At 63.1% G+C, this 57,671-nt stretch carries 48 protein-coding genes, 1 tRNA gene and 1 pseudogene (1 of these 50 running past the window's edge); 25 read left to right on the top strand and 25 right to left on the bottom strand.

What is annotated here, in order from left to right; all coding sequences use genetic code 11:
• The 3 genes and pseudogenes from E0702_RS19570 to E0702_RS13960 form a co-directional block, all read left to right on the top strand.
• Positions 1-197 (top strand): annotated as a pseudogene (locus E0702_RS19570) (hypothetical protein); the annotation flags it as partial.
• Positions 194-3,421, top strand: coding sequence for a type I restriction endonuclease subunit R (locus E0702_RS13955; RefSeq protein WP_132044875.1), 3,228 nt, complete (start codon positions 194-196; stop codon positions 3,419-3,421). The pseudogene E0702_RS19570 and the gene E0702_RS13955, both read left to right, overlap by 4 nt.
• Before the next feature lie 142 nt (positions 3,422-3,563).
• Positions 3,564-3,896 (top strand): hypothetical protein, encoded by a 333-nt coding sequence (locus tag E0702_RS13960; RefSeq protein WP_132044877.1) that lies wholly within the window; start codon positions 3,564-3,566, stop codon positions 3,894-3,896.
• Between the two features lie 51 nt (positions 3,897-3,947).
• On the opposite strand, the gene E0702_RS13965 is transcribed toward E0702_RS13960, so the two are convergent.
• The 6 genes from E0702_RS13965 to E0702_RS13990 form a co-directional block, all read right to left on the bottom strand.
• A complete protein-coding gene (locus E0702_RS13965; RefSeq protein ID WP_132044879.1) occupies positions 3,948-4,520 on the bottom strand; it encodes a recombinase family protein in 573 nt (190 codons plus the stop codon).
• Positions 4,521-4,630: 110 nt separating this feature from the next.
• Positions 4,631-5,074, bottom strand: coding sequence for a BRO-N domain-containing protein (locus tag E0702_RS13970; protein WP_132044881.1), 444 nt, complete (start codon positions 5,072-5,074; stop codon positions 4,631-4,633).
• 662 nt (positions 5,075-5,736) lie between these two features.
• Positions 5,737-6,150 (bottom strand): BRO-N domain-containing protein, encoded by a 414-nt coding sequence (locus E0702_RS13975; protein WP_132044883.1) that lies wholly within the window; start codon positions 6,148-6,150, stop codon positions 5,737-5,739.
• A complete protein-coding gene (gene rnhA, locus E0702_RS13980) occupies positions 6,147-6,677 on the bottom strand; it encodes a ribonuclease HI (protein WP_132044885.1) in 531 nt (176 codons plus the stop codon). The genes E0702_RS13975 and rnhA overlap by 4 nt, the downstream gene beginning before the upstream one ends.
• 1,092 nt (positions 6,678-7,769) lie before the next feature.
• Complete coding sequence (locus E0702_RS13985) at positions 7,770-9,101, bottom strand: site-specific integrase (protein WP_132044887.1); 1,332 nt, start codon at positions 9,099-9,101, stop codon at positions 7,770-7,772.
• A 205-nt stretch (positions 9,102-9,306) separates the two neighbouring features.
• Positions 9,307-9,380: transfer RNA gene (locus E0702_RS13990), tRNA-Gly, on the bottom strand.
• Positions 9,381-9,528: 148 nt separating this feature from the next.
• Between E0702_RS13990 and E0702_RS13995 the strand changes: the two genes are divergently transcribed.
• Positions 9,529-9,801, top strand: coding sequence for a hypothetical protein (locus E0702_RS13995; RefSeq protein ID WP_132044889.1), 273 nt, complete (start codon positions 9,529-9,531; stop codon positions 9,799-9,801).
• Positions 9,802-9,907: 106 nt separating this feature from the next.
• On the opposite strand, the gene E0702_RS14000 is transcribed toward E0702_RS13995, so the two are convergent.
• Positions 9,908-10,315, bottom strand: coding sequence for a CBS domain-containing protein (locus E0702_RS14000; RefSeq protein ID WP_132044891.1), 408 nt, complete (start codon positions 10,313-10,315; stop codon positions 9,908-9,910).
• A 158-nt stretch (positions 10,316-10,473) separates the two neighbouring features.
• Here E0702_RS14000 and E0702_RS14005 point away from each other — a divergent pair, with 158 nt between their 5' ends.
• The 8 genes from E0702_RS14005 to E0702_RS14040 all read left to right on the top strand — a co-directional run bounded on the left by E0702_RS14005 (position 10,474) and on the right by E0702_RS14040 (position 17,259).
• Positions 10,474-11,010, top strand: coding sequence for a YqaE/Pmp3 family membrane protein (locus E0702_RS14005; RefSeq protein ID WP_132044893.1), 537 nt, complete (start codon positions 10,474-10,476; stop codon positions 11,008-11,010).
• A gap of 81 nt (positions 11,011-11,091) precedes the next feature.
• Positions 11,092-11,961 (top strand): carboxylate/amino acid/amine transporter, encoded by an 870-nt coding sequence (locus E0702_RS14010; RefSeq protein ID WP_132044895.1) that lies wholly within the window; start codon positions 11,092-11,094, stop codon positions 11,959-11,961.
• Positions 11,962-12,026: 65 nt separating this feature from the next.
• Positions 12,027-12,944, top strand: coding sequence for an NAD(+) kinase (locus E0702_RS14015; RefSeq protein WP_237561906.1), 918 nt, complete (start codon positions 12,027-12,029; stop codon positions 12,942-12,944).
• A 1-nt stretch (position 12,945) separates the two neighbouring features.
• Entirely contained in the window at positions 12,946-13,950 is a 1,005-nt protein-coding gene (locus E0702_RS14020; protein WP_132044897.1) for a metallophosphoesterase, read from the top strand.
• 246 nt (positions 13,951-14,196) lie between these two features.
• On the top strand, positions 14,197-15,051 hold the full coding sequence (locus tag E0702_RS14025; protein ID WP_132044899.1) for a rhomboid family intramembrane serine protease: 855 nt from the start codon (positions 14,197-14,199) through the stop codon (positions 15,049-15,051).
• A 27-nt stretch (positions 15,052-15,078) separates the two neighbouring features.
• Entirely contained in the window at positions 15,079-15,363 is a 285-nt protein-coding gene (locus E0702_RS14030; RefSeq protein ID WP_132044901.1) for a YeaC family protein, read from the top strand.
• A gap of 43 nt (positions 15,364-15,406) precedes the next feature.
• The gene (locus E0702_RS14035) at positions 15,407-16,207 is read left to right on the top strand and encodes a DUF2797 domain-containing protein (RefSeq protein WP_132044959.1); all 801 of its coding nucleotides are present in this window, start codon (positions 15,407-15,409) and stop codon (positions 16,205-16,207) included.
• A 53-nt stretch (positions 16,208-16,260) separates the two neighbouring features.
• On the top strand, positions 16,261-17,259 hold the full coding sequence (locus E0702_RS14040; RefSeq protein WP_205741935.1) for a zinc-dependent alcohol dehydrogenase family protein: 999 nt from the start codon (positions 16,261-16,263) through the stop codon (positions 17,257-17,259).
• Between the two features lie 139 nt (positions 17,260-17,398).
• On the opposite strand, the gene E0702_RS14045 is transcribed toward E0702_RS14040, so the two are convergent.
• From E0702_RS14045 to E0702_RS14055, 3 genes are all read right to left on the bottom strand, one after another.
• Positions 17,399-17,995, bottom strand: a complete 597-nt coding sequence (locus E0702_RS14045) for a hypothetical protein (protein ID WP_132044903.1) — start codon at positions 17,993-17,995, stop codon at positions 17,399-17,401.
• 117 nt (positions 17,996-18,112) lie between these two features.
• Complete coding sequence (gene gabT, locus E0702_RS14050) at positions 18,113-19,399, bottom strand: 4-aminobutyrate--2-oxoglutarate transaminase (RefSeq protein ID WP_132044905.1); 1,287 nt, start codon at positions 19,397-19,399, stop codon at positions 18,113-18,115.
• Between the two features lie 31 nt (positions 19,400-19,430).
• Positions 19,431-20,876, bottom strand: a complete 1,446-nt coding sequence (locus E0702_RS14055; RefSeq protein ID WP_132044907.1) for an NAD-dependent succinate-semialdehyde dehydrogenase — start codon at positions 20,874-20,876, stop codon at positions 19,431-19,433.
• Positions 20,877-21,156: 280 nt separating this feature from the next.
• On the opposite strand from E0702_RS14055, the gene E0702_RS14060 reads away from it, so the two are divergent.
• From E0702_RS14060 to E0702_RS14070, 3 genes are all read left to right on the top strand, one after another.
• Positions 21,157-23,622 carry a DUF1266 domain-containing protein gene (locus E0702_RS14060; protein ID WP_132044909.1) on the top strand — a complete coding sequence of 822 codons (2,466 nt, stop codon included), beginning with the start codon at positions 21,157-21,159 and terminating at the stop codon, positions 23,620-23,622.
• A 223-nt stretch (positions 23,623-23,845) separates the two neighbouring features.
• Positions 23,846-24,475: a C40 family peptidase gene (locus E0702_RS14065; RefSeq protein ID WP_132044911.1), complete on the top strand. Its 630-nt coding sequence runs from the start codon at positions 23,846-23,848 to the stop codon at positions 24,473-24,475.
• A 30-nt stretch (positions 24,476-24,505) separates the two neighbouring features.
• The gene (locus E0702_RS14070; RefSeq protein ID WP_132044913.1) at positions 24,506-25,699 is read left to right on the top strand and encodes an MFS transporter; all 1,194 of its coding nucleotides are present in this window, start codon (positions 24,506-24,508) and stop codon (positions 25,697-25,699) included.
• A 105-nt stretch (positions 25,700-25,804) separates the two neighbouring features.
• Here E0702_RS14070 and E0702_RS14075 read toward each other — a convergent pair whose 3' ends face one another.
• Complete coding sequence (locus E0702_RS14075; protein WP_132044915.1) at positions 25,805-26,287, bottom strand: FKBP-type peptidyl-prolyl cis-trans isomerase; 483 nt, start codon at positions 26,285-26,287, stop codon at positions 25,805-25,807.
• A gap of 223 nt (positions 26,288-26,510) precedes the next feature.
• Between E0702_RS14075 and E0702_RS14080 the strand changes: the two genes are divergently transcribed.
• Entirely contained in the window at positions 26,511-26,792 is a 282-nt protein-coding gene (locus E0702_RS14080; RefSeq protein WP_132044917.1) for a hypothetical protein, read from the top strand.
• 152 nt (positions 26,793-26,944) lie between these two features.
• Here E0702_RS14080 and E0702_RS14085 read toward each other — a convergent pair whose 3' ends face one another.
• From E0702_RS14085 to E0702_RS14130, 10 genes are all read right to left on the bottom strand, one after another.
• Positions 26,945-27,412, bottom strand: a complete 468-nt coding sequence (locus E0702_RS14085; RefSeq protein WP_132044963.1) for a glycine zipper 2TM domain-containing protein — start codon at positions 27,410-27,412, stop codon at positions 26,945-26,947.
• 295 nt (positions 27,413-27,707) lie between these two features.
• Positions 27,708-29,300, bottom strand: a complete 1,593-nt coding sequence (locus E0702_RS14090) for an isocitrate lyase (RefSeq protein WP_132044919.1) — start codon at positions 29,298-29,300, stop codon at positions 27,708-27,710.
• A gap of 319 nt (positions 29,301-29,619) precedes the next feature.
• Positions 29,620-30,057 carry a GNAT family N-acetyltransferase gene (locus tag E0702_RS14095; protein ID WP_240721766.1) on the bottom strand — a complete coding sequence of 146 codons (438 nt, stop codon included), beginning with the start codon at positions 30,055-30,057 and terminating at the stop codon, positions 29,620-29,622.
• A 43-nt stretch (positions 30,058-30,100) separates the two neighbouring features.
• Entirely contained in the window at positions 30,101-31,291 is a 1,191-nt protein-coding gene (locus E0702_RS14100; RefSeq protein WP_132044923.1) for a cupin domain-containing protein, read from the bottom strand.
• Positions 31,288-32,652 (bottom strand): adenylosuccinate lyase, encoded by a 1,365-nt coding sequence (purB, locus tag E0702_RS14105; protein ID WP_132044965.1) that lies wholly within the window; start codon positions 32,650-32,652, stop codon positions 31,288-31,290. The genes E0702_RS14100 and purB overlap by 4 nt, the downstream gene beginning before the upstream one ends.
• A gap of 70 nt (positions 32,653-32,722) precedes the next feature.
• Positions 32,723-33,364, bottom strand: coding sequence for a high frequency lysogenization protein HflD (hflD, locus tag E0702_RS14110; protein ID WP_132044925.1), 642 nt, complete (start codon positions 33,362-33,364; stop codon positions 32,723-32,725).
• A complete protein-coding gene (mnmA, locus tag E0702_RS14115; protein WP_132044927.1) occupies positions 33,361-34,491 on the bottom strand; it encodes a tRNA 2-thiouridine(34) synthase MnmA in 1,131 nt (376 codons plus the stop codon). Before mnmA ends, hflD begins: the two co-directional genes overlap by 4 nt.
• A 94-nt stretch (positions 34,492-34,585) precedes the next feature.
• Entirely contained in the window at positions 34,586-35,035 is a 450-nt protein-coding gene (locus E0702_RS14120; protein WP_132044929.1) for an NUDIX domain-containing protein, read from the bottom strand.
• The gene (locus E0702_RS14125; RefSeq protein WP_132044931.1) at positions 35,032-35,688 is read right to left on the bottom strand and encodes a pseudouridine synthase; all 657 of its coding nucleotides are present in this window, start codon (positions 35,686-35,688) and stop codon (positions 35,032-35,034) included. The genes E0702_RS14120 and E0702_RS14125 overlap by 4 nt, the downstream gene beginning before the upstream one ends.
• Positions 35,689-35,869: 181 nt before the next feature.
• Positions 35,870-38,107 carry an NADP-dependent isocitrate dehydrogenase gene (locus E0702_RS14130; RefSeq protein ID WP_132044933.1) on the bottom strand — a complete coding sequence of 746 codons (2,238 nt, stop codon included), beginning with the start codon at positions 38,105-38,107 and terminating at the stop codon, positions 35,870-35,872.
• Between the two features lie 237 nt (positions 38,108-38,344).
• On the opposite strand from E0702_RS14130, the gene icd reads away from it, so the two are divergent.
• The 3 genes from icd (at position 38,345) to clpA (ending at position 42,543) form a co-directional block, all read left to right on the top strand.
• The gene (icd, locus tag E0702_RS14135) at positions 38,345-39,601 is read left to right on the top strand and encodes an NADP-dependent isocitrate dehydrogenase (RefSeq protein WP_132044935.1); all 1,257 of its coding nucleotides are present in this window, start codon (positions 38,345-38,347) and stop codon (positions 39,599-39,601) included.
• Between the two features lie 200 nt (positions 39,602-39,801).
• Positions 39,802-40,125, top strand: coding sequence for an ATP-dependent Clp protease adapter ClpS (gene clpS / locus E0702_RS14140; protein WP_132044937.1), 324 nt, complete (start codon positions 39,802-39,804; stop codon positions 40,123-40,125).
• A gap of 144 nt (positions 40,126-40,269) precedes the next feature.
• A complete protein-coding gene (clpA, locus tag E0702_RS14145) occupies positions 40,270-42,543 on the top strand; it encodes an ATP-dependent Clp protease ATP-binding subunit ClpA (RefSeq protein WP_132044939.1) in 2,274 nt (757 codons plus the stop codon).
• A gap of 115 nt (positions 42,544-42,658) precedes the next feature.
• Here the strand turns inward: clpA and infA are convergent, their stop codons facing one another.
• The 3 genes from infA to aat form a co-directional block, all read right to left on the bottom strand.
• On the bottom strand, positions 42,659-42,877 hold the full coding sequence (gene infA / locus E0702_RS14150; protein WP_027961652.1) for a translation initiation factor IF-1: 219 nt from the start codon (positions 42,875-42,877) through the stop codon (positions 42,659-42,661).
• Positions 42,878-42,997: 120 nt separating this feature from the next.
• On the bottom strand, positions 42,998-43,735 hold the full coding sequence (locus tag E0702_RS14155; RefSeq protein ID WP_132044941.1) for an arginyltransferase: 738 nt from the start codon (positions 43,733-43,735) through the stop codon (positions 42,998-43,000).
• A gap of 25 nt (positions 43,736-43,760) precedes the next feature.
• Positions 43,761-44,504, bottom strand: a complete 744-nt coding sequence (aat, locus tag E0702_RS14160) for a leucyl/phenylalanyl-tRNA--protein transferase (RefSeq protein ID WP_132044943.1) — start codon at positions 44,502-44,504, stop codon at positions 43,761-43,763.
• Between the two features lie 164 nt (positions 44,505-44,668).
• On the opposite strand from aat, the gene E0702_RS14165 reads away from it, so the two are divergent.
• Both E0702_RS14165 and lolA read left to right on the top strand, forming a co-directional pair.
• On the top strand, positions 44,669-48,082 hold the full coding sequence (locus E0702_RS14165) for a DNA translocase FtsK (RefSeq protein WP_132044945.1): 3,414 nt from the start codon (positions 44,669-44,671) through the stop codon (positions 48,080-48,082).
• 132 nt (positions 48,083-48,214) lie between these two features.
• Entirely contained in the window at positions 48,215-48,844 is a 630-nt protein-coding gene (gene lolA, locus E0702_RS14170; RefSeq protein WP_132044947.1) for an outer membrane lipoprotein chaperone LolA, read from the top strand.
• A gap of 116 nt (positions 48,845-48,960) precedes the next feature.
• On the opposite strand, the gene E0702_RS14175 is transcribed toward lolA, so the two are convergent.
• The gene (locus E0702_RS14175) at positions 48,961-50,301 is read right to left on the bottom strand and encodes a replication-associated recombination protein A (protein ID WP_132044949.1); all 1,341 of its coding nucleotides are present in this window, start codon (positions 50,299-50,301) and stop codon (positions 48,961-48,963) included.
• Between the two features lie 167 nt (positions 50,302-50,468).
• On the opposite strand from E0702_RS14175, the gene E0702_RS14180 reads away from it, so the two are divergent.
• The 4 genes from E0702_RS14180 to E0702_RS14195 form a co-directional block, all read left to right on the top strand.
• On the top strand, positions 50,469-51,014 hold the full coding sequence (locus tag E0702_RS14180; protein WP_132044967.1) for a hemerythrin domain-containing protein: 546 nt from the start codon (positions 50,469-50,471) through the stop codon (positions 51,012-51,014).
• 202 nt (positions 51,015-51,216) lie between these two features.
• The gene (murI, locus tag E0702_RS14185; RefSeq protein ID WP_132044951.1) at positions 51,217-51,993 is read left to right on the top strand and encodes a glutamate racemase; all 777 of its coding nucleotides are present in this window, start codon (positions 51,217-51,219) and stop codon (positions 51,991-51,993) included.
• A 63-nt stretch (positions 51,994-52,056) separates the two neighbouring features.
• On the top strand, positions 52,057-53,184 hold the full coding sequence (gene trmA, locus E0702_RS14190; protein WP_132044953.1) for a tRNA (uridine(54)-C5)-methyltransferase TrmA: 1,128 nt from the start codon (positions 52,057-52,059) through the stop codon (positions 53,182-53,184).
• Between the two features lie 168 nt (positions 53,185-53,352).
• Positions 53,353-57,671 carry the 5' portion of an NAD-glutamate dehydrogenase gene (locus E0702_RS14195; protein ID WP_132044955.1) on the top strand. Its footprint extends 520 nt past the window's final position, so the window shows 4,319 of its 4,839 coding nt (coding positions 1-4,319); it begins with the start codon at positions 53,353-53,355; the stop codon falls past the right edge of the window.

The following is a 57,671-nucleotide window of genomic DNA, read 5'->3' on the forward strand; positions in this document are numbered from 1 at the left end:
AATGTGGCAGAAAAGAACTACTGGAATGCTCAAAACTCAGTGGCCAAAAATACTTGACCACTACAATACGAGTGCTTTCAGACAAGAACATTAACCTCCGCGCTCAGCGCGACCTGCTGCTGCCAAAGCTAGTCTCCGGTGAGATCGACGTATCCAATATCCCCATGCCCAACGACAAGGAGGTCGAAGCCGCATGACTCCCCCGCCATCCCCCGCTTATGCCTACTCCGAGGATGCCCTGGTCGAGCAGCCCGCCATCGAGCTGTTCGCTGACCTGGGGTGGGACACCGCCAACCTCTACGGGGAATGGTCGGGAACGGTATCGAGCGAGGGACGGCAGACCCAGCAGGATGTGGTGCTGGTGCCTCGGCTGCGGGTAGCCTTGGAGAAACTCAACCCCGAGCTGCCCGCCGATGCCCTGGAGAAGGCCATCGAGGAGTTGACCCGAGACCGCTCCAAGCTGCTTCCGGTGAACGCCAACCTGGAGGTCTACCGGCTGCTCAAGGATGGTGTAAAGGTTGAAGTGTCCGAAGACGATGGTGGCACCGCTATCGAGACCGTGCAGGTGATCGACTGGAGCAAGCCCGAGGAGAACGACTTTCTGCTGACCTCGCAATTCTGGGTGCGGGGTGAGCTGCATACTCGGCGCACCGATCTGGTCGGCTTCGTGAACGGGCTGCCGCTGCTGTTCGTGGAACTGAAGGCCAGCCACAAGACCCTTAAGGCCGCTTATGACGGCAACCTGAGCGACTACCGCTCAGTGATCCCCCAGCTATTCACCTACAACGCCGTGGTGATGCTCTCCAACGGCTCAGAGACCCTGGTGGGCAGCACCTTTTCCCCTTGGGAGCATCTCTTCGAGTGGAAGCGAATCAACGATGAGGGTGAGAAAGGCGTGGTGTCCCTGGAGACCGCCATCCGAGGGATTGCCGAACGAACACGGCTGTTGGATATCGTGGAGAACTTCACGGTGTTCGAGGAGGTTCAGGGCGGCACGATCAAGAAGATCGCCAAGAACCACCAGTACCTCGGGGTGAACAAGGCCATCGCCGAGCTGCAGCGGATCAAGGATCGACCTACAGGTGAGGCGGGTCGGCTGGGGGTCTTCTGGCATACCCAGGGCTCAGGCAAGTCGCTCTCCATGGTGTTCTTCACCCAGAAGATTCACCGCACGATCCCCGGCAACTGGACCTTCGTGATCGTCACCGACCGCAACGAGCTGGACGAGCAGATCTACAAGACCTTCGCCGCCACGGGTGCAGTCAACGAGGTGGAGGCCCATGCCGAGAGCGGTGCCCACCTCAAGCAGCTCCTCAGCGAGGATCACCGTTACGTCTTCACCTTGATCCAGAAGTTCGGCACCAAGAAGGGAGAGACCTACCCCAAGCTCTCCGACCGCCAAGACATCATCGTTATCACCGACGAGGCCCACCGTTCCCAGTACGACACCCTGGCGATGAACATGCGAACGGCCCTGCCCCATGCTGCCTTCCTGGGCTTCACCGGTACGCCACTGATGGCCGGTGAGGAGAAGACCAAGGAGGTGTTCGGTGACTACATCTCGGTCTACGACTTCGGGCAGTCCATCGCCGATGGGGCCACGGTGCCGCTCTACTATGAGAACCGCATCCCTGAGCTGCAGCTGATCAACGAGAACCTCAACGAGGATCTCACTCGGCTGCTGGAAGATGCCGAACTGGATGCTGATCAGGAAAAGAAGGTCGAGCGGGTCTTCGCCCGTGAGTATCACCTGATCACACGTGATGACCGTCTGGAAGCCATTGCCGAGGATCTGGTACAGCACTTCGTCGGCAGAGGGCACCAGGGCAAGGCAATGATGGTCTGTATCGACAAGGCCACCGCCGTGAAGATGTACAACAAGGTACAGGCTCACTGGCAGGGCTACCTGGCACAACTACGGGCAGACCTGGCATCGGCTCCCAAGGACCAACAGGAGGCTCTCAAGCACAAGATCAAGGTGCTGGAGACAACCGATATGGCGGTGGTGGTCTCACAAGGCCAGAACGAGATAAAGGAGCTGGCGGACAAGGGGCTCGACATCCTGCCTCACCGTAAGCGCATGGTAGAGGAAGACCTCGACGAGCAGTTCAAAGATCCTGATGGACCGCTACGGTTGGTGTTCGTCTGTGCCATGTGGATCACTGGCTTCGATGTGCCGTCCTGCTCCACCATCTACCTCGACAAGCCGATGAAGAACCACACCCTGATGCAGACTATTGCCAGGGCCAACCGCAAGTATCCCGGCAAGGAAGCGGGCTTGATCGTGGACTATGCAGGGGTCTTCAGGAAGCTACAGGAAGCGCTGGCCATCTATGGTGGTGCAGCCCCTTCCAAGGTCGGTGAGTCCCCGGCTGGCTACGGTGATCAACCGCCGCAAGACGGCAGCAGCCCGATCCAGCAGAAGGCTGAGCTAGTGGAGTACCTCAAGCATCTGTTGGCCAAGGCTATCACCTTCTTGACCGAGAAGCAGATTGACCCTGAGGCGATCAAGGCAGCAGGAGGCTTCGATAAGGTTGCCCTGCTGGATGATGCCGTGGAGAAGCTACTTGAGAGTGAGGAGACCAAGAAGGCCTTCTCGAACCTCGCCAGGGCCACTTCCCGAGTCTATCGAGCCATCCTCCCTGATCCCTCAGCAAATGATCTGGCCCCTGATGCGGTGCTGCTGTCCGTGCTGGCCCAGAAGATCAAAGCCCTTGAGCCCGAGGTGGATATCTCTCAGGTAATGAAGGACGTGGACGACCTGCTGGATCAGTCGGTCGCTCCGGTTCCCTATGTTATCGAGGATACTGATGAGGAGAAGCTCTTCGATCTCAGTCAGATCGACTTTGAGAAGCTCAAGGAGCGATTCAACAGCGGTAAGAAGCGTACCGAGTCCGAGAAGCTCAGGGCACTGCTGAACCAGAAGCTGGAGAGTATGGTAGCCAAGAACCCCAGCCGCTCCGACTTCATGGAGAAACTGCAGAAGCTGATCGAGAAGTACAACTCCGGCAGCATGAACATTGAGGCGTTCTTCCAACAGCTGATGGAATTCACCGAGGAGCTTCAGGAGGAGGACCAGCGAGCGATCCGCGAGGGACTCACCGAGGAGGAACTGGCGTTGTTCGACATCATCACCAAGCCAGCACCGGAGATGACCGACAAGGAGGTGGCCCAGGTGAAGGCCATGTGTCGGGAACTGCTGGTGACCCTCAAGGAGGAGAAGCTAGTACTGGACTGGCGGAAGAAGTCCCAAGCCAAGGGTGATGTCCGCCGTACCCTGGAGATCGTCTTCGACCGTGGGCTGCCCGAGAGTTTCGATGAGACGGTCTACAACGAGAAGTGTGAGGAGGCATTCCACCACCTGATGACCAGCTACTACGGTGGTGGGCAGAGTGTGTACTCATCACATCATCATCATTGATTGAGCCACTTTTCTGGTGACTGGTATCATCACAGCGTGTGTTCATTGTGATGTTCGGTGTTAGGTAAGAATGCGCGTACTAATCGCTTCCACTACCCTGGCTATCTCGGGGTGTTCGACCACCTCAACCATGAATGGGATCATGCAGTCTTGGGAAGGGGCTCATCTGGATCAAGTGGTGACCCAATGGGGCTACCCTGATGCCGAGAGAGAGTTCAATGGCAACACGCTGTACCTCTGGAGGCACAACAAGTCTGCGTACATTCCATCGACCACCACGACAACGGGCAGCGTCTCATCGTTCGGCTCCTTTAGCTCTACCTCAACGACGACCGGTGGATACATGATGCAGGGATCATGTGATCGGATTCTTGAGGTCGATGATGAAACGAACCGTGTTGTCTCTTGGAACTGGCAAGGTAACAACTGCCCGTTCATGGAGGCCATGGAATATAGCGACTGGAGGAAAAAATAATCGCCTCATCAAAAGTCGACGCTTATTAAAAATGTCGACAATTTGGAAAATTTAAGAGGCCACCTTCAGGGTACGACAAGCCCTCTTCACCGACGCCGTTGAGATCCCAAAGTGCTCCGCTGTGGCTTTGATGCTGGCGCTGTTCTTCTGACGCCACTGGGCCACGGCGGCATCATCGATCACCTTCTCACGCCCCAGGCTCTTCCCCTCAGCCCTGGCCCGTTCGATCCCGGCCATCTGCCGCGCCTTGATGTTGGAACGCTCCAGCTCCGCCATGGCTGCCAGCATGGTCAACATGGCCTTGCCCATAGGAGTGGACAGGTCGAACCCCTCACGGATGGACACCACCGCGACCCCCTTGGCCTTCAGCTTCTCGACTGTCTCCAGAACGTCGATGGTATCCCGGCCCAGACGGTCGATGGCGTAGACCACCACGGTATCTCCCTCCCTGACGTAGCCCAGGAGCTGCCCGAAGCCCTTCCTGTCCTTGGCCTTGATGGCCCCCGAGGTCGCCTCGTCGCTGAACCACTTGTTCACCTTGTAGCGGTTCTCGATGGTGTGGCGCTGGGCGTTGATGGTCTGTTCGTCGGTGCTGACGCGGGTGTAGGCGATGATCGCGGACATGCTTGGATCTCCCCTTGGGTGGCTCATTTCCTATGGCTCAGAATATAGGTGGTGGCTCATAGCTTGTCAACGAAAATGATCCACCTTGCGGGGATGCTCTCCAGCATGGCTCACAGGGTGTACCTTTTGAGCCACCCAGTGGTCATATCCATGCGACGGCTCGCGTTGGCACCGATGAGATGGAGGATTAACTCCTCCTTGAACATCTCGCCAGTGACGACTTTCTCCTCGCCCATCACATAGCCACCGTCCTTTCGGATGGCCGGGAGGACAGTGCCAGTCACCCACTCCTTGAACTTGACGGCTTCAGGTTTGCGGGACTGGAGAACCAAGTCGTAGAGACCTGCCTCGCTGACAGCCAGAGGAGCGCGTCCGGGCAAACCTAGATTCAATCGAAGTTTACGGTCGTCTTTGATATTACGGGTGGCGTCAGTGACGTTACTGATGCCAAGGGCGTCACACACATCCCTCACCAAGAACCAAGGCTCACCCTCGCGTTCCACCACACGGACAGGCAGGGCGTTGAAGTCGAAGGTAGTCAGTTGGTTGCTCATTACTTGGTCTCCCCAGTCTCGTTCTCGATCAGCTTGGCGAGGTTCTTGGCGATGTTCTTGGCGGCCTGTGCCTCGGCGGTCAGTGAGAGGTTCTGCTGGTGGAGAACGGTGATGAGCTAGGGGTATACGGATGGGATGAGAGGAAAGAGGGCAGGGCTGAAACTTAGACGTTGCGGTGGGGGTAACGGGGGGAGTGAGAGTTGACGTACCAGCAACATACCACCTCAGATTTTTGTGGTGAAAAATTCTGGAGTTCGACTGTTCGACTCCCCCTTTGGGGGCACCAGTGGATTACCCCTCCAATGGCTTACCTCCTGCTGAACGAACCTTCAATGTACGCTTGGATTCGCTCATTGGCTGTGGCCCCTTGATGCTCGCCAGGCTTCATCGGCTGGCTAGGTTTTCGGACTTTTACTTCAGGTGTGATCTGCTTGCGGACATGGGGTAGGGCAGTGGCTTCTTGTCTGTACTCCCATAATTTTTCTTCCACTGAGGGCTCCTAATCAGTAGTAATCGCACTCATGCCATATCGTGTCAGTGCCTCAACAAGAGAGCGAGGCAAGTCAAAGTCGAGAGCTATCGAGTCCACAGCTAGCTGGTACCGTCGCTTATGTTCTTGAGGCTTTCTGAGAGCTAGCCAGTGAAGGTGCTCTGTTCTCCGGTCAGAACTCTCTGAGTGCCGGTAATGCTTTGTCGCGGATGTTCTCAGCTAGAGCATCTAATAGTTCAGCTCTGATCTTCTGCTGCCCTTCGAGGTACACCCCACGTTTGCGAATAGAAGGCAGCACCTCAGATACGACCCACTCTTCGAATCTCTCGGCAGCCGGGAGCTTGGAGCTGAAGATGAGTCGGTAAACATCCCTCTCAGCAATGAAGGCCATCTCTTGCACACCTCTCAATGTAAGGATACCCCGTTTCAGGGTACCCTTGCAGTGGCGTGAGATAGCATTCTCTGGCTTGGCGTATCCGAGAACTGTGGCCACATCACGGCCAACGAACCAGGGATCACCATCAATCAGAACGGAGCGGACAGGGTTACCCTCGAAGATAAATGACAGGGTTGGTGTATTGTTCATGCCTCTGCGTCCTTCTTCTTTTCTGTCAGCTCTTTCAGACTGAATTGGTAGTCTCCCTCCTTTCGGTACTGACTTATGGTCTGGCCACGGGAAGCGGCAACCGCGAGACGGTCAGCAAGCTCATTCTGTGGATGTCCGCTATGTCCTTTAACCCACCGAATCTCGACCTCGTGGCGGTCCAGCAAATGGTCGATTTCTCTCCATAGGTCCACGTTTTCCACGGGCTTGTTCTTGGCTCTCCGCCAGCCTCTGCGCTTCCAGTCGTGTCTCCAGGTCTTGCAGCCGTTTCGGGCGTAGGCGCTGTCGGTATAGAGCTTCACCTTGGCGCATTCAGCACTGATGGCTTTCAAGCCCTCAAGGATGGCGGTGAGTTCCATCCGGTTATTGGTGGAAGGGGTCTCGTGGCCGCTGATACGGAGCTGCTTACCTGATGCCTCAAGAACTGCAGCCCATCCACCAGAAGCAAACTCTGAGCCGTTGTTCGGACAGGCTCCATCGGTGTAGATGGTAATGGAAGGTATCGTCATGCATACGTCCTCATTCTCGAAAGCGACTGGCTCCCTCTCAGGCAGACGGACCAGTGAGCGGACGCATACCGCCTACCTGACCAGTCGCCTTCGAGGATGTCACTGGGTTTGATTGGAAGATTGACTTGAAGTCAGCCTGGGAGTGGCTGACAGAAGCTATGGGCTCTGACAGGGAATTACCGACAACGGGGATCATCACCGTCATCGTTATTCGTGTCAGAATCTGTGTAGTGAGTCATCAAGTGAACTTGTGGTAGTCACTGTAGGTTGATCCTATGGTGTATCCACAAGAGTTCTTGATGTAGGTCTTTAAGATAGAGATCTATATTATTGATTATCATAATAATAATTAGATATTAGTTATCTTATAGAAGAACTATAAGTTCTATAAGACCCACCTTTAGGTGGGGCTTCGCCCCCTCTATACCCACCACCCGACACCATGTCAGATGTAGCCGACCTCGACGTAGTGCCCCCTCAATTCATCTACGCCAGTCTTGTCCGGTTCACGTCTGCCTCAACTGCCACCGTGGTGGTCGTCATCATCACTTCGGTGTGGATGGCAACTAACACGATGCGTTCATACAGCTCATGCCGGAAACTCAAAGGATATAGGCCTCGAGGAGGCACCGCTGTGGATGCGTCCTCTGGTGAGGTCTTGCGGGAAAGTGACACGAATTGAACGTGCCTCTTCTTCTCTATAACTGTCACTTAATTGGAACGTCGTCGATCTTGCTGGGATCTTGCAGTAGTTCGTTTTGGTCGTAGAAGCGTATCCCGCCCTGAGCTGACCTCAGCATTATGGTCGAGTCCCAGAAGATCACTGGCCGCAGCCGGAAGTGTTCCATCAGACCAGCGGTATTAGTGAGCTTCACGCAGGAAGTGGCTCACGCTGGCATCTGGCCTTCTTCTCCTAAACTGTCACCTAATCTACTTCGCTCGGAGAGGCTCGTTGGGCGGCGATTCGACTATCAGGAAGGGTTGGATAGGGAGGGGCAGTATCTCGCCTCAGAGAGGCTCCTCTGGCGATTTCGCAAGATTGCACAGCATATGCTCGCCAGAGGTTGTGCTTGGCCTTCCGTGGCCGACATATCAGTGCAGCGCATCGACCCTGATCGTTTCGACCGCTTCCAGGCGTGTCTTGAAGGTCGGTCCCCGGTTGTAGACCTTGTTAGCGGTAGTGAGCCCTCGCTCATGGCCTGTGATCCACACGATGACGGATTCGCTCACCCCGGCATCGCCCATGATCGTGATGGCGGTCGTCCTGAAGGAGTGGAAGCCGAGCCGACGCTCCCCGCGCTTGACCGTCTTCTTGAGGAGCCGTGAGAACCACTGAGAGAACTTGGCTCCGCTTCTGGCGTCCTTACGCTTGGAGGCAGCGACCTCGGGGAAGAGGAGTTCACTACCGGCAGCCCTGGCTCGCTCCAGCTGTGCCTTCACCTGAGGGAGCAGCTCGGGGTGAATCGGCACCTCGCGAGCCGCATTCCGATTCTTGCCCTCGCGGATCACCAGACACCAAACCCGCTGGCGCTGCTGGATGTCGGTTACGCGCAGAGAGCATAGCTCGCCGATTCGGGCTCCCGTGTAGAAACCCAGGCGAGGCAGGAGGTACTCCAAGCCGCTTTGATCCTGAGTGGCTCGGAAGATCGCCTGTACGTCAGCCCTGGTGAACTGGTCATAACTCTTCACCGTCGCCTTCGGCTTGAGGTTGTGGCCCTTGAAGGGGTTGTCCCGTTCCAGCTCCTCCTCCATCACCTCGACCGCGTGAGACCAGATCGCGGACAAGCCCGCCAGGTAGTTAGCAACTGTCTGCCGGGTCTTGCCCTGGGAGAGCTGCTGAGTGACGAACTCTTTGACCTGCTTGCGGGTGATGGCCTCTAGTTGGATGTCCTCCAGCTTCACCGACGATAGGAACAGCTCCACCGAGCGGGTGTTTTTCGAGACGGTCGTCGGCTTGCGTTCGACCAGTGGGGAGTTCGTCCAGTCTTCGAGGGTGGCTCGGAGGGACAGGCGGTACTGGGCCGGAGGGCTGGCCTTGCTGACAGCCACAAGGGCATCTCGCTCGACCGGAGGGAGTCGCTCGGGATCGAGTACATCGGTGATGTCTAAGGGAATGCCATCGTCGGTGGCTTGCTGCTGTAGTTCGGCGTGTGCTGCCCTCAACTTCTCCAGCGTGTTGAGGAACAGCTGCCTTCTCTGTGCCGTGCTCGCTTGGCCCTTCAGTTCGGCCTCAAGGTCGGAGAGATCGGCCAGCAGCCGGTCACGGACACGACAGGCCTCATCGAGGTCGCCAGTGTTGGTGGTCTGTTGGAAGACCTTCTTGCCGAGGTGCTCGGAGAGGGTGGGGGAGAGCCGCTTCTGGAAGAACCAGACGTTGCCACGCTGCCGCAGGTAACGGGGATCAGGTCGTTTGCCTCTTGCCATGATGTTCTGACTTCGGTGCTACGCGCTCGTATACGGCTGATAGGGCAGCCATGGGCGCAGGGATCAGATCAATATCAGTGGTGCGGGCTTGAGGGCTTCACCTGGGAGGGAAGGGTAGGTGTAGCCATTTGTGTAGCCATTTCTGCATCCACTGACCCCTTGAGTGGTGGCTTTTTTCAGCAATTTCAAGGGCTTGGATGGCTACTGGAGCGGGTGAAGGGAATCGAACCCTCGTCTTAAGCTTGGGAAGCTTCTGCTCTACCATTGAGCTACACCCGCGAGGCGCTTTCGATAGTAAAACCAACACCTTGCCTAATGCAAGCCGTCTTGTGGGTTTCCTGGTTCTGCGTCGATAACCCGTTGTTTTGAGGCATTTGCCGGGAGCTTCGAGACCGTTGCTGGACCTGATCTGCCGGCCTGATGGTGTGTGGACTTCACTATCAGTTTGTTCGATATATTGCTGGAACGGCGTCAAGCAGCTGTTTTCATTGGCGCTCCGCTCGAAAAAATTGAAAAAATTTTGGCTTGTCGCGAACTTTCTCGCCAAGGGCTGTCTGATTCTGTACAGCCAGTCGCGATAGCAGTCGCTAACACTGTTGCTCCGCTGGCAGTTTCGATCGCATCTTGGGCCGTTCCTTCGGGAGCGGCCTCTTTTTTCTGGGTCGATGCGGCCGTTCCCGATGGCAAGAGGGTGGCTTGAGGGGGTGAGGTCTGCTGGCACCAACATGTTCGCCCCGCCGGTCGACGGGGCAAGAAAGGGATGCCAGTTGAATGCTACTTATCAATCAGCGGTCAGCGGTCAGCGGTCAGCGGTGACGCATGCGCAGGATGGCGTCGAGTACGTCGCGGCGGGTCACGATGCCTACCAGCCGATTCTGCTCGACGACCGGATAGACCTTGGGCTTGTTGCCGAGCATCTCCTGGGCCAGGTCGGTGATGCTCTTGGTGGGTGACACCGAGAGGACCTCATGGCGCATCAGGTCGCTGACCAGCGGCGGCTCGTCGTTGAGATAGGCGCTCTCCAACACCTTGCCCATCACATCCTGCTCCGAGATGAAGCCGATAAGCTGGTCGTTTCCATCGACCACCGGTGCGCCGGGCAGGCGGTGCAGGGCAAGCCCCTGGGCCAGCGTGGCGACCGAGGTCTTGTTGGTGACCCGGTAGCAGTCGCGGGACATGATCTCACGTACGATGGTGGGAGCCTTGTTGGCCATGAGGGTCTCCTTGTGCCGGTTTGCCCTTAGCATAGCCGACCGTGACGGTTCTCCGTCGTGTCCGGGCGAGCCACCTTCAACGCTTGTGGTCCCGGGGAACCCGGGATGCCATCACTCCCTCAAACCTATCACCATCTTATGTTCCCTGGAGGTTATCCATGGATGCACGCGAATACCTCGCCCGTAAGGGGCTGGATGGCGAGCGCGACCGCGAGCGCCCCAACACACTGGAAGAGAAGGCTTGGGCGCGTGCCCGGGAGTCTGGCGATCACCGTCCCCGGGCTGGTACGCCCCACGACTGGGAGGATTGGGAGCGCTATCATGGCGAGCTGGCCGAGGGGGCCGATGCCATCGACCAGAAGATCGACCATGAGGCTCATCGTCAAGCTCTGTCCCATGAACAACCCCAGGCCAATGAACAGGATGCTTCGGCGAAGGACGCCAGCGTGGGTACCTTTATACCGCCAGCGCAAGAGGGGGGCGCCGTCGGTCACTCCTCGGCGTCACCGGACGCGGTTTTCGAGGCACCGCCTCGTGTACGCCTGGCACTGCGCATGCTGGCGATCCTGCTGCCTCCACTGGCCCTGGGGCTTGCCGGGCTGGGGGCACGCCCCGTGCTGATCGCCCTGGCGTTGACCCTGCTTGGATGGGTGCCGGGAGTGGTATATGCCTGGTGGCGCCTCTCCAGCGTCTGACACTTCGTTCCCATGAGGCTTGGCAGTCTGCATACCGCGCATGTAAGCTTGGTAAACTTTTTTTTTAGAAGAGGTTTACCAGTGGGGTATCTGATTGGCGTTACCGTGCTCTGGGCGTTCTCCTTCTCGCTGATCGGCGTCTATCTCGCTGGTCAGGTGGATAGCTACTTTGCGGTGTTGATGAGGGTTGCACTGGCGGCGCTGGTCTTCCTGCCGTTTCTGCGCCCACGACTGCTGAAGGGGCGCCAGCGCTGGGTGCTGATGGGGCTGGGGGCGGTTCAGCTCGGCGTGATGTACCTGTTCTTCTACCAGTCGTTCCTGCTCCTTTCGGTGCCGGAGGTGCTGCTGTTCACCATCTTCACGCCGATCTATATTACCCTGCTCGACGATGCACTCTTTGGGCGTTTTACCCCTTTCTATCTGATTACCGCGACGCTGGCCGTGCTGGGGGCTGCGGTGATCCGTTACGACGGCGTTGACGGGGGCTTCTGGATGGGCTTTCTGGTCGTGCAGGGCGCCAACCTCTGCTTCGCCCTTGGTCAGGTGGGCTATCGACGGCTGTCGGCCGAGCTGCCCGAGTCGTTGCCGCGCTACAGCGTCTTCGCCTGGTTCTACCTCGGGGCCCTGGTCGTGGCGGTGCCGGCCTTCGCCCTGCTCGGCAATGCCGCCGCGCTTCCCTCTACCGACGTTCAGTGGGGCGTGTTGCTGTGGCTGGGGCTGATCGCCTCCGGCCTGGGCTACTTCCTGTGGAACCTCGGCGCAGTGCGGGTCGATGCCGGGGCCCTGGCGATCATGAACAATGCGCTGATTCCGGCGGGGCTGGTGGTCAACCTGGCGATCTGGAATCGGGATGCCGACCTCGTTCGTCTCGGGTTGGGAGGGGGCATCATCCTGGCGGCACTGTTGCTCAACGAGTGGTGGGTGCGTCGGCGATCTGCCTCGCTGGCCTGAGGTCGTGTTTGCTCGTGAGCAGAGCGCTCGCCATAATGAGCCGCTGAGCTGCGAGAGGCCCCCGAATGTCACCCCAACAGAGAACGGCGATGGGGCGTGAGACGCCACCTTTCCACCATATTGGTCTGATCGGTCGCCTGGGCAGCGCCGGGGTGGTCGAAACCCTCAAGCGCCTGATGCGCTTTCTCGACGAGCGTGGTTTACATGTCATCGTCGAGGATCGCACCGCCACGGTACTGCTCGACCATGGTCACCCCGAGGCCAGCCGGCGAATGCTCGGTGAGTTGTGCGATCTGGTGATCGTGGTGGGTGGCGATGGCAGCCTGCTGGGCGCAGCCCGTACCCTCTGTCATAGCGGCACCCTGGTACTAGGTGTCAACCGTGGCCGGCTGGGGTTTCTGACCGATATCTCCCCCGACGAACTGGAGGAGCGGGTCGGGGAGGTGCTCGAGGGACACTATGAGGTAGAGGAGCGCTTCCTGCTCGATGCCGAGCTCTATCGTGACGATACCCTGATGGGCAGTGGCGATGCGCTCAACGAGGTCGTGCTGCACCCTGGCAAGGCGGTGAGGATGATCGAGTTCGAGCTGTTTCTCGATGGCCAGTTCGTCTACAGTCAGCGCAGCGATGGCCTGATCATCGCCACTCCCACCGGCTCGACCGCCTATTCGCTCTCCGGCGGTGGGCCGATCATGCACCCGCGCCTCGATGTGCTCACTCTGGTGCCAATGTTCCCGCATACCCTGTCGAGCCGCCCCATCGTGGTGGATGCCTCCAGCGAGATTCGTATTCATATCGGTGAGACCAACCAGACCTACCCGCATATCAGCTGCGATGGGCAGACCCGGGCGGTGGCCAAGCCCGATGATGTCCTGGTGATTCGCCGCAAGCCTCAGACGGTGCATCTGGTGCATCCGGTGGGGCACAACTTCTACGAGGTCCTGCGCAGCAAGCTGGGCTGGAGCCATCGCCTGGGAGATTGACGTGAACAAGCGGGCGAGGCTCGAGGGCTATGACCTGATCGGTGATGTTCACGGCTGTGGCGCCACCCTGGCGGCCCTGCTGGAGAAACTCGGCTATCACCAGCGAGGTGGCGTCTATCGACACCCGCGACGCAAGGTGATCTTCCTCGGCGACCTGGTCGACAGGGGGCCGCGCGTGCGGCTGGCGGTGCAGATCGCCTATCGCATGGTGGAGGCGGGCGAGGCGCATATCGTGATGGGCAATCATGAATACAACGCCTTGACCTACTGCCAGCCGGCCCCCTCGGGGCTGGGACGTGACTGGTTACGCGAGCATTCTCCGCGCAACAACCGCATCATTCGCGAGACGCTCGAGCAGTACCGTGATCATCCCCAGGAGTGGGAGGAGGCGCTGGCCTGGTTCCTGGAGATGCCGCTGTGTCTGGAACTCGACGGCCTGCGGGTGGTTCACGCCTGTTGGGATCAGGCGCTGATCGACGAGCTCTATCGGCGCCGGCCCGACGCTCGCCTGGATCAGGCGTTCCTGGTCGAGTCCACGGCGCCCGGCACCCGGGCCTTCAAGATTCTCGATCGTCTGACACGGGGCACCCAAATGCCCCTGCCCCTGGGGGTGGCGATTCACTCGGGGGACGGTTTCACCCGGCGCAGCTTTCGCACCCACTTCTGGGCACGTTCACCACAAACCTGGGGCGATGTGGTGTTCCAGCCGGACAACCTGCCCGGCGATCTCGAGCAACGTCCCCTGACCGAAGAGGAGCGGGCCCGCCTGTGCCACTATGGCCTGGATGAGCCACCGCTGTTTATCGGTCACTACTGGTGCGAGGGCATGCCGGCGCTGCCCACGGCCAATATCGCCTGCCTGGACTACAGCGCCGTGAAGTTCGGTCGTCTGGTCGCCTATCGCTGGAGTGGGGAGTCGCGGCTGAACGCCGACCACTTCGTATGGCTGCGAGTGCCCCGGGAGGAGCAGGTGAGGCCTCAGCCGTGGGAGATCGATCTCGATTGATACACACTGTTACAAAATTATCGTGTCGGGCGGTGAACTCCCGGCGTCATTCGCCATCTGAGTAGGTGTTCCCTTGAATGATCCCTTGCTCTTGTCCGGCGGCCCCCTCCGCCGGATTTTTTATGCATGGTTGTATGTATGGTTGTATGCAAGGTTGTTTGATACATGGTTGGTTAGCACATGTTTTTTTAACACACGGTTGCCGGCTGTTCACTGGCGGCGGGTCACCAACCCCGAGGTAATGCCATGTATCGAGTGATGCTGCTGCCCGTGGATGCCGACACCCGTGAGCTGCGCCGTGCCCTCTGGGCCGCGCGGATCGGCCATCGCATCACTGCCGAGGAGGAGGGGCAGCTGCTGTGGCTGGCCGACCCTGCCCAACACGAGGCGCTGCTGGAAGTAGTCAGACGCTGGCAGCGTGGTGAACCACTGACCGGCGGCACCCCGTCTCGCCGTCCCGACCGGGCCGGGGCGCTGCTGTCGGTGTGGCGTCAGGCCCCGCTGACCACCGCGACCCTGGGGCTGTGCCTGCTGGTGTTCGCCGCCATGGCGCTATTCGGTGACCTGGTGATCGCGCTGCTGGCCATCGTGCCGCTGGGAATCAGCCCGGCCGGCACCCTGTCGGTGGGAAATCTGTCGGATGTACTGGCCTCAGGCCAGGTGTGGCGCCTGCTGTCGCCCGCTTTCCTGCACTTCGGCTGGATGCACCTGATCTTCAACATGCTCTGGCTATGGTATTTCGGTCGCCAGGTGGAGGCGCTGCAGGGGAGTCGGCGCATGCTGACGATTCTGCTTGCCGCCGGCATCGGTGCCAACCTGGCTCAGTATGCCGCCGGCACGGCACTGTTCGGTGGCATGTCAGGCGTTGACTTCGCGCTGCTCGGCTATGTCTGGCTGATGTCTCGGCGTGCCCCGGGCAGCGGCTTCTTCGTGCCGCAGATGCTGGTGGTGTTCATGCTGGGCTGGATGCTCTTCACCATGACCGATATGGCAGCCACAGTAGGCTTCGGCAATGTAGCCAACGAAGCACACCTGGGTGGCCTGGTCGTGGGCCTGGCCCTGGGCTGGTACCATTCCGGACGCGCCCGCCACCAGCGCTGACGCATCGATTCCCTGGAGAACCTTACGATGAGTGATATGACCTTCGAGCGCATGATCCAGCAGATGAGCCCGTCCATCTACGAGAGCCTCAAGCAGGCGGTCGCCCTGCGCAAGTGGCCCGACGGTCGCCTGCTGACACGCGAGCAGACCGAACTCTGTCTCGAGGCGGTGATGCGTTACGAGGTGGAGAACAACGTGCCCGAGAGCGAGCGCGTCGGCTACCTGGAGCGACGCACCTGCGGGGGGGCCAGCAGTGGCGCGAACGTCGACCCGGCGCTGGCCGGCCTGGCGCGGGACGCCGGTCGTGACTGAGTCGCTGGTCGTGGCGAGAGAGGTGCAGGGCTGCTTGACCAAGATGGGCATCGTTCCGGGGCAGGGCGGTGAGCCGGCCCATTACACCCTGCGGGCAGGCGAACAGCGTCTGGCGCTCAATGAGCGCCTGGGTCGGCCGCTGACCCTTGCCTGGAGCGGCGCCATCGCCTGCACCCACTGTGGGCGTGCAACGAAGAAGAGCTTTGCCCAGGGTTACTGCTACCCCTGCTTCAAGCGGCTCGCCCAGTGCGACACCTGTATCGTCAAGCCGGAAACCTGTCACTTCTTTGCGGGTACCTGCCGGGAACCGGAGTGGGCCGAGCGTCACTGCTTCCAGCCGCATATCGTCTATCTGGCCAATGCCTCGGGCCTCAAGGTGGGGATTACCCGGGGTACCCAGGTACCCACCCGCTGGCTCGATCAGGGCGCGGTTCAGGCGCTGCCCATCATGGCGGTGGAGACTCGCCAGCAGTCCGGCTTCGTGGAGATGCTGTTCAAGGAGGAGGTCTCCGATCGCACCAACTGGCGGGCGATGCTAAAGGGAGACACCGCCGTGCTCGACCTGCCCGCCGAACGGGATCGGTTGCTGACGCGACTCGAGGGCGGGCTCGCCAACCTGCGGGAACGCTTCGGCGCCGATGCCATCCGGGCTCTGAATGAGGCGCCGGTGACCCTGGAGTATCCGGTGCTGGAGCACCCCACCAAGGTGGTCTCCCATAACCTCGACAAGACGCCTGAGGTGTCGGGCATCCTGCTCGGCCTCAAGGGGCAGTACCTGATACTCGACAGCGGGGTGATCAACCTGCGCAAGTACACCGGATACGAGGTCAAGGTCACCGTGTGAGCCCTCGGCTATCCTGTCATCAACGACCCGAGTCTGGCGACAGGAGGCTTTCGATGAGCGACACCATGCGTGCCATGCGCCTTCATGCACCTGGTCGGCCCCTGGTGTGGGAGACAGTGCCTCGTCCCCGCCCGGGGCCGGGTGACGTCCAGCTGCGGGTACTGGCCTGTGGGGTGTGTCGCACCGACCTGCATGTGATGGATGGCGAGCTCGCCGATCCTCGTCTGCCGCTGGTGCTGGGCCACGAAATCATCGGTGTGGTTACCCTGGTGGGGGATAGCGTCACCGGCATGACGCCGGGGGACAGAGTCGGCGTGCCCTGGCTGGGCTGGACCTGTGGCGAGTGTGCAGCCTGTCGACGGGGGGAGGAGAATCTCTGCCGGCATGCCGAGTTTACCGGCTATACCCGCGACGGCGGCTATGCCGAGTACTGTGTGGCCGATGCCCGCTACTGCTTCCCGGTGCCGGCTGGTGATGCGCAGGCCAGTGCGCCGCTGCTGTGTGCCGGACTGATCGGCTTTCGCACCTGGCGGCTGGCCGGTGGCGATGCGCCTCGGGTGATTGGCCTCTATGGCTTCGGTGCCGCCGCCCATATCCTGATCCAGCTGGCGAGGTACCATGATCAGCGCATCTTCGCCTTCACCCGCCCCGATGACGCTGAGGCCCAGGCCTTCGCCCGCCGACTTGGTGCGGAATGGGCCGGTGGCAGCGACCAGGCACCACCCGAACCGCTGGATGCCGCCCTGCTGTTTGCCCCGGTGGGCGAGCTGGTGCCGACGGCGCTGTCTCATGTGCGCCCCGGTGGCTGCGTGGTGTCCGGTGGCATTCACATGTCTGATATCCCGAGCTTTCCCTATCGTCTGCTATGGGAGGAGCGTTCGCTGAAATCGGTAGCCAATCTGACGCGCCAGGATGGCGAGGCGTTCCTGGCTCTGGCCCCGCAGGTGCCGATTCGTACCGAGACCCGTGCCTACCCCCTCGAAGCGGCCAACCGGGCGCTTGACGACCTTCGCGGTGGACGGCTCACCGGTGCCGCCGTGCTGATTCCCTGATGCCTCGCCGTTCGCGAATGAAAACAGAGCCGTCAGTGTGGTACTCGAACTTCATTTAGCGCTCGACAATCGAGAAGCTCCGTGGATTTGGCGTATCGACAGCCATGATCCAGGCATGGGTCTATGAATCAATGTCGGCTTAGTGCTGGCGGGGGAGGATGCGCCGGTAGCGGTCAAGACATGTATCCAGCCAGGTGCCGGAAAGGCGTTGCGGGGGTGTGGTCTCGGGCACCCGCAACTCGAGCAGTAACCAGCCGGTCTCAACGCCGGGCTCGGCCAGGCGTGCAGAGAGGTCCTTCGGCAAGCTCTCGGGCCGGCACCAGGCGAGCCCCAGGGCATCGCGGTCGAGCAGATATTGAAAGCGTGCGGCGTCGCGCAACACGGCGATTCCGCCCTCGGCAAGTCCGCGGGACAGGCTCTCCAGGGTGCGATAGGCGGGAGCACCGGCGGCGCGGCAGGCATGCTGGCCGGCGACATGGCAGCGTTCCCGCGCCGCGGGGGATACCGGCCAGCTACCGCCGGCCATTCGGCCGGTCGTGGCAGGGTAGGCGAGGGTGATGGCCACCCCTGGCGTGCCGTCGGCGAGGCGTGCGTCGCTGTGGGTGAGTGTGCCGTGGCGGAGCTCATGGCGCAGCCAGCGGTAATCGCTGGCCTGCTGGACGGTGCCTCGGGCCTGGCTGGCGGTCTGGCTGGCGCCCTGCAGGGAGCGTAAGAGGGAAAGGGTTCGCAGAATCACGGTCATGCCTCGTGGTTGACGCTGCCATCTTCCCGGGCGCGGCGACCGAAGACAAGGCCCCAAACGAACACCGCCCGGCGCAAGGCCGGGCGGTGATGTTGAGCGGTGAGGCGCCGATCAGGCAGTCGCAGGCTGACCCACCAGCTCCTTGAGAGAGGCCTCGACGATATCCAGGCCCTCCTCGAGCACTTCATCCTCGATGGTGACCGGCATCAGGAAGCGAATGGTGTTGCCGAACATGCCGCAGGAGAGCAGGATCAGGCCCTTCTCCTTCGCCTTCTTGCAGAGGGCAGCGGCGAGATCGGGGGCCGGCTGACCATCCTGGCCATTGAGTTCGAAGGCGGCCATGGCGCCCAGATTGCGTGGGTGCACCACGGCGTCGAAGTCGCTGGTCCACTGAGCAAAGCGCTTGGCCAGCTTGTCGCCCAGCGCCTGGCTCTTGGCCAGGATGTTCTCTTCCTCGAACACCTCCATGACCGCCAGGGTGGCGGCGCAGGACACCGGGCTACCGGAGTAGGTGCCGCCCAGTGAGTTGCCACCGGAGGCGTCCATATGTTCGGCGGTGCCTACCACGGCGGAGATCGGCATGCCTGCGGCCATGCTCTTGGCCATGGTCATCAGGTCCGGCTTCACGCCGCTGTGCTCGATGGCGAACATCTTGCCGGTACGTCCGAAGCCACTCTGGACCTCGTCGACGATCATCAGGATGCCGTGCTCGTCACAGATCTCGCGGATCTTCTCGAGGAAGCTCTGCGGGGCGGGGTAGAAGCCGCCCTCGCCGAGCACCGGCTCGAGCACGATGGCGGCGGTATCCTTGGGGTTGGCGTCGGTCTTCAGCACCATCTTGAGGCGACGCACCGCCTCTTCCTCGCTGATGCCGTGCTCGGCCACCGGGTAGCCGGCGCGGAAGACGCAGCCCGGCATGGTGCCGAAGTCGGTGGCGTAGGGAGCGACCTTGCCGTTCATCGCCATGGTCATGAAGGTACGGCCGTGGTAGCCGCCATCGAAGCAGATGACGTTGTTGCGACCGGTGGCGGCACGCGCGATCTTGACCGCGTTTTCCAGCGCCTCGGCGCCGGAGTTGGCCAGCATCACCTTGGCCTCACCCCGCACCGGCGTGATGGCGGCGAGCTTTTCGGCCACCTTCACGTAGCCCTCGTAGGGCATCACGGTCTGACAGGTGTGCATGACCTTGTCGAGCTGGTCCTTGACCGCCTGCACCACCTTGGGGTGGCAGTGCCCGATGTTGAGCACGCCGATGCCGCCGGCGAAGTCGATGAAACGGTTGCCGTCGGCGTCCCACAGTTCGGCGTTCTTGGCGCGGTCGGCGAACTGCTCGGAGGGGCTGGCAGCACCGTTGGCGACATAGCGCTTCTTGAGCTGATTGAGTTCTGCGTTGGTCATGTTGCCTCCTGAATGTTGATCGGGCGAGCCGTTACAGGCCGCCGACACAGACGTATTTTAGTTCAGTAAATTCATCCAGGCCGTGGTGGGACCCTTCACGCCCCAGCCCTGACTCCTTGACACCGCCGAAGGGGGCCAGTTCGGTGGAGAGGATGCCCTCGTTCACCGCGACCATTCCATACTCCAGGCCTTCCATGGCATGCCAGATGCGGCGATAGTCGCTGGCATAGAAGTACGCCGCCAGGCCGAACTCGGTGGCGTTGGCCATGGCGATGGCCTGCTCATCACTTTCGAAGCGGAACACCGGTGCCAGGGGACCGAAGGTCTCCTCCCGGGCCACGGCCATCTCCTCGGTAGCATCGGCGATCACCGTGGGCTCGAAGAAGGTGCCTCCCAGAGCGTGGGGCTTGCCGCCACACATCAGGCGGCCACCCTTGTCCAGGGCGTCGGCGATATGCGCCTCGACCTTCTCTACCGCGGCAGCGTTGATCAGCGGCCCCTGCACCACGCCCTCCTCGAGGCCGCTGCCGACGCGCAGCTCGGCGACGCGAGCGGCCAGTTTATCGACAAAGGCGTCATAGACCCCGTCCTGGACCAGGAAGCGGTTGGTACAGACACAGGTCTGCCCGGAGTTGCGGTACTTGGAGGCGATGGCGCCTTCGACGGCGGCATCCAGGTCGGCGTCATCGAAGACGATGAAGGGGGCATTGCCGCCCAGCTCCATGGAGGCCTTCTTGACCGTGCCGGCGCACTGGGCCAACAGACGCTTGCCCACCGGGGTGGAACCGGTGAAGGAGATCTTGCGTACCCGTGAGTCGCCGGTCAGAACCTCGCCGACCTCGGCCGGGCGGCTGGCGGTGACCACGTTGATTACCCCGGCGGGGAAGCCGGCCAGCTCGGCCAGGCGCACCACGGCCAGGGCGGTCAGCGGCGTCGCCTCGGCGGGCTTGATGACCACCGGACAGCCGGCGGCCAGGGCCGGGGCACACTTGCGTGTGATCATCGCCAGCGGGAAGTTCCAGGGCGTGATGGCGGCGACCACACCGATGGGCTCGCGGAACACCAGGATGCGCTTGTCGACACCGTGGCTGGGGAGGGTCTCTCCGGCCACGCGCTTGGCCTCCTCGGCATAGAACTCCACGAAGGAGGCACCGTAGGCCACCTCGCCGCGGGCCTCGGCCAGGGGCTTGCCCTGCTCCAGTGTCATCAGCCGTGCCAGGACTTCCTGATGGTCCATGATGGCGTCGTACCAGGCGCGCAGCAGATTGGCCCGCTCCTTGGCGGTGCGCTTCCTCCAGGCCGGCCAGGCCGCATCGGCGGCGGCCACGGCCTCGCGGGTGGCGTCGGCGCCAAGGTCGGGCACCTCGGTCAGTACCTCGCCACTGGCCGGGTCGGTGACCGCGTAGGATGCTTCACCGTCGCGCCACTCACCGGCGATAAAGGCCTTGGGAATCAGGATGTCGGGCAGCTCTGCCATGGGTCCTCCAGAGGGGTATGTCGACTTATTTTACGCAGTGTGCATTATTTAAAACGGTTCGCCAAGCCTGCCGTGCCTCGGTACGGGGCACCAAGCGGGTCGGGAAAGGGGAAAAATGGCACGAGCCATCGGCGCCAGAGACGCTTTCCGTTACACTATGGCGCCTTGAATCATGGCGCCTCAGATCATGACGCCATGAACCTTATGGCGGCCAATGTCGGGCACGCCGTTTCACCCTGCCGCCGCGTGCGGCCCTTGCGACCCGATTTCGAGGTGAGCCTTGATCGATCTCCTGAACGCCTGGTGGGCCCAGCAGCTGGTGCTGTGTGGCTGGGCCTTCGATCCCGACCCGCTCAGCGTGTCACCCGAGGACGCCCGTGAGCGCCTGTCGACCCTGGCGGTGCCGGATCGCGGCGAGCTCGGCTGGCGACTGCTCGAGTCCCTGGACATCGGCGGTGCCGATGCCGACCCGGCGAGGCTGTTGGCGGCACTGGAACTGGCGGCCCTTGCCGGTGCCGCGGAGTGGCTGGAGCGGAATCAGGCGCGTGCCTGGGCGCACTGGCTGACGGGTGAGATCGTCGCCCATCATCGTGACCTGGATGCCTGGTTGGAGGCGCTGCGGCGAGCGCGTAGTGCCGAAGGTTGGGTGCGTGGCGACGATGGTTTCGCGGAGGCCTGTGACGCCTTGGCGGCTCTCGAGCACGAGGGGGACGGCATCACCTGGGAGCGCCTCGGCGAGTGGCTGGCGGTACATGATCGTCCCGAGGTGCTCTGGCCGAGTGACGGTGGTGCCATGGCATGGCGATTGCGCGCCGGCTTTGCCCCTGTGCTGACGCTGCCTGCCGGTGAGCATGACTGGGCGGGCGTGACCGAGTGGCTCGCTGAGGACTGGCAGGTGCATGGCCGGGACGACCTGGTTCGGGTCCTGCTGTGGCTGGGTGCCCAGGGGGATCGACAGGGCTGGGACCTCGATGCCACGCGGCTGCTGGCTCTCGATCTCGATGCGCGCCGGGCCTGGTACGAAGGACTGGAGGCGGGTGAACGGCGCTATGGTCGAACCCTGCTGATGTTCCTGGAGCAGGGAGAGCCGTTGGAGTGGGCCGCCTGGGACTGGTTGCGACTAGTCGACCTGGCCTGGTCGGGGGCGTGTCTGGGCTGGCTGCAGGACGAGGAGGCGTTGGCCTTCGCCTTGCATGCCGCCGATCTGGTGCAGCATCGCTATAGCGACTGGTCGGCGCTGGCCAGGGGGTTCCAGCGTGGTCGCAGCCTGTTCGAGGGGCGCAATCTGCTGGGTAGCTTCGAGGCCGATTGGCGGCTTCTGTTGCAGTCGCCCTTGAGCCCCTGGCGAGTGCCCTTGCAGGGCCTGGTGGATGACACCCTGATGGGGTCTGCCAGAGAGGCGATGCGTTGCTGGCGTGCCGATGCCCGGCACTGGGTGCTGGCGCTGGCATCGGTGCGTGAGCCGGAGCTTGCCGTGCGTCAAGGAGCGTCAGTGCCCGTCACGTCGGCGCGGCGTGCCGATGCGCGCAGCTACCTGGCTGAGCATCTCGACCTCTACCCCGACGAGGGAGTCGAGGCGCTGGTGCGCTACTGGCTGCCGGCCGAGGCCCATCATCTGAATCAGCTTGCCGCCGATGCCGCCCACGGGGCACTGCCGCCTGCCGAGACCCCCTTCGGACGGCCGGAGCCGGATGCCCTTGCCCAGCGTAATGCCCTGCGCCAGGCCAGCCGACATGCGGCCACCATTCATATGGCCGAGAAGTACGCCTTCTATCTGCAGATGGCCTTCGACAGTGAAGCCTTCGACGCCGAGGGCCTGGCGGCATTGGCCGAGGCGTTGCGAGGCTCGCTGTGTCGTTTTTATCCGGATGCCAGGCGCCTGCTGGAGGCCTGGATCTGCTGGGACTCGCTGCTGCCGGAGGAGGGGCAGCCGACACTCGCCCTGGAGATTCGCTGGCATCTGGAGGATCCCGGCAGCCTGTTCCACTGGCTCGACTGGCGGGTCGACGAGTGGCACGAGCCGGGCCCGCGTCCGAGGCTATCGCAGTTTACCGCGCTGTCGCTGGTGGGGCCGCTCAACAGCCCACCCTGGAGCCTGCCCCATCGCGAGAGCGAGCGTGAGGCGGTGGCCATTCGCGAGTGGGTCGATGGTCACTACGCATTGCACTCCGCCGAGGAGCTGGTCGAGTTCCTGAACTTCCTGCTGGAGAGTGGCGATCGCCAGGAGTATCAGATCAACTATGCCCCTTATACGCTCAACACGACACGCCTCGCCTCGGAGATCGCCACCCTGGAGACCGGCGAGTGCAGCGAGGAGGAGCGCACCCATCTGCTGCGTCTGCAGCGGGTTCGCGATAACGAGGATGGCTGCAACGACACCGACCTGATCGCCTGGGATCTGGCCCAGGCGGTGGATCTGGCGGTTGCCGCCCGTCAATTGGGGTGGCTGGAGGCGGCGGACTTCGACCGGGTGCTGGAGCGAGCCCACGGCCTCGCGGCGTCTCACTACTCCGGTTGGGAGGCCTACGCTCGGGGGTTTTATGCGGGCTTCTCGTTCTTCATGGGAGAGACGCCTGAACGGGAGAGCTTCCTGGCCGGCTTGCGCCAGGCGCTGGTGGCCTGGCTCAGCGCTGCCCCCCCGTTGGCGGGTCCCTGGGCCAGCCTGGAGTTTCCCGGTGCACGGCCCCGCCACTGGGCGCCGATGCATATCGATACCCTGCCGGGCGACTCACGCCTGCTGCACTGAAGCGCGACGCGGACTCGTAGTCGCCAGCGGCGCGTTGCTGGTTTATAGTCGTGTTGTCGAATACAGGGCTCTACCTGTCGGGAGCCCCTTTATCACAGTGAGTCGCTGACAGGCTGCTATGGCAGTGCTACCGATATTGGCCGGTGGTACTGCCATAGTGTTGTTTTCGCTACCCGGCTCATGGAGGCCGGTGCAAGCGGCTCAGGGAAGAGGTTGTTGCTCTATGGCTGTCACTCCCTCCTATCGCGCCTTGCTGGTTGTCGTGTCATTGGTCGTGTTGACCGGTTGTGCCTCGACGTCTTCGCAGAGTGCGTCTCGCGATATTGGCGACCCCTATTTCGCCCGGGACCTGCCGGGACTGCCTGACGGGTGGGATCCCATGATGTCACCGGTGGACAACCCGATCCTCGAGGCGCGCCGACTCGGCAATCCGCCTCCCGCCCTGGTTCGTCAGGCCCTGCTGGCTCAGCATGATCGCTGGGAGGGCACGCCCTACCGCCTGGGTGGCACCTCCCGACATGGGGTAGACTGCTCGGCGCTGGTGCAGAATGTCTTTGCCGAGACCTTCCGGCTCTCCCTGCCGCGCACCACCGGTGAGCAGGTGCATGAGGGTCGCCCCGTCTCGCGTGACGAGCTGGCCCCGGGAGATCTGGTGTTCTTCCGTCCCCCCGGCATCTATCATCACGTCGGCATCTATATCGGCCAGGGCCGCTTCCTGCATGCTTCTTCGTCTCAAGGCGTGAGGATCTCGAGGCTGAATAACAGCTACTGGCGTCGTTACTACTGGCAGGCACGGCGTGCCTTGACGCCGAGCCATCTGGCCCAGCGACTGCTGTCCGACGTCGACGCCTGAGGGCAGGGCGCCCGACGTTCAGGAAGCCTCATGATTCAAATACGCAGTGCCGCCTGGTGGCGTGCGACCCTGGCATTGAGCCTGGGCTCGCTGCTGGTCTTCATCAATCTCTATGCCCCTCAGCCACTGCTGCCCGACCTGCGCGAGGCCCATGGTGTCTCGACCATGGTGGTAGGGCTTGTGATGTCGGTGGCGACGCTGTCGCTGGCGGCCGCGCTGCTGGTCTTCGGCCCGCTATCGGATGCCATCGGACGTGCCGGTATCATGCGATTTACTCTGCTGGCGGCGGGAGTGCTCTCCCTGGCCCTGGCCCTGGCACCCAGCTTCGAGATCCTGCTGGTGCTGCGTCTGTTGCAGGGCTTCGTGCTGGGCGGGCTGCCAGCGGTCGCCATTGCCTGGATGGGGGATGAGTTCGAGCCGGAGGCGATGCTGGCCGCGGTGGGGCTCTATATCGGCGCCAATACGCTGGGCGGCATCAGCGGTCGCGTGGTCGGAGGTGGCATGGGCGAGCTGGGAGGCAGCGCCGCCGCTTTCCTGACAGTGGGGCTGATCACGCTGGTGGGGGTGGCGGTATTCTGGAAGCTGCTGCCCCCGGCGCGGGGATTCACGCCGCGGCGCTTCGAAATGCGTGCTGCCCTCGCGGATCTTCGTGCCCATCTAGGCAATCCGCTCCTGCTTTCGGCCTATCTGCTGGGTGGACTCAACTTCCTGATCTTCATCAACCAGTACAGCTACATCACCTTCCGGATGGCCGCGGCCCCCTTCAATCTGGGGTCGACCCTGCTGGGTCTGATATTTCTGACCTATCTGGGCGGCACCCTGGGCTCATCGCTCTCCGGGCGACTGGTGCGCCATCTCTCTCAGCCGGCCTGCATGATGATGGGCATCGTCATCTTCATGGCGGGTACCCTGGTCACCCTGGCCGACAGCCTGGTGCTGGTCCTGTTGGGGTTGACCCTCAATGCCTTTGGATTCTTCGTCGCCCACTCCATGGCCTCCAGCTGGGTAGGGCGCCATGCCGGGCAGGCTCGCGGCAGCGCCTCGGCGCTCTATCTGGTGTTCTACTATACCGGGGCCAGTCTCGGGGTCTTCTGGCTGGAACCGTTCTGGAACCTGTACGACTGGAGGGGGGTGGTGCTGGCCTCCTGGCTGGTGCTGGGCGTGACGCTGACCATCACCGGCTTCCTCTGGCGACGACGACCGGATGGCAAGGTCGGCCTCTGACATGCCGTTCGCCAGGTAAATTCGCCATGAGCATGTAAATTCGTCATGAAAAAGGGGCAGCCGATCGGCTGCCCCCTTGTGATGCGGTAACGGTTACCGATGAGCTTAGTGCTCGTGGCCGCCCTCGCCGTGTACGTGGCCGTGCTCGACTTCCTCTTCGCTGGCTTCGCGCACCGAGGCGACCTCGACGTCGAAGTTCAGGGTCTGGCCGGCCAGAGGGTGGTTGCCGTCGACGGTGACGGTGTCGCCGCTGACCTGGGTCACGGTGACCATCAGTGGGCCGCCCTCGGTCTGGGCCTGGAACTGCATGCCGGGCTCGATGCTCTCGACACCCTGGAAGGCGTCACGCGGCACTTCCTGCACCAGCTGCTCCTGCTTCTCGCCGTAGCCCTCTGCGGGAGTCACGGTGGCATTGAGCTTGTCGCCGGCGGCGCGGCCCTCAAGCTCCTTTTCGAGGCCCGGAATGATGTTGCCGGCGCCGTGGAGGTAGGTCAGCGGCTCGCGGCCTTCCGAGCTGTCCAGCACTTCACCTGCGTCGTTGGTCAGGGTGTAGTGGAACGCGACAACGGAATTCTGCGCAATTTGCATTATTGAAGAACCTTTCGGTGAGTGCATGTCAGCGGCATGGTAACGCGACAGGCTCGATGCTGTCAGGGGGAAATGGGGCATTTTCAGGATTGGCGGCTTCATCCTGAGCCGTGTTCACTCGTGTCGGGACGCCCATTGGGTGCTTGCGTCGCCACGGTGGCGAGGCTAACCTAGCGGCCACCCGAATACCCCCATGTAACTCAATCGATGCCCGGAGACCTCCATGGCTGAAGTCGTGATCTGGTTGATAGCCTTTGCTGCGATCCTCTTTCTTTCCCTCAAGCGCTGGCCCTCGCTGAGCCGCTCCCTCGACGGCATGCTGCCCCAGCCAATGAAGACCGGCGGTGACAACAGCGTGGTCTGGAGCCTGGCCCTGGCCATGCTTGGTGCGACCGCCCTGGTGCGTCCCGTGGACGTTCTGATGACCGTCATCCTGCTGGCCCTGCTGGCACTGATTGGCGTCAAGCTGGGCAGCTGGGCCATGAACAAGGTGGATTTCCACTAAGCGTTCGCTCCAGCCGGCTACACTGGCGACTCGCCAGTGTAGCCGGTTGTTTCACCAGCTGGTTGCCCCATGAGAAAGGCCCGCGGATCGACACCGCGGGCCTTTCTTGTCAGGAGCTGATGATTCGGGTCAGCGCCACCGACCCCAAGCCATCAGTAGGGAGCGACGCTGACATTGCGTCCGCTGCCGATCAGGCGCACGCGCTGGCCGACCTGAAAGGCCTGGTCGGCCTTCTGCACCACCACGATGTTCATGCCGTCGTCACGACGAATCTCCATCTCCCAGGCGGTGACCCGGTTAGTGGACTCCTCGATCTTGCTGCCCGCCACGCTGCCGGCGATGGCGCCAGCCGCGGTAGCCAGGGTGCGACCGGAGCCGCCGCCGACCTGGTTGCCAAGCAAGCCACCGATCACGGCACCGCCGCCGGTGCCGAGGATGCCGCCTGCGCGGCTGTCGGCCTGCACCTGCACCTGACGCAGGGCCTGAATGGTGCCGAAGCGCACGGTCTGCTCGGCACCGACCTGATTGCTGCTGTAGACGTTGCCGCCCATGGAGGCGGTGTTGGCGCAACCGGTCAGGGTCAGTGCGCCGATGGCAAGTACGGGAAGAAGACGTTTCATGGGAATCATGCAAGACCTCCTGGGGCATTGATCGGGAGTTCACCGTTCGATGACACCCTGGGGTGTAAGGGAACAGTGTTCTATTAGGCCGCAGTCTACCTCGCGTTGCCATACATGGCCAGTGCCGAGCGGGTGCTTGCTGCCAATTCTAGCCCGCCAGAGGATGAGTCGCGTAGTTCTTGGCTCGGGTAACGGCGGCTTGTGGCATGGCGTCCGGGCATGAAAAAGGGGAGGCATATCGCCTCCCCTGAATCTCCTTCTGTTCAGCCGCTCAGCTGTTAACCGTCCACCCGGGCTAGAACTGGTTCATGGTGTTGTCCTTGCCACCGGCCTTGAGGGCCGCGTCGCCGTGGAAGAACTCCTTGTGGTCATCACCGATGTTGGAGCCTGCCATATCCTGATGCCTGACGGTGGCGATGCCCTCGCGGATCTCGCGGCGCTGTACGCCCTCCACGTAGGCCAGCATGCCCTCATCGCCAAAGTAGCCCTTGGCCAGGCTGTCGGTGGACAGTGCAGCGGTGTGGTAGGTTGGCAGGGTGATGAGGTGGTGGAAGATCCCGGCATCGCGAGAGGCATCGCGCTGGAAGTTGCGGGTCCACTCGTCGGCCAGCTTGGCGAGCTCGGTGTCGTCGTACTCCGGGCTCATCAGCTTGGCACGGTCGTAGGCGGAGAGGTCCTTGCCCTCTTCCTGCCAGGCATCGAATACCTGCTGGCGGAAATTCAGCGTCCAGTTGAAGGAGGGACTGTTGTTGTAGACCAGCTTGGCATCGGGCACCGCCTGGCGAATACGGTTCACCATGCCGGCAATCTGGCCGACATGGGGCTTCTCGGTCTCGATCCAGATCAGGTCGGCACCGTTCTGCAGGCTGGTGATGCAGTCCAGCACGACACGGTCTTCGCCGGTACCCGGCTTGAATTGATAGAGGCCGGAGGCCAGGCGCTTGACCTTGACCAGCCTGCCATTCTGCTTGATGACGACATCGCCGTTATTGATGTCCTCTGCCTTCTCGATGACGTCGCCATCGAGGAAGCTGTTGTACTGGTCGCCCAGATCACCCGGCTCGTTGGTCACGGCGATCTTCTGGGTCAGGCCTGCGCCCAGGGAGTCGGTACGTGCCACGATGACGCCGTCATCAACGCCGAGCTCCAGGAAGGCATAGCGAACGGCGTTGATCTTGGCCAGGAAGTCCTCATGGGGCACGGTGACCTTGCCGTCCTGGTGGCCGCACTGCTTCTCGTCGGAGACCTGGTTCTCGATCTGGATGCAGCAGGCACCCGCCTCGATCATCTGCTTGGCCAGCAGATAGGTGGCCTCGGCGTTGCCGAAACCGGCATCGATATCGGCGATGATCGGCACCACATGAGTCTCGTGGTTGTCGATCGCCTTCTCCAGCTCGCTCACCTTGGCGCTGTCACCGGCCTGCTTGGCTTCTTCAAGCGCCCGGAACAGGTGGTTGAGTTCCCAGGCATCGGCCTGGCGCAGGAAGGTATAGAGCTCCTCGATCAGACCGGATACGGAGGTCTTCTCGTGCATGGACTGGTCGGGCAGCGGGCCGAACTCGGAGCGCAGAGCGGCGACCATCCAGCCGGAGAGGTAGAGGTAGCGGCCCTTGGTGGTGCCGAAATGCTTCTTGATGGAGATCATCTTCTGCTGACCGATGAAACCGTGCCAGCAGCCAAGTGACTGGGTGTACTTGGCGCTGTCGGCATCATAGCTCGCCATGTCGTCGCGCATGATCTTCGCGGTGTACCTGGCGATGTCCAGACCGGTCTTGAAGCGGTTCTGGGCACGCATGCGAGCGGCATTCTCGGGGCTGATGTCCGCCCATTTGCCCTGCATGGCTTCACGAAGCTGGGACAGTGCCTTGATATCTTCCTGGTATGACATGGGGCCATCCTCTCTCAGGGGTGATCGCTGGGGATCGGTCGCTTGCCGGTGTTCGGTGATGCTGCACCTGCGAAGTCATTGGAGTGTCATCGCTGCTGCCTTGGTCCAAGGCTGGCAAATTGAAACGAATGCAGGGGGGGGGATGAAGAGCCCCGTGGACTTGCGCTCGTTGATTCGCCTTGTTCAGCACTATGGCCCATGACGATGCGCTGCAACAATCGCCCCTTTGGGTAAGGAAGCGTTGTAACCCGACTACACGGCGCCCCCTAGCGGGGGCTTTCCTGTAGTGATTTTTCGTTTGAACGGAGTAGAGGGCGACTCAGCGGTCGCGGAGGGAGAGACGCATGTTGCGGTGGGGGATACCGGCGTCGAGAAATTCCGGTCCGTGGGCCTCGAACCCCAGCCGGGCGTAGAAATCCAGGGCGTGGGTCTGGGCGGCCAGCGCCACGGCAGGCTGGCCTTGACGTCGTGCCGCCTCGATGGCGGCGCGCATCAGCGCGGCGCCGACCCCCAGGCCACGGGCGTTCGCAAGCACCGCCACCCGGCCGATATGGGCATCGGGCAGCAGCCGGGCGGTCCCCACGGGCAGGTCGTTCCACAAGGCCAGGAAGTGGCGGCACTCCTCATCGCGACCATCCCACTCCTCCTGCCGCGAGACGCCCTGTTCCTCGACAAAGACCTCACGGCGAATTTCGGTGGCATCGGCCCCCAGCTCATCCCAGCTGCCTTCGCGAATTTTCAGTGTTTGCTGTTGCAATATGACGACTCCTGGCGAAACGGTGCCTGCCCCTTGCCCCTTGCTACTCCTCGAGCTCGCTCGCCCAGGCCAGGCTTCCGGCATCGAGGAGGGCGGCGAGCAGGATGTCGGCGCCTTCGTGAGCCAGTACCTCGGCATCCAGCGGCGTCTCCGAGGCGACCAGACAGGCCAGTGCAAGTTCACACTCGGCGCCGTCGCCGTCGGCGAACAGCGTGGCACGCCCCTCGCCTAGGTCCCGCCAGGCCAGGCGTGACCCCGGGCTGCGCAGTAGCTCCTCGCCCTGCTGTAGTGCGGCGACAAGCTCGGCCGGGTCGGTGGGCTCCTCATTGGGCACCAGCTGATCGACATACTTCGGTTGGGTCATGACACGACCGAACCACTGGGCGATACGCGCGGGATCGTCCAGGGTATCGAGGAGGAGATGGCGCATGCGCTCGATGGCGGCGTCGTCGAGCTCGCCGGGATCATTGGGTGGCGTCATGCCGCTGTCGGAGTAGCGCAGCGAGTCGGGGAGCTTGTCACCCAGGAAGTCGGCGAAGGAGGCCAGCGACTCGTCGGCCGAGGGGGCGCGGAAGCCCACCGAGAGGGTCAGGCAGTCGTCGGACTGGCTGACGCCATGGTGGGCCCAGCCCGGTGGCAGATAGAGCATGTCGCCGGGCTCCAGCACCCAGTCATCGCCTGGTTCCACCGTGAAGTTCTCGAGGATGCGCAGATCGATGCCGGGGATAATGGAGGCATCGTCGGCGACCCGACCGCCCAGCTGCCAGCGGCGACGCCCCATGCCCTGAAGCAGGAAGACATCATACTGGTCGACGTGGGGACCGACACTGCCGCCCGGCGGGGCATAGCTGATCATGATGTCGTCGAGGCGCCAGCGGGGCAGGAAGGTGAAGCGTTCGAGCAGCTCCGCTACCTCGGGCACATAGTGATCCACCGCCTGCACCAGCAGGCTCCAGTCGCGGTCGGGGAGCGCCGCGAAGGTCGCATCACTGAAGGGGCCATGAGTGACCCGCCAGGGGCGGGGCTGGCCCTGATCGTCACGGCCATGCTCCTCGACCAGACGTGCCTCGATACCCTCCTCGCAGGCGAGCCCGGCCAGCTCGTCGGGCGAGAGCGGGCACTGAAAGTCGGGGAAGGCACCGCGAATCAGCACCGGCTTCTGCTGCCAGTAGTCGCGCAGGAATTCGGCGCTGGTGAGAGCGCCGAGCATGGTGAGCGGTGTCTCGGGGCTCATAGGCTTCTCGCCTGCTCGGCGGCATTGCCGATATAGGTGCCCGGGGTCAGCGCCTTGAGCTCGGCCTTCACGGGGGCGGGCAGCTCAAGTGTATCGATGAAGGCTTTGAGCCCAGCCTGATCGATGCGCTTGCCGCGGGTAAGCTCCTTGAGCTTCTCATAGGGCTTTTCGATGCCGTAGCGGCGCATCACCGTCTGGATCGGCTCGGCGAGCACCTCCCAGCTGGCATCGAGATCCTCGGCGAGGCGCGTCGGGTTGGCCTCGAGCTTGCCGATACCCTTGAGCGATGCCTCGTAGGCGATCAGGCCGTAGGCCAGGCCGACGCCAAGGTTCCTGAGTACCGTGGAGTCGGTGAGGTCGCGCTGCCAGCGCGAGATGGGCAGCTTCTGGGCCAGGTGGCCGAGAATCGCGTTGGCGAGCCCGAGGTTGCCTTCGGAGTTCTCGAAGTCGATGGGGTTGACCTTGTGGGGCATGGTCGAGGAGCCGATCTCGCCCTCGACGGTCTTCTGCTTGAAGTAGCCCAGCGAGATATAGCCCCAGATGTCGCGGTCGAAGTCGACGAGAATGGTGTTGAAGCGACACACCGCATCGAACAGCTCGGCGATATAGTCATGGGGTTCGATCTGGGTGGTGAAGGGGTTGAAGGTCAGCCCCAGGCCCTCGACGAAGGTGCGTGCGTTGGCCTGCCAGTCCACCTCGGGGTAGGTGGTCAGATGGGCGTTGTAGTTGCCCACCGCGCCGTTGATCTTGCCGAGGATCTCGACGCCCTCGATCTGCTTGAGCTGACGGCGCAGGCGGTAGGCGACGTTGGCCATCTCCTTGCCCAGGGTGGTGGGGCTCGCCGTCTGACCGTGAGTACGCGATAGCATCGGCAGGTCGGCATGCTCATGCGCCAGGCGGGCGATCTGGTTGGCCACCTCGTGCATGGTTGGCAGCAGGGTCTTGAGGCCGTCGCTCAGCATCACCCCATGGGAGAGGTTGTTGATATCTTCGCTGGTACAGGCGAAGTGCACGAACTCGCTGACGGCGTGCAGTTCCGGCACCTCGGCGATACGCTCCTTCAGGAAGTACTCCACTGCCTTCACGTCGTGGTTGGTGGTGCGCTCGATGGTCTTGATGCGCTCGGCATCCGCCACGGAGAAGTCGCGGATCAGCTCCTCGAGGAAGGCGGTGGCCTGAGCGGAGAGCGGCGGGACCTCGGTGATGCCGGGCTGTTCGGCCAGGCGCTGCAGCCAGCGGACCTCGACGATGACTCGGGCACGGATCAGGCCGAACTCGCTGAAGTGTTCGCGCAGGCGCTCGGCCTTGGTGCCGTAACGGCCATCCACGGGGGAGAGGGCGGTGAGAGCGGAGAGGGGCAGCTGGGACTGGGCTTGCATGGGCATATTCCGATTCGTGAAGGCGTTGAGCATCGTGTAGGAGGTGGGCGGCTCAGGCGAGCCGGTCCAGGGATTTCTTCAGGGCGCCGCGCTGAATGATCAGCTTCCAGCGTCGGCCGCCCTGCTGGTGCCACAGCAGGGCGAAGCGGATGCCGGCGAGCAGGCAGGCGCGCACCCGCTCCGGCATCATGCGACTCTGCAGCAGCGAGGGGTCGCCCTGGACAACGATACGGGTCTTGAAGGTGGAGAGTGTCTCCTGGTAGGCCTCGCCGAGGCTGGCGATAACGTTCTCGTGGGTGTCGCCGAAGTGCTCGGCCTGGCCCTGGATACGGGTCAGCTTCTCGCCGAGGGCATCCATCATCGTCGTGTTCTGGCGCAGCTTGTTCATCAGCAGCAGCAGTGTGAACCCATAACGCAGCACCACCGGGTTGGCCTGCTTGCGGCCGACCACCCCTTCGAGCGAATCCAGGCCACGGCGCAGGTTGTTGGGGTGGCCACCGTAGATCGCTTCAAAGCTGTCGGGGTTGGTGTCCAGGGTGGCGCGGATCAGGGTGTCCCAGGCGCGGGGGTCGACCTGGCCGGTGCGTGCCAGCTCGTCGACCTGGCTGGCCGCCTGGAAGACCCCGGCCAGGGCCAGGGCCTGACGTGTCGTCGGGTCGTTCGGGACGCGGTGGATCGGGGTGGAGGCGCTCATGAGGCCACCTCCGCGGCGTTCCAGGCATCACGAATGACGCCACCACCGAGGCAGATTTCGCCATCGTAGAGGACCAGCGACTGCCCCGGCGTCACCGCGCGCTGTGGATCATCGAACGCCACCACCACGCTGCCATCCTCCTGACTCTGGAAGGTGCAGGGCACGTCGGCCTGACGATAGCGGGTCTTGGCGGTAAGCCGGCCCTTGGTTGCCGGTGCCACGCCGGCTACCCACTCCATGGACTCGGTGGCCAGGGTGTCGGTGTAGAGCAGCCGATGATGCTTGCCCTGAACGGCTATCAGCACGTTGCGCTCGAGGTCCTTGGCCGCCACGTACCAGGGTGCGTCGGGGTGATTGGCCAGTCCGCCGATGCCAAGCCCCTGGCGCTGACCGAGGGTGTAGTACATCAGGCCCATGTGCTCGCCGATCACCTCACCCTCCGGGGTTTCGATTACTCCAGGCTGCGCCGGCAGGTACTGCTGGAGGAAGTCGCGAAAGCGGCGCTCGCCGATAAAGCAGATGCCGGTCGAATCCTTCTTGCGTGCCGTGATCAGGTCGTGGCGCTCGGCGATGTCGCGCACCTCGGGCTTCTCCAGCTCACCCACCGGGAACAGGGTGCGGGCGATGGCGGCCTCGGGCACGGCGTGCAGGAAGTAGCTCTGATCCTTGTTGGGGTCGAGCCCCTTGAGCAGCCGCGGGCGGTCGTCGCCGTCGAGATGACCGCGAACCTGCCCTTCACGCACATAGTGGCCGGTGGCGATCTTCTCGGCGCCGAGCATCTCGGCGTACTCCAGGAACACCTTGAACTTGATCTCGCGGTTGCAGAGGATGTCCGGATTCGGTGTCCGCCCGGCCTGGTACTCGGCCAGGAAGTGCTCGAAGACGTTGTCCCAGTACTCGGCGGCGAAGTTGGCGGTGTGCAGGGGAATGCCGAGCTTCTGGCACACGGCCTCGGCGTCCGCCAGGTCCTCCTTGGCGGTGCAGTATTCGGTGCCGTCGTCCTCGTCCCAGTTCTTCATGAACAGGCCTTCGACCTGGTAGCCCTGCTCGAGCAGCAGCAGAGCCGAGACGGAGGAGTCGACGCCGCCGGACATGCCGACGATCACCTTGCCTGGGGTGGCGGTCATGGGCGCCCTCGAAATCGGTGAGACATAAATGGGGCGAGATTATACCTGAATCGAGCGGGAAGCTCGAAGAGAGGCGCTCCGCGCGTAGCGTGGGTCAGCGCTCGTGGATCACATCCATCGGGTAGAAACGCCCGGCCAGGGCGTCACGGATGCGGCGAAGTACCAGGGGGCTTCTGAGGCGCCCCTCGCGCCCCAGCGCCTCGATCTGCTCCAGGGTCAGCCAGTGTACGGCGAGGATGGCGGGGTCGGGTTCATGTCCCATGTATGCCAGTGCCATGCCCAGGAAGGCATGGCTGTGAAAGGTTAGGCCATCCGGGGTCTCGAGGATATACATGCCCAGGTAGTCGCTGATGCCGACCCGCCAGGCGGTCTCTTCTTCCACCTCGCGCAGGGCGGCATCGCGAATCCGTTCACCGGGTTCCAGGTGGCCGGCGGGCTGGTTGAACAGCGTCTGAGGCCCGCCGCGATCTTCCTCCACCATCAGGAAGGCGCCGGCGCGTTCCACCACGCAGGCCACGGTCACATGGGGGTGCCAGCGGCTCATCGTCTGCCTCCTCGCTTGTCGCCGGGTCGCCGCCCGGGAGGGCCACCGCGTGGGTCGCGGGTTCGCCCGTGGCGGCGTCGTTTTGCCGTTGCGGCTGGGGCATGCAGCGTCTCGCGGCGCCACTCTCCCGGCGCCAGGCCATCGAGTCGCCAGGGGCCGATGGCTACCCGAACCAGGCGCAGGGTCGGGTGGTCGACATGGGCCGTCATCCGGCGCACCTGCCGGTTGCGCCCCTCATGGATAGTCAGTTCCAGCCAGGTCGTGACGGGGTGGCGCCTGGGGTCCAGCGGTGGATCGCGTTCGGCGAGTCCGCTCTCTGCCAGGCGACGAACCTTGGCGGGCAGGGTCATGCCGTCGCCGAGCTCGACGCCCTGGCGTAGCGCCTGCAGGGCCTTGTCTCCGGGGTCACCCTCTACCTGCACGCGGTAGACCTTGGCTTGCTTGTGGCGTGGATGGCTGATGCGGTGGATTAGCTCCCCATCGTCGCTGAGCAGCAGCAATCCCTCTGAATCGTGGTCGAGACGGCCGGCGGGGTAGATTCCGGGCACGTTGATCACGTCGGCGAGGGTGGCGCGTCGCTCTCCCGATGGTGGAGCACGGTCGGTGAACTGGGAGAGCATGCGGTAGGGTTTATGGAGCAGGTACAAGTTCATGGCAGCCCCTCTGCTTTTAAGTGCCAAGTGCCGAGTGCCTGATGCCGGAAGTGGCCGGTGTCATAACGCGACGGCTCCCCTCCGCCGGAGGGCGGAAGGGAGCCGAAGCGTCATCCGCCCCATCCCTGTCGGTTCGTACCGATAGAAGGAGTAGGGCGGCGAGTCACCGTGTGACGGTAGCTCAGCCCTTGGCGACCATCGCCAGGGCCTCGTTCAGCGTCTTGCTGGGACGCATGACGGAGCGCGCCAGCTCGGCATCGGGATGATAGTAGCCCTTGATATCGACCGGCTGACCCTGCACGCCGTTGAGCTCCTCGAGGATGGTCTGCTCGTTGGCCTTGAGGGTCTCGGCCAGGCGCCCGAAGCGCTCCTTGAGGCCGGCGTCCTGGTCCTGGGCGGCCAGGGCCTCGGCCCAGTACAGCGCCAGGTAGAAGTGGCTGCCGCGGTTGTCCAGCTCGCCCACCTTGCGTGAAGGTGACTTGTTGCTCTCGAGGAACTCGCCGGTAGCCTTGTCCAGCGCATCGGCCAGCAGGGTCGCGCGCTCGTTGCCGAACTGCTTGGCGAGGTGCTCCAGGGAGGCACACAGGGCAAGGAACTCGCCGAGGCTGTCCCAGCGCAGGTGGTTCTCCTCGAGGAGCTGCTGCACATGCTTCGGTGCGGAGCCGCCGGCGCCGGTCTCGAACAGGCCGCCACCCTCCATCAGAGGAACGATGGAGAGCATCTTGGCACTGGTGCCGAGCTCGAGGATCGGGAACAGGTCGGTCAGGTAGTCACGCAGGATGTTGCCGGTCACCGAGATGGTGTCGAGGCCACGCACCACACGCTCCAGGGTGTAGCGCATGGCGCGGACCTGGGACATGATCTGGATGTCCAGGCCCTCGGTGTCGTGCTCCGCGAGGTAGGTCTTGACCTTCTTGATCAGCTCGTTCTCGTGGGGACGATAGGGGTCGAGCCAGAAGACCGCCGGCATGCCCGAGTCGCGGCAGCGGTTCACGGCGAGCTTGACCCAGTCGCGGATCGGCGCATCCTTGACCTGGCACATGCGCCAGATATCACCCTCCTCGACATTCTGGGAGAGCAGCACTTCACCGGTCTCCAGATCGGTGATGTTGGCGACACCCGCCGCCGGGACCTCGAAGGTCTTGTCGTGGGAGCCATACTCCTCCGCCTTCTGGGCCATCAGGCCGACGTTGGGCACGGTGCCCATGGTGGCCGGGTCAAAGGCGCCATGCCACTTGCAGAAGTTGATCATCTCCTGATAGATCCGGGCGAAGGTGGACTCCGGCATGACCGCCTTGACGTCCTTGAGGCGGCCGTCGGCGCCGTACATCTTGCCGCCGGCACGGATCATGGCGGGCATCGAGGCATCAACGATCACGTCACTGGGCGAGTGGAAGTTGGTGATGCCGCGTGCCGAGTCGACCATCGCAAGCTCGGGGCGCTCGTCGTGACAGGCGTGAAGGTCGCGGATGATCTCGTCGCGCTGGGCCTCGGGCAGGGTCTCGATCCTGTCGTAGAGGTTGGCCATGCCGTTGTTGACGTCGACGCCAAGCTCGTCAAACAGCTCGCCATGCTTCTCGAAGGCATCCTTGTAGAACATTCTCACGCAGTGGCCGAACACGATGGGGTGCGAGACCTTCATCATCGTCGCCTTGACGTGCAGCGAGAACATCACGCCGGTCTTGCGTGCGTCCTCGATCTCCCGCTCGTAGAACGCGAGCAGCGCCTTCTTGCTCATGAACATGCTGTCGATGACTTCACCCTCGAGCAGCGAGACGTGGGGCTTGAGCACGATGGTCTCGCCGCTCTCGGTGATCAGCTCCATCTTCACGTCACGCGCACGGTCCAGTGTCATCGACTTCTCGCCATCGTAGAAGTCGCCTCCATGCATGTGTGAGACGTGGCTGCGCGAGGCCTGGCTCCACTCACCCATATGATGGGGGTACTTGCGGGCATACTCCTTGACCGCCTTGGGAGCGCGACGGTCCGAGTTGCCCTCGCGCAGCACCGGGTTGACGGCACTGCCCATGACCCTGGCATAGCGCGCCTGGATCTCTTTCTCTTCTTCTGTGCTGGGCTCGTCCGGGTAGTCCGGGAGGGGGTAGCCCTGGCCCTGCAACTCCTTGATGGTGGCCCGAAGCTGCGGCATGGAAGCACTGATGTTGGGCAGCTTGATGATATTGGCTTCAGGGGTCTTGGCCAGGGCACCCAGCTCGGCCAGGTGATCCTCTACACGCTGATCCTCCGCCAGATAGTCGGGGAACTGGGAGAGGACGCGGGCGGCCAGGGAGATGTCGCGGGTTTCCACTTCGATGCCGGCGGCGTCCGTGTAGGCGTCGATGATCGGCAGCAGCGAGTGGGTCGCCAGCGCAGGCGCCTCGTCGGTGAACGTGTAGATAATCTTGGGCGTTTGGGACATGGGCGTAGATCTCTCTGGTCACTGCGTTGGCGGGAAATGGGGGCATGCATTACAGGGCGCCCTCCAGTGAGGCCGGTACTCTATCATGATTGTCGACAAGTGTCCCGGCAGGCCTCCAGGCCTTGCTCGGTCAGGGGGCGGGAAGGGGCTGTGTTGACCGCACGGGTCCTGTACGCCACTCGGTAGGCTCGATGCTATACTTCGCTCTCCACTGAACCGACCAAGCGGGGAGTTCTCATGGAGTTTCAGAAGATTGTCACGCCTGACGGTGGCCAGAAGATCACCGCCAATGCCGACAACAGCCTGAATGTACCGAACGAGCCGATCATCCCGTTTATCGAGGGTGATGGCATCGGTGCCGACGTCACTCCGGCAATGATGATCGCCATCGATGCCGCCGTGCAGAAGGCCTACAACGGTGAGCGCAAGATTCACTGGATGGAGGTCTATGCCGGCGAGAAGGCCACCCGCGTCTATGATGCCGATACCTGGCTGCCGGAAGAGACGCTGGAAGCCGTCAAGGAGTATATCGTCTCCATCAAGGGGCCGCTGACGACTCCGGTGGGGGGCGGTATCCGTTCGTTGAACGTGGCACTGCGCCAGAAGCTCGACCTCTATGTCTGTCAGCGACCGGTTCGCTGGTTCGAAGGGGTGCCGAGCCCGGTGAAGCAGCCGGGCGATGTCGATATGGTCATCTTCCGCGAGAACTCCGAGGACATCTACGCCGGCATCGAGTGGAAGGCCGGGTCGCCCGAGGCCGACAAGGTGATCAGGTTCCTGCGTGAGGAGATGGGAGTCACCAATATCCGTTTCCCGGAGGAGTGCGGCATCGGGGTCAAGCCGGTCTCTGTCGAAGGCACCAAGCGTCTGGTGCGTCAGGCCCTGCAGTACACCATCGATAATGATCGCGAGTCGCTGACGCTGGTGCACAAGGGCAATATCATGAAGTTCACCGAGGGCTCCTTCAAGGACTGGGGGTATGAGCTGGCCAGGGAGGAGTTCGGTGCCGAGCTGCTCGACGGCGGCCCCTGGATGACCATGAAGAACCCCAAGACCGGCAGGGATATCGTCATCAAGGACGTGATCGCCGATGCCATGCTGCAGCAGATCCTGCTGCGCCCTGCCGAGTATGATGTGATTGCGACCCTTAACCTCAACGGTGATTACCTCTCCGACGCCCTGGCGGCGGAGGTGGGCGGTATCGGCATTGCGCCGGGCGCCAATCTCTCCGACACCACCGCCATGTTCGAGGCGACCCACGGCACCGCGCCGAAGTATGCCGGCCTGGACAAGGTCAACCCCGGATCGTTGATCCTCTCCGCGGAGATGATGCTGCGGCATATGGGCTGGGTCGAGGCCGCCGATCTGGTGCTCAAGGGTATGGAGAAGGCGATTGCCAAGGGGGAGGTGACCTATGACTTCCATCGCCTGATGGATGATGCCAAGCTTCTCAAGTGCTCCGAGTTCGGTCAGGCGGTCGCCGATAACATGTAAGGCGACCCTGCAAGGCAGGCCCCCGTCCGCCGCCTGGTGGACGGGGGCCTTGCGTTGTGCCTGACGGTTCGAGGAGGTCGATGAACCCCGCCGGCGCGGCGACGTCCAATCGTCAGGACGTTCTGTCAGGTCCGGCACAGTCGAGACGAATGATGCCCCCTATGTTTGTGCAGATGTTGGCAGTAGGAGTGCACGGCGGCATGACACGGCCCCCGGGTACCGACGAGGGTGGCGACCTGGCGGTGCAGACCGCCGATCCGCAACTGGCGACACCGCCGATGTACAAGGTGGTGTTGCACAACGATGACTTCACCCCCATGGAGTTCGTGGTGGAGGTACTGCAGTCGTTCTTCCATCTGGATAGTGAGACCGCAGTGCAGGTGATGCTGACGGTCCATACTCAGGGCAAGGCCACCTGTGGCATCTTTACACGCGATATTGCCGAAACCAAAAGTCATCAAGTCAATCAATATGCTAGAGAGTGTCAGCATCCGCTGCTGTCGGATATAGAAGCGGCGGACTGACCACCCCGGACATGGTTGCGACGGGTGTGATATCGCCTGCCGTTGGTGAGCAAGCTTGCAACGGTGGCGATTGTGCCCGATGTTGATGATGCCGGACCGACAAAGATCCGACGCAATGCCCTGGGCGGCAAGAAGGGGACTGCCATGCTGAGCAAAGAACTTGAACTGACCCTGAACACGGCCTTCACCGTGGCACGCTCGAAGCGCCACGAGTTCATGACCGTGGAGCACCTGCTGCTGGCGCTGCTCGACAACGCCTCGGCGGCTGATGTGCTGCGCGCCTGCGGGGCCAATCTCGACAAGCTGCGGTCCGACCTGCAGGACTTTATCAACTCCACGACGCCACTGATTCCCGAGGATCATGCCGATCGTGAGACCCAGCCGACGCTGGGCTTCCAGCGTGTGCTGCAGCGGGCAGTATTCCACGTGCAATCCTCCGGCAAGAGTGAGGTGACCGGCGCCAACGTGCTGGTGGCGATCTTCTCCGAGCAGGAGAGCCAGGCGGTCTATTTCCTCAAGCAGCAGAATGTGGCGCGCGTCGATGCCGTCAACTATATCGCTCACGGCATCTCGAAGGTGTCCGGCCATGACCAGGCACCGTCATCTTCCTCGTCGGAGTCGGAGGAGGCCGAGGAGGGCGGCGAGGCCGCTTCCAATCCATTGACCGGCTATGCCACCAACCTCAATGAGCAGGCTCGGATGGGCAAGATCGATCCGCTGATCGGTCGCGAGCACGAGCTGGAGAGGGTGGTCCAGATCCTTGCCCGGCGCCGCAAGAACAACCCGCTGCTGGTGGGGGAGGCGGGGGTGGGCAAGACCGCCATCGCCGAGGGATTGGCAAAGCGAATCGTCGAGGAGGACGTACCCGAGGTGATTGGTGACGCCGTGGTCTACTCCCTGGACATGGGAGCGCTTCTGGCCGGCACCAAGTATCGTGGCGATTTCGAGAAGCGCCTCAAGGCGCTGCTCGCCGAACTGCGCAAGCAGCCCAACGCCGTCCTTTTCATCGACGAGATTCATACCGTGATCGGTGCCGGGGCCGCCTCGGGCGGGGTGATGGATGCCTCCAACCTGCTCAAGCCGATGCTCTCCTCAGGTGAGCTGCGCTGCATCGGATCCACCACCTTCCAGGAGTATCGCGGCATCTTCGAGAAGGATCGAGCACTGGCCCGCCGTTTCCAGAAGGTGGATGTGCCGGCGCCGTCGGTGGAGGACACCATCCGTATCCTCAAGGGGCTGCGCTCGCGCTTCGAGGAGCATCACCAGCTCAAGTATACCGATGGTGCCCTGGAGAGTGCCGCGCGGCTGGCGGATCGTTATATCAATGACCGCCACCTGCCCGACAAGGCCATCGACGTGATCGACGAGGCGGGGGCGCATCAGCGCCTACTGCCGCCGGAGGTGAGTGTCGACTGCATCGATACCGATCAGATCGAGGCGGTGGTGGCCTCCATCGCGCGGATTCCGCCGAAGAGTGTCTCCAGCTCCGACCGCAAGCTGCTGGCGAACATCGATCGCGACCTGAAGATGCTGGTATTCGGCCAGGATGAGGCGATCGACAGTCTCGCCGCGGCGATCAAGCTGTCGCGGGCGGGTCTCAAGTCGCCCGACAAGCCGGTGGGCAGCTTCCTGTTCGCCGGACCCACCGGTGTGGGCAAGACCGAGGTCGCTCGCCAGCTCTCGCATATCATGGGGATCGAGTTGGTGCGCTTCGACATGTCGGAGTATATGGAGCGCCACACCGTGTCACGACTGATCGGTGCTCCGCCAGGATATGTCGGCTATGACCAGGGGGGCTTGCTGACCGAGGCGATCACCAAGCAGCCGCACTGTGTGCTGCTGCTCGATGAGATCGAGAAGGCGCATCCCGAGGTCTTCAACCTTCTGCTTCAGGTGATGGACCATGGTCGACTCACCGATAACAACGGCCGCGAGGCGGATTTCCGCCATGTGATCCTGATCATGACCTCCAACGCCGGAGTCGAGCAGGCCACCCGGCGGTCCATCGGCTTCCAGACCCAGGATCACTCGACTGACGCCATGGAGGTGATCCGCAAGACCTTCTCGCCGGAGTTCCGCAACCGCCTGGATGGCATCATCCAATTCCACGCACTGCCCCCCGCGGTGGTGCGCAGTGTGGTCGACAAGTTCCTGGTGGAGCTGCAGGCCCAGCTGGACGAGAAGCGTGTTCAGCTCGATGTGGACGAGGAGGCTCGAGTGTGGCTGGCGGAGCGGGGCTACGACCCGGACATGGGGGCTCGTCCCATGGCGCGCCTGATCCAGGAGAGGCTCAAGAAGCCACTGGCGGAGATGATCCTGTTCGGCGAGCTATCCGAGCACGGTGGGCTGGTCCACGTCAGCGTGGAACAGGGGGAGTTGCACCTCGATACCGAGTCGGAGATGGCCGACGCCCCATAGGCAGGAAAGACAGGCGGGCACTAGCCCGCCGTTCATCCACAACGCAGCGCCCTGTCGAGAGACGGGGCGTTGTCATGTAGGCGGCAGGGGAGGCCGAGTCGCTCGACCGCCGGTATCAGCGGGAGCGGTAGACGATGCGGCCCTTGGTCAGGTCGTAGGGAGTCAGCTCGACCTTGACCTTGTCGCCGGTGAGGATGCGGATGTAGTTCTTGCGCATCTTGCCGGAGATATGAGCGGTTACCACATGCCCGTTCTCGAGTTCGACGCGGAAGGTGGTGTTGGGAAGGGTATCGACGATCACGCCTTCCATCTCGATATGGTCTTCACGTGCCATATAGGCGATTCCTCGCTGTTGGTGGATCATGTCCCATGGCCCAAAGGGGCATGGGAAAAGAATAGCGCGATATTGTGCCGCATGCCGGCCGGCAAGGCAAAGAATGGGTGGTTGACAACCTCAGCTGGGGATCAGCCGCTGCCAGCGGCGCCCCTCCAGACGCTCCAGCGGCTGGAAGGCCTGCTTGTAGGCCATCTTGCGGCACTCGCGGATCCAGTAACCCAGATAGAGGTGAGGGAGTTCACGCCGTCGGGACAGCTCGACAAGGCACAGGACCGCATAGGTCCCCAGGGAGCGACGCTCCAGGTCGGGGGCGGGGTCGAAGAAGGTATAGATTGCCGAGAGGCCATGCTCGAGCTGATCGAAGGCCGCTACCGCTATCAGCCGTCCCGCCAGGCGGAATTCCAGTAGTCTGGCATAGGGCTGGTCGAGCGTCAGGAAGGTGCGATACTGCTCGTGGCTTGGCGGAAACATGTCGCCATCGGCATGACGCGTACGGATATAGTCGGCATAGAGGGCATAGTGCTCGGGATCGTAGATGGCCGGTCGCAGGTGGAGACTCAGGTCATCATTGCGCCGCATCAGCCGCCGCTGGGTTCGGTTGGGCGAGAATTCCTCCACCGGAATGCGTACCGAAATACAGGCGCTGCAGCCCTCGCAATGTGGGCGATAGAGGTGGCGCCCGCTGCGCCGGAAGCCTAGCAGTGCCAGGGCGTCGTATACGCCCTGGCCCGGGGACTCCTGTGGGTCCAGGAACAGAGTGGTTGCCTCGCGCCCCTCCAGATAGCTGCAGGCGTGGGGCACGGTCAGGAAGAAACGCAGGTCCCGGGTCGGTTGTTGAGGGGTGTTGCTGCTCACGGCGGCTCTCCCTGGCGCTGGGCGGTCAGTCGGAATCGCTGGCAGGCCCGGCGAATGGGGCGAAGGACCAGCAGGCGGGCACCCAGTGATCGGGCGAGGTAACATCGCTGCCGGGGCTGCCCAGCCACTCTTCAAGATAGCCGATGAATGTTGCCCGAGCGATCTCACGGGCACCCAGTCTGGCCAGGTGGGGGGTGTGCATCTGGCAGTCGATGAGTCGGCCGCCGCCCGCGGACATCGCGTCGGCCAGCTTCACCAGGGCGACCTTGGAGGCATCGGCCGTTCGCGAGAACATCGACTCGCCGAAGAAAACCGGCCCCAGAGCGACACCATAGAGCCCGCCGACCAGGCTGCCATCGCGCCACACCTCCACCGAATGAGCCGCGCCGATGACGTGCAGGCGGGCATAGGCGGCACGCATCTCTTCGTCGATCCAGGTGCCAGGCAGCCCATCTCGAGGGGCGGCACAGGCCTCGATCACGGCGTCGAAGGCGCGGTTGGCGGTCACCGTGAAGCCGGCATTGCGTACCCGCTTGGCCAGGCTGCGAGATACCCGGATCTCGTCCGGAAACAGCACCATGCGCGGGTCCGGGCTCCACCAGAGGATAGGCTGATCGTCGCTATACCAGGGGAAGATGCCGTGTCGATAGGCGCACAGCAGCCACTCGGGAGTGAGGCTACCCCCGGCTGCCAGCAGGCCGTCGGGATCGTTCAGTGCCTCGCTCAAAGGAGGAAAGTGGACGGGCGAGGGGGGCAACCAGGGCAGCATGGGGTCGGCATCCTTGTGATCGAGATGGCAGTGTGCCGCTCACGCCGGCACCGCTCAAGCCGGGACCTCTCGAGTTCAGCCCACTGTGATGCGGCGCCTTCGCTCGGTATGATTGGTGCCACGCATTCGCACGGCGCCAGGCGTGGCGCAAGGGGGATGATTCGTTGAGTGTCGAGAAGCAGACCGCGTCGCGGGTAGACCGCGCGACCAATGCCAGAGAATCGGCGAAGCGCTTCGGGGTAAAGCTGCAAGGAGTGGCGCGTGAGGGCGTGGTGATCGTGTTGCTGGCGGTCTGCGTGTTCCTGCTGCTGGCCCTGTTCAGCTATGAGGGAAGTGATCCCGGCTGGTCACGCAGCGGGCCCGAGGAAGGCGTCGTGAACTGGATGGGACCGGTGGGTGCCTGGTTATCCGACGTGCTCTACTCCCTGTTCGGCGTCAGCGCCCTGTGGTGGCCCGGTATGCTCGGTCTTGCCGCCTGGCGCCTGTTGCGCTCCCGGCAGGCACGACTCGTCTGGGATGCCACCGCGCTGGCAGTTCGTGGTGGTGGGTTGATCCTGCTGCTGCTGGGAACGACCACTCTGGGCGCCCTGCATTTCTATCGCCCGGAGGGTCCCTTGCCCTACTCCACGGGGGGGATCCTCGGCGAAGGGCTGGTGGGAGCGTTGCTGCCCATGGTGGGTGTTGGGGGCAGCGGTCTGATGGCTCTGGTGGCGCTGCTCTGCGGCTTTCCACTGTTCACTGGGCTCTCCTGGTTCAGCGTGATGGATGAGCTGGGGCGTGGGGCCCTGCGCCTGTGGGCCTGGCTGGCAGAGCGGTTTGCCTTTACCCGCCGGGGCTCCACTTCGCCAGGCAAGCCCGAGAAGGAGGTCGCGGCGAAAGAGGAGGTCGAGGCGAGAGAAACAGCCGCTCCGGCATCCGATGCCAGTCCCGAGATGACGGATGGCAACGGCGGGCGAACGCGCTGGTGGCGCCGCTTGCTGCCGCTGTCGCGTGGTGGTCGAGTCGGCCCGACAGTCGCTGCCACCTCGCGTCGTGAGCCCGGTTTGGGCGATGATGGCAGCACCGACATTCCCTGGGAGGTGCCCGAGCGTACACCATCGGCCAAGCAGCCCGGCGCCGCCTATACGTCACAGATCGCCACTCCCACGAGGTCTCGCGCACCCGTGGCCTCTGTATCCGAGGCATCTTCGCCCGAGATTTCTTCAACTGAGCCCTCTTCATCTGAACCCCAGAAATCCCGGCTCTCTTCTCCTGATCCCCATTCGTTCACCGCCCCCGAGGCGACGAGTGTGGCGAGAAGTGTGCCGAAAACAGAAGCCTGCCGTGAGCCGAAAGGCGTGCCGGAGAGTGTTCCCGAGCCCATGTTGCCCGAGGACGGGGAGCCGGCAAGGGCCTGGCAGGGACCGGCCCTGAGAGCCAGTCGCACCGATGACGCGATGCCTGGCGAGTCAGCCCCGGCACCGGAAAGGTCGGCAAGAAAAGATTTGGAAAGGCATGATCCGAAAGGCCATTGTTGGGACGCCGATGGCACAGACAACAGTCGACCGGCGGGTACGGCGAGTGATAGAGCGGTGTTTGACGGCTCGACGAGTCATAGTCCGGCAAACACTAGCCCGGCGAACACTAGCCCGACAAACGAGACGGCGACGGCCGGTGGAGGCACGCCACATCGGCCCGCGCCGAAAACCCGCCAGCGGCACGAGCCGGTGCTGAGCGGTGGTCATTTCGATGGTGACGGCACGGACGATGATGAGCCGAGGCTGACCTGGGACGAGCCGGCGGTAGCCGAGGAGTCCGGGGAGTGCGCAGGCGTTGTGACCCCAGTGGCGAGTGAGGGTGCCGCTGTCTCGCAGATGGTTGAGGCCTCGGCGATGCCCCGGGATGCTGCGGCCCCACACCAGGTAGCACAGCCACCCGAGCCAGAGCCGGCGAGCGGCGATGATGAGTCGGAAGCGCCACGGGTAGCCACCGCGGAGCAGGCCAGGGACGCCGCCGAGGAGGAGGGCATGCGGCTATGGACCGTGGAGCACCTGCAGAGCCAGCGCCCAACACTGGATGATTTGCCCGAGCCCGATGGTGATCTGCCCAGCCTGCGCCTGCTGACTCCCCCGGAGCCACAGAAGCAGAACTATACCGGCGAGCAGCTGGCGGAAATGGCTGAGCTACTCGAAGTAAGGCTGCGCGAGTACGGGGTCAAGGCCGAGGTGGTGGAAACCTGGCCGGGGCCGGTAATCACACGCTTCGAGATCAAGCCGGCTGCCGGGGTAAAGGTTTCCAAGATCAGCAATCTGGCCAAGGACCTGGCACGTTCGTTGATGGTCAAGAGTGTGCGTGTGGTGGAGGTGATCCCCGGGCGGCCTACCGTCGGCATCGAGATCCCCAATCCCAACCGAGCGATGATTCGCCTGCGCGAGGTGATCGACTCAGATCGTTACCAGCAGGCCGACTCGGCGTTGACCCTGGCCCTGGGGCAGGATATTGGCGGCGGCCCTGTGGTGGCCAACCTGGGCAAGATGCCCCACCTGCTGGTGGCCGGTACCACCGGTTCGGGCAAGTCGGTAGGCGTCAACGCGATGTTGATCTCCATGCTGCTCAAGGCGACACCCGAGGAGCTGCGCCTGATCATGGTCGACCCCAAGATGCTCGAACTCTCGGTCTATGATGGCATTCCCCATCTGCTCGCCCCGGTGGTCACCGACATGAAGGAGGCCGCCAACGCCCTGCGCTGGTGCGTGGCCGAGATGGAGCGACGCTACAAGCTGATGGCCTCCATGGGGGTGCGCAATATCGCCGGTTTCAATGCCAAGCTCGACGAGGCGGAGCGTGCCGGTGCCCAGGTGGCGGATCCCCTGTGGGAGCCGCAGCCCTGGGAGATGCATGAGAGTCCACCGGTACTCGAGAAACTGCCCTATATCGTGGTGGTGATCGACGAGTTTGCCGACATGTTCATGATTGTCGGCAAGAAGGTCGAGGAGCTGATCGCACGGCTGGCTCAGAAGGCGCGAGCCGCCGGCATTCACCTGATTCTCGCCACCCAGCGCCCCTCGGTGGATGTGGTCACCGGCCTGATCAAGGCCAACGTACCGACGCGCATGGCCTTCCAGGTCTCCTCACGGGTCGATTCGCGTACCATCCTCGACCAGGGCGGCGCCGAGAACCTGCTGGGCCATGGCGATATGCTCTATTTGCCGGCAGGCTCGGGCATGCCGTCCCGTGTCCACGGCGCCTTTGTCGATGACGATGAGGTCCATCGGGTGGTGGAGGACTGGAAGCGTCGCGGTGAGCCCGTGTATATCGAAGAGATCCTCTCCGGTGGCGTCTCCGCCGACGCCCTGGCCGGACTGGAGTCCGAAGGTGGCGACGGTGACGACGCCGAGCAGGATGCGCTCTACGATGAGGCGGTGGCCTTCGTCACCGATTCACGACGCGCCTCCATCTCGGCGGTGCAGCGTCGCTTCAAGATCGGCTATAACCGTGCCGCTCGACTGGTGGAGGCGATGGAGATGGCAGGTGTGGTCTCCACCATGGGGACCAATGGTGCCCGAGAGGTGCTGGCGCCGCCGCCGGCGGGTGACTAATCAGTGTCTGCATACGGCGACGCTGGTGAAACACCGTGCAGCTATCGTGAAGGCACCGCCGGGGAGGCAACCCGGCGGCATGCCAGCGGTCTCAATGACAGGAATTCACCGGCACCGTTCAGGGAGATGCCCATGACCCTCAAGAAGAGCCTCGCCACCCTCGTCGTTGGTCTCGCCATGCCGCTATCGGCGCTGGCCAGCGAAGGCGCCGAGCGGCTCAGTCGTATACTGGAGCCGATGCAGACCTATGCGGCCACCTTCGAGCAGCAGATACTCGACGCCGGTGGTGAGCGGCTCCAGGAGGCGCGCGGAAGCATGTGGCTGTCGCGACCCGGCAGGTTCCGTTGGGAGGTAGACGCCCCTTACCAGCAGCTGGTGGTCTCTGATGGGGACGACGTGGTGCTCTATGACCCCGACCTGGAGCAGGCCACCGTGCAGGCACTCGACCAGCGTGTGACCCATACCCCGGCGCTGCTGCTCTCCGGTAGTGCCGATGAGCTGGTCGAGAGCTTCAACGTCACGCGTAGCCAACAGGGCAGCGCCGAGCGTTTTACCCTAATGCCCAGGGATCCCGATACCCTGTTCGAGGAGCTGGAGATGACCTTCCGCGGGGAGCGACTTGTCGGGCTGGAGATGACTGACAGCACGGGGCAGCGCACCGCCATTGTCTTCCGTGATGTGCGCATGAACCAGAGCATCGATGATGGCCGCTTCGCCTTCGATATCCCTGACGGGACCGATGTGATTCGCGATACCCACTAACCCGACTTCGCCAGGCCAGGAGCTGTAAGCTGGAAGAGCGTCGCTTCGCTCCTGGAAGCTTGTAGAAAGGGCCTGACACGTTTGGCAGCGAACTCATGCTGCCTTCCAGCTTCCAGCTAGGTGTCGGTGCCGTCCGCCTCGGCATCGAGCTGCTCCCGCCAGGCCATGATCTGCGCATAGCGCTTCTCCTGACCGTACTCGGTGGGCCGATAGAAGTGCTCGCGAGGCGTCGCATCCGGCCAGCAGTCGTGACTGCTGCCGGCGGGGTAGCCGTGGGGCTCGTGGTGGGCATAGCGGTATCCCTGCCCATGACCCAGGGACTCCATCAGCTTGGTGGGGGCGTTGCGCAGATAACTCGGCACCTCGAGCCGGGGCTGGCTGGCGGCAAAGGCCTTGGCCTGGTGCCAGGCCCGGTCGATGGCGTTGCTCTTGGGGGCCACGGCGAGGTGGATGGCGGCATGGGCGATGGCCCGCTGTCCCTCGTAATCCCCCAGGCGCAGATAGGCGTCCCAGGCGGCCATGACCAGCGGCAGGGCGCGGGGGTCGGCGTTTCCCACATCCTCTGAGGCGATGGCGGTCAGCCGGCGGACCACATCCAGGGGGTCGCCGCCACCCTGGATAAAGCGTGCCATGTAGAGGAGGGCGGCATCCGGACGTGAGGAGCGCACCGACTTGTGGATCGCCGACAGCAGGTCGTAGAAGTGATCGCCCTGCTTGTCGAAGGCGCTGGCCTGGTACCCCAGTACCGCTTCCAGTGCTTCCCGGCGAAGTATCTCGCTGCCCTCCGGGCCGGCCTCGGTAAAGTCGCAGGCGCTCTCCAGCAGCCCCAGGGCGCGGCGAGCGTCGCCCGCGGCGGACCGGGCGAGGACCCTGAGTACATCGGGCTCGGGCCGGATTCGGCGTGTTCCCAGGCCTCTCTCCTCGTCGTCCAGGGCGCGCTGCAGCACCTCCATCAGCTCCTCCTCGGAGAGTGATGTCAGAATGTGCACCCGGGCCCGGGAGAGCAGGGCCGAGTTGACCTCGAAGGAGGGGTTTTCCGTCGTGGCGCCGATCAGCGTCAGCAGCCCCGATTCCACGTGAGGAAGCAGTGCATCCTGCTGGCTCTTGTTGAGACGGTGGATCTCATCGAGGAACAGCAGGGTCGCCAGCCCCTGAGCCTGGCGTGCCTGGGCGCGCTCCACTACGGCCCGGATCTCCTTGACGCCGGCCATCACCGCGGAGAGATGCTCGAGATCGGCACCCGACTCGACGGCCAGGATCTCCGCCAGGGTGGTCTTCCCGGTGCCTGGCGGCCCCCACAGGATCATCGAGCGCACAAGGCCACTCTCGGCCATGCGTCGCAGTGGCTTGCCGGGGCCCACCAGGGCCTGCTGGCCCACATAGTCGGCGAGGCCGCGCGGGCGCATGCGCCAGGCGAGGGGGGCGTCGTCGTCGCGGTCGCTTGCGAAGAGGTCCATGGCGTCTCCTTGCGTTGATGGGGAGGGGGCAGGTCGGCGTCACTCCTGCTAGAGTGGGGTAGCGTCGAGGGCGCCGAAGGGGCCTCGAGATGAACCTAGCCCCGGATGGCGTATCCAATGGAGAGTGCCTTCTCCCCAGGTTTCCTTCAGGAGGGCCCGACATGCCAATGTTGCCCCAGTTGCGTCAGGATCATGCCAATATGGCGCGCATGTTGCACGTTCTGCAGCTCAAGCAGAAGACCCTGGCGGCCGGCGAGCGTCCCAACTTTCAGCTGGTGCGCGAGGTCGTCGACTATATCCTCGATTACCAGGAGGGCTTTACCCAGCCTCTCGAAAAGGTCTGCACCGAGCGACTCATGGAGCTGGATCCTTCCAGTGTCGAGGTCACCGAACGCCTGGCTCGGGACTATCGGGCGCTGCAGTCGCGGCTCAAGCGGCTATCCAATGATATCGACATGATCCTGATGGATGCCGTGGTTCCCATGGAGCACTTCGCCGAGGATCTCAATGCCTACCTGAAGAGCCACCGTGCCTATCTTAGGGATGAGCGTGAGCGTCTGTTTCCGCTGATCCAGGAGAACTTCGATGACGCGGACCTCGAGGCCCTGGCGGCGGCGCTGCCCGAAGGCGCTCAGGCACAGGTCAAGCGCCTGGAGGAGGCCTATCCCGAGCTGTATGCCGAGCTGCGCGATGCTCCCGAGCCAGTAACCTGAATTTGGCATTCCCCTTGATAGGCCGGCCCTTGATAGGCCGGTGCTTCGGCTCATCCCCGCTGTGAGGTAGATGTGAGGTAGATGTGAGGTAGAATGGCCGGCATTTCAGCGGCCTCTCCCTTGCCATGTCCAGCCCGTTCCTGATATTTCCGCCATCACCCAGCTCCTGTTGTTGCCCCCCCCGGGCGACGGGGGGGGGCTGATGGCGGGACCGATTCTGGTGTTCGATTCCGGAGTAGGCGGACTCTCGGTCGTGGCCGCATTGCGGGCGCGGATGCCCCACGCGGCCCTGGCCTACGCCTGTGACAATGCCATGCTGCCTTATGGGCGTCGTCAGGATGCCTGGCTCGTGGAGCGTATTCTGGCGGTGTGCGAGGCGGCCGTGGCGGCCAGTCGCTGTGCGGCCCTGGTGGTGGCCTGCAATACCGCCAGCACCCTGGCGCTGGATGCCTTGCGTGAACATCTGAGGGTACCGGTGGTGGGAACGGTACCCGCCATCAAGCCGGCAGCCATGGTCAGCCGAAGTCGCCATATCGGGCTCTTGGCCACCAGTGCCACGGTAGCGCGCCCCTATACACTCCGCCTGATCGAAACCTTCGCCGCTGATTGTCGAGTCAGGCGAGTCGCGGCGGACCCCCTGGTGCGCGAGGCGGAACGTTACCTGGCCGGAGAGTTGCCCGACAGCGCTGTGATCGCCTCGGCCCTGGCCCCGCTGTGGGAGGAGCCCGAGCTCGATACCGTGGTGCTGGGCTGCACCCACTTCCCGCTGCTGCGCGATCTCCTGTCGGCCGCCGCGCCGCGTGCGGTGAGCTGGGTCGACTCCAGCGATGCCATCGCCCGGCGCACGGCCCAGGTGGCATCGGACGTGGCACTCGGGAGTGGCCCGGGGCAGAGCTTTGCCAGCGCCCCCGACATGCCCCTGGCCGGGGTCCTGTCGCGATTCGGCTTCAGCGGCCCGCGGCCACTTGCGCTTGGCTGATCATCCACGCCCAAAACGTCTTTACCTTTCAATCATTTACATCCTTACTTATCTGGAGGCTTCGTGGCCATTCCTGTCGTCGACCCCGACCGCTACGACCAGCAGCTCGAAGCGAAACGCGAGCGTATCGTCCGAGACTTTTCCCGCTTCGCACCGCCGGCACTCGAGGTCTACCCTTCGCCGCCGAGCCACTATCGCCAGCGCTGCGAGTTTCGCATCTGGCACCAGGGCGATGACCTCTTCTACGCCATGTTCGAAATTCAAGCGTCCGAGGAGGACGCCGAGAATCCCAAGAAAAGGAAGAAGACGGTCATCCGCCTGGATGACTACCCGGTCGCCAGCCGGCAGATCAACGACCTCATGCCGCGCCTGCTCGATGCCATTCGTGACAACGACCCGCTGCGCCGCCGGCTGTTTCAGGTCGAGTTCCTCACCACCCTCTCCGGCGAGGCGCTGGTGACGCTGATCTACCATCGCCAGCTGGACGACGCCTGGGAGGCCGAGGCGCGTCGTCTGCAGGAGCGCCTCGGGGTAATGATCATCGGTCGTGCCCGCAAGCAGCGCTGGGTGCTTGAGCGTGATCATGTCTGGGAGCGTCTCGAGGTGGAAGGGCGTGAGTTCGTCTATCAGCAGGTGGAGAACAGCTTTACCCAGCCCAATGCACAGATCTGCCGCTCGATGCTGGCCTGGGCGCGGGACGTGACGCGGGGCAGCGAGTCCGCAGACCTGGTGGAGCTCTACTGCGGCAACGGCAACTTCACGGTGGCGCTGGCCGAGAACTTCCGGCGCGTGCTGGCCACGGAGATCTCGCGCACCTCGGTGGCCAGCGCCAGGCAGAATCTGGCCGCCAATGGTATCGACAACGCCACCGTGGGGCGCATGTCGGCCGAGGAGTTCGCCGCGGCCTTGAGGGGAGAGAAGGGAGGGCGTCGGGTCGCCGAGTGGGCGCTCGATGACTATGCCTTCAGCACCGTGCTGGTCGACCCGCCTCGCGCCGGTCTCGACGATGCCAGCTGCCGCCAGCTGAGCGGTTATTCGCGTATCGTCTATATTTCATGCAATCCGGAGACATTGGCGAGCAATCTGGAGCGCCTGACCGAGACCCATCGAATCACGCGATTCGCGCTGTTCGACCAGTTTCCCTGGACCCACCACTGCGAGTGCGGTGTGCTGCTCGAGCGACGCGACTGACGAACTCGCGACGCCTCAGCGTAATGCATTTTCGACATGCTCCATGAGCAGATCATCAAGTGACTAGGTCGCACTCCGGGTGTCGCGTAAGCTGACGACAGGGCCCCACTGGGGTCGTGTCGAACACTTCCCGGCCGCAGGAGCGGCCGCCGGTAGCCGAGGTGATGGATGCAGCACGTTGCGAATGACGAAGCCAGACAGGATCTGCTAAAGCAGCTTGATGAGCGCCTGAGCGCCAAGCTGGATGCCGCCAAGGCGGAGGCGGTAGGGGCCTTCGCCGCATACTTCTATGCTGCGGTTCCGCTGGATGACCTGGAGGATCGCCGGCTCGACGATATCTACGGCGCGACCCTCTCGGTGTGGCACTTCCTGCAGCAGTTCAACCCGGCCGAGCCCAAGGTGCGGGTCTTCAATCCGGACTTCGAGGAGCATGGCTGGCAGTCACCGCACACCTTCGTGGCGGTGCTGCACGAGGACATGCCTTTCCTGGTCGACTCGGTGCGCATCGAGCTCAATCGCCGTGGCATGACCGTGCACGCCATCCATAATGCCGTGCTGGCGACGGAGCGGGATCGCGGCCACCGCCTGCTGTCGGTGACCTCGCCCAAGGACAGCGCGGCCCCGGCCCAGCGCGAGTCGCTGATCGTTATCGAGATCGACCGTCACTCCGATAGCGATGAGCTGCAGGAGATGCAGGCCAGCCTCGAGGAGGTGCTGGTCGATGTGCGTACCGCGGTGGCTGACTTCGACCCGATGCGTGCCAAGGTCGAGGAGGCGCTGTCGGAGCTGCGCACCTGCTGCCCGCCGCAGACGGACCCGGATGACCATGCCGAGGCAATCACCTTTCTGGAGTGGATGCTCGAGGACAATTTCACCTTCCTGGGCTATGACACCTACTCGGTGAAGGGGACGGCGGACAAGGAGACTCTCGAGAAGGAGAAGGGGAGCGAGCTTGGCGTCTTTCGTCTCGACCAGCCACGCTACCGGGAGCGTATCCGCACCGAGCTTGGCATCGAGAATGGCCACTATGTGCTGGTGCCGGAGCTGCTGACCTTCTCCAAGAGCGCCCACCACGCCAGGATTCATCGTCCCACCTATCCCGACTATATCTCCATCGATCGCTATGACGAGCAGGGGCGCCTGATCGGTGAGCATCGCTTCCTGGGGCTGTTCACGGCCACCGTCTACAACGAGTCGCCGCGCAACGTGCCGATCCTGCGGCGCAAGCTCAAGGCGGTGATGGAGATCGCCGGCTTCAGCCCCAAGGGGCACAACGGCAAGCAGCTGCTGCAGATTCTCGAGGTCTACCCCCGCGATGATCTCTTCCAGATCGATACCGAGGAGCTGGCGCAGACGGCGCTGGGAATCCTCAGCATTCGCGAGCGTCGTCGCGTCCGGTTGTTCGTGCGCGAGGATCTCCCCGGTCGCTTTTACTCCTGCCTGATCTTCGTGCCCCGGGATGTGTTCTCCACCGAGCTGCGTCTGCGCATTCAGGAGATGCTGTGCGAGGAGCTCGACGCCACCTTCGGCGATTTCAACACCTATCTCTCCGAGTCGGTGCTGGCACGCATCCAGTTTATCCTGCGCTTCAAGGGCGACCGTCCGGTCGAATACGAGATCAAGCGTCTCGAGACCAAGCTGGCCAAGCTGGCGCGCAACTGGCGTGATGATCTGCACAACGCCTGTATCGATGGCTTCGGCGAAGAGCAGGCCAACCGCCTGATGGACCGATTCCGCGATGCCTTCCCGGCCAGCTACCGCGACGACTTCAGCGCACGTACCGCGGTCTATGATCTGCACCATATTGGTGAGCTCGACGAGGGGGAGCCATTGGCGCTGTCGCTCTACCGGCTGGTGGAGGAGGAGGGCAGCGGGGTCAATCTCAAGCTGTTCCATCGTGGCGCCCCGATTCCGCTCTCCGATGTGCTGCCGATGATGGAGAACCTGGGGTTAAGGGTGCTCGGCGAGCGTCCCTACGAGATCGGCGCCCGGGATTCCAGCTACTGGATCCATGACTTCAACCTCGAGCATCACACCAGTACCGAGGTCAACCTCCAGGAGATGCGCGAGCCCTTCTGCGAGGCCTTTCTGCGTATCTGGGCAGGAGAGGCGGATAACGACGCCTTCAACCGCCTGATCATCGGCGCCAATCTCGACTGGCGTGAGGTGGCGATGCTGCGGGCCTATGCCCGCTACCTCAAGCAGATTCGCTTCGGGGTCTCTCAGGACTACATGGCCAATACCCTGGCCAGCCATCCGGAAATCACCCGCGAGCTGGTGACGCTGTTTGAGCTGCGCTTCGACCCCGCCGACCGTCCCGGCGAGGGTGAAGAGGAGGCCTGCGTAGAGCGCATTCAGCGGCTTCTCGACGATGTGGCCAGCCTCAATGATGACCAGCTGCTGCGTCGTTACATGGAGCTGATTCTGGCTACCCTGCGCACCAACTACTACCAGCGACGCGAGGATGGTGGCGTCAAGGACTATATCGCGGTCAAGCTTGAGCCCTCGAGAGTCACCGGCATGCCCAAGCCGCGTCCCGCCTTCGAGATCTTCGTCTGCTCGCCGCGGGTCGAGGGGGTACACCTGCGCGGTGGCAAGGTGGCCCGGGGCGGGCTGCGCTGGTCGGACCGCCACGAGGACTTCCGTACCGAGGTGCTGGGGCTGGTCAAGGCCCAGCAGGTCAAGAACTCGGTGATCGTGCCGGTGGGTGCCAAGGGCGGGTTTGTCTGCAAGCGGCTGCCCGAGGGCGACCGCGAGGCCTTTCAGCGCGAAGGGGTCGAGTGCTACAAGACCTTTATCCGGGCGCTGCTCGATGTGACCGACAACCTCAAGGGCGGTGACGTCGTGCCGCCGCGTGACGTGGTGCGTCATGACGGCGATGACGCCTACATGGTGGTGGCCGCCGACAAGGGAACCGCCACCTTCTCGGATATCGCCAACGAAATCTCTGCCGAGTATGACCACTGGCTGGGGGATGCCTTCGCCTCCGGCGGTGCCAATGGCTACGATCACAAGAAGATGGGAATCACCGCCAGGGGGGCCTGGGAGTCGGTCAAGCGTCACTTCCGGGGCCTGGGCGTGAATACCCAGGAGGACGAGTTCAGCGTGGTGGGCATCGGCGACATGGGCGGCGATGTCTTCGGCAACGGCATGCTGCTGTCGGACAAGATTCGACTGGTGGGCGCCTTCAACCACCTGCATATCTTCGTCGACCCCGAGCCCGACGCGGCGGCCACCTTCGCCGAGCGCAAGCGCCTGTTCGAGATGCCTCGTTCCAGCTGGGCAGACTTCGATGTCTCGCTGATCTCCGAGGGGGGCGGGGTCTTCAAGCGCAGCGCCAAGTCGATCCCCATCTCCAGGCAGATGAAGTCGCGGTTCGGCATCCGTGAGGAGAGACTCTCCCCCAACGAGCTGATCAGCGCCATGCTCAAGTCCGAGGTGGACCTGATTTGGAACGGTGGTATTGGTACCTACGTCAAGGGTAGTGACGAGACTGATGCCCAGGTGGGCGACAAGGCGAACGATGGCCTGCGGATCGATGGCCGTGAGCTCAACTGTCGAGTGGTGGGCGAGGGTGGCAACCTCGGCATGACCCAGCGTGGTCGCATGGAGGCCGCCGCCCGGGGCGTGCGCATCAATACCGACTTCATCGACAACGCCGGCGGGGTCAACTGCTCCGACCACGAGGTCAATATCAAGATCCTGATCGATGAGGTGGTCAAGCGCGGCGACATGACCGAGAAGCAGCGCAACCAGCTGCTCGCCGACATGACTGACGAGGTCAGTGAGCTGGTGCTGCTCGGCAACTATCGCCAGACCCAGGCGCTCGACCTCGCCGAGTTGCTGTCGAAGCAGGGGGTTGGCCCCTTCCGGCGCTTCATCAGCGAACTGGAGGCCGCCGGTCAGCTCGATCGTGAGCTGGAGTTCCTGCCCGCCGATGAGGAGCTCCAGGAGCGGGCCGCCAATCAGCAGGGCATGCTGCTGCCCGAGCTGGCAATGCTGATCTCCTATGCCAAGAGTGTGCTCAAGGATGATCTGATCGTCTCGGACGTTCCCGACGACCCGGTCATCGAGCGTTATGTCGAGCGCATCTTCCCGCGGGTACTGGTGGAGCGCTATCGCGACGAGATGTACGAGCACCGTCTCAAGCGCGAGATCGTTGCCACCCAGCTGGCCAACGATCTGGTCGATCACATGGGTGTCGTTTTCGTGCGCCGATTGATCGACTCCACCGGGGCCGGTCGAGCCGAGATCGCCCGGGCCTACGTCATCGCGCGAGAAGTGTTCGGGCTGGACGAGATCTGGACGCAGATCGAGGCGCTGGACAACCGGGTGCCCAGCGGCGTGCAGTACGCCATGATGCTTGACCTGATGCGACTGATCCGTCGCGCGACACGCTGGTTGCTGCGCAGTCGCACCGGCCTCGATACTCGCCAGTGCATCGACTTCTTCGCGCCGCGCCTGGTGGCGATCCGCGATGGCATCGG

The organism is Halomonas marinisediminis, assembly GCF_004347715.1.
Lineage (GTDB): Bacteria > Pseudomonadota > Gammaproteobacteria > Pseudomonadales > Halomonadaceae > Halomonas > Halomonas icarae.

What these genes read in the sequence shown, in the direction of transcription:
- E0702_RS13955 (WP_132044875.1), top strand. Translation starts at nt 194, where the DNA reads ATGACTCCCCCGCCATCCCCCGCTTATGCCTACTCCGAGGATGCCCTG.
- E0702_RS13960 (WP_132044877.1), top strand. Translation starts at nt 3,564, where the DNA reads ATGCAGTCTTGGGAAGGGGCTCATCTGGATCAAGTGGTGACCCAATGG.
- E0702_RS13965 (WP_132044879.1), bottom strand. Translation starts at nt 4,520, where the DNA reads ATGTCCGCGATCATCGCCTACACCCGCGTCAGCACCGACGAACAGACC.
- E0702_RS13970 (WP_132044881.1), bottom strand. Translation starts at nt 5,074, where the DNA reads ATGAGCAACCAACTGACTACCTTCGACTTCAACGCCCTGCCTGTCCGT.
- E0702_RS13975 (WP_132044883.1), bottom strand. Translation starts at nt 6,150, where the DNA reads ATGAACAATACACCAACCCTGTCATTTATCTTCGAGGGTAACCCTGTC.
- rnhA (WP_132044885.1), bottom strand. Translation starts at nt 6,677, where the DNA reads ATGACGATACCTTCCATTACCATCTACACCGATGGAGCCTGTCCGAAC.
- E0702_RS13985 (WP_132044887.1), bottom strand. Translation starts at nt 9,101, where the DNA reads ATGGCAAGAGGCAAACGACCTGATCCCCGTTACCTGCGGCAGCGTGGC.
- E0702_RS14000 (WP_132044891.1), bottom strand. Translation starts at nt 10,315, where the DNA reads ATGGCCAACAAGGCTCCCACCATCGTACGTGAGATCATGTCCCGCGAC.
- E0702_RS14005 (WP_132044893.1), top strand. Translation starts at nt 10,474, where the DNA reads ATGGATGCACGCGAATACCTCGCCCGTAAGGGGCTGGATGGCGAGCGC.
- E0702_RS14015 (WP_237561906.1), top strand. Translation starts at nt 12,027, where the DNA reads ATGTCACCCCAACAGAGAACGGCGATGGGGCGTGAGACGCCACCTTTC.
- E0702_RS14025 (WP_132044899.1), top strand. Translation starts at nt 14,197, where the DNA reads ATGTATCGAGTGATGCTGCTGCCCGTGGATGCCGACACCCGTGAGCTG.
- E0702_RS14030 (WP_132044901.1), top strand. Translation starts at nt 15,079, where the DNA reads ATGAGTGATATGACCTTCGAGCGCATGATCCAGCAGATGAGCCCGTCC.
- E0702_RS14035 (WP_132044959.1), top strand. Translation starts at nt 15,407, where the DNA reads ATGGGCATCGTTCCGGGGCAGGGCGGTGAGCCGGCCCATTACACCCTG.
- E0702_RS14040 (WP_205741935.1), top strand. Translation starts at nt 16,261, where the DNA reads ATGAGCGACACCATGCGTGCCATGCGCCTTCATGCACCTGGTCGGCCC.
- gabT (WP_132044905.1), bottom strand. Translation starts at nt 19,399, where the DNA reads ATGACCAACGCAGAACTCAATCAGCTCAAGAAGCGCTATGTCGCCAAC.
- E0702_RS14055 (WP_132044907.1), bottom strand. Translation starts at nt 20,876, where the DNA reads ATGGCAGAGCTGCCCGACATCCTGATTCCCAAGGCCTTTATCGCCGGT.
- E0702_RS14065 (WP_132044911.1), top strand. Translation starts at nt 23,846, where the DNA reads ATGGCTGTCACTCCCTCCTATCGCGCCTTGCTGGTTGTCGTGTCATTG.
- E0702_RS14070 (WP_132044913.1), top strand. Translation starts at nt 24,506, where the DNA reads ATGATTCAAATACGCAGTGCCGCCTGGTGGCGTGCGACCCTGGCATTG.
- E0702_RS14075 (WP_132044915.1), bottom strand. Translation starts at nt 26,287, where the DNA reads ATGCAAATTGCGCAGAATTCCGTTGTCGCGTTCCACTACACCCTGACC.
- E0702_RS14080 (WP_132044917.1), top strand. Translation starts at nt 26,511, where the DNA reads ATGGCTGAAGTCGTGATCTGGTTGATAGCCTTTGCTGCGATCCTCTTT.
- E0702_RS14085 (WP_132044963.1), bottom strand. Translation starts at nt 27,412, where the DNA reads ATGAAACGTCTTCTTCCCGTACTTGCCATCGGCGCACTGACCCTGACC.
- E0702_RS14090 (WP_132044919.1), bottom strand. Translation starts at nt 29,300, where the DNA reads ATGTCATACCAGGAAGATATCAAGGCACTGTCCCAGCTTCGTGAAGCC.
- E0702_RS14100 (WP_132044923.1), bottom strand. Translation starts at nt 31,291, where the DNA reads ATGAGCCCCGAGACACCGCTCACCATGCTCGGCGCTCTCACCAGCGCC.
- hflD (WP_132044925.1), bottom strand. Translation starts at nt 33,364, where the DNA reads ATGAGCGCCTCCACCCCGATCCACCGCGTCCCGAACGACCCGACGACA.
- mnmA (WP_132044927.1), bottom strand. Translation starts at nt 34,491, where the DNA reads ATGACCGCCACCCCAGGCAAGGTGATCGTCGGCATGTCCGGCGGCGTC.
- E0702_RS14120 (WP_132044929.1), bottom strand. Translation starts at nt 35,035, where the DNA reads ATGAGCCGCTGGCACCCCCATGTGACCGTGGCCTGCGTGGTGGAACGC.
- E0702_RS14125 (WP_132044931.1), bottom strand. Translation starts at nt 35,688, where the DNA reads ATGAACTTGTACCTGCTCCATAAACCCTACCGCATGCTCTCCCAGTTC.
- E0702_RS14130 (WP_132044933.1), bottom strand. Translation starts at nt 38,107, where the DNA reads ATGTCCCAAACGCCCAAGATTATCTACACGTTCACCGACGAGGCGCCT.
- icd (WP_132044935.1), top strand. Translation starts at nt 38,345, where the DNA reads ATGGAGTTTCAGAAGATTGTCACGCCTGACGGTGGCCAGAAGATCACC.
- clpS (WP_132044937.1), top strand. Translation starts at nt 39,802, where the DNA reads ATGACACGGCCCCCGGGTACCGACGAGGGTGGCGACCTGGCGGTGCAG.
- clpA (WP_132044939.1), top strand. Translation starts at nt 40,270, where the DNA reads ATGCTGAGCAAAGAACTTGAACTGACCCTGAACACGGCCTTCACCGTG.
- infA (WP_027961652.1), bottom strand. Translation starts at nt 42,877, where the DNA reads ATGGCACGTGAAGACCATATCGAGATGGAAGGCGTGATCGTCGATACC.
- aat (WP_132044943.1), bottom strand. Translation starts at nt 44,504, where the DNA reads ATGCTGCCCTGGTTGCCCCCCTCGCCCGTCCACTTTCCTCCTTTGAGC.
- lolA (WP_132044947.1), top strand. Translation starts at nt 48,215, where the DNA reads ATGACCCTCAAGAAGAGCCTCGCCACCCTCGTCGTTGGTCTCGCCATG.
- E0702_RS14175 (WP_132044949.1), bottom strand. Translation starts at nt 50,301, where the DNA reads ATGGACCTCTTCGCAAGCGACCGCGACGACGACGCCCCCCTCGCCTGG.
- E0702_RS14180 (WP_132044967.1), top strand. Translation starts at nt 50,469, where the DNA reads ATGTTGCCCCAGTTGCGTCAGGATCATGCCAATATGGCGCGCATGTTG.
- murI (WP_132044951.1), top strand. Translation starts at nt 51,217, where the DNA reads ATGGCGGGACCGATTCTGGTGTTCGATTCCGGAGTAGGCGGACTCTCG.